The 55,996-nt window shown below is 63.5% G+C and carries 54 protein-coding genes and 2 tRNA genes (1 of these 56 running past the window's edge); 31 read left to right on the forward strand and 25 right to left on the reverse strand.

Annotated elements, in window-relative coordinates; translation table 11 throughout:
- Window positions 1-96 precede the first annotated feature (96 nt).
- From ACGYLX_RS01665 to ACGYLX_RS01685, 5 genes are all read right to left on the reverse strand, one after another.
- Entirely contained in the window at window positions 97-774 is a 678-nt protein-coding gene (locus ACGYLX_RS01665) for an OmpA family protein (RefSeq protein WP_394446994.1), read from the reverse strand.
- 4 nt (window positions 775-778) lie between these two features.
- Window positions 779-2,206, reverse strand: coding sequence for a type II and III secretion system protein family protein (locus tag ACGYLX_RS01670; protein WP_067267251.1), 1,428 nt, complete (start codon window positions 2,204-2,206; stop codon window positions 779-781).
- 204 nt (window positions 2,207-2,410) lie between these two features.
- Window positions 2,411-3,271 (reverse strand): Flp pilus assembly protein CpaB, encoded by an 861-nt coding sequence (gene cpaB / locus ACGYLX_RS01675; RefSeq protein ID WP_394431496.1) that lies wholly within the window; start codon window positions 3,269-3,271, stop codon window positions 2,411-2,413.
- 141 nt (window positions 3,272-3,412) lie between these two features.
- On the reverse strand, window positions 3,413-3,580 hold the full coding sequence (locus tag ACGYLX_RS01680; protein WP_394446995.1) for a hypothetical protein: 168 nt from the start codon (window positions 3,578-3,580) through the stop codon (window positions 3,413-3,415).
- A gap of 107 nt (window positions 3,581-3,687) precedes the next feature.
- The gene (locus tag ACGYLX_RS01685) at window positions 3,688-3,891 is read right to left on the reverse strand and encodes a Flp family type IVb pilin (RefSeq protein ID WP_394446996.1); all 204 of its coding nucleotides are present in this window, start codon (window positions 3,889-3,891) and stop codon (window positions 3,688-3,690) included.
- A gap of 359 nt (window positions 3,892-4,250) precedes the next feature.
- Between ACGYLX_RS01685 and ACGYLX_RS01690 the strand changes: the two genes are divergently transcribed.
- Window positions 4,251-5,066 carry a lytic transglycosylase domain-containing protein gene (locus ACGYLX_RS01690; protein WP_394446997.1) on the forward strand — a complete coding sequence of 272 codons (816 nt, stop codon included), beginning with the start codon at window positions 4,251-4,253 and terminating at the stop codon, window positions 5,064-5,066.
- A 45-nt stretch (window positions 5,067-5,111) separates the two neighbouring features.
- Here ACGYLX_RS01690 and ACGYLX_RS01695 read toward each other — a convergent pair whose 3' ends face one another.
- The 6 genes from ACGYLX_RS01695 to tldD form a co-directional block, all read right to left on the reverse strand.
- Window positions 5,112-5,735, reverse strand: coding sequence for a CoA transferase subunit B (locus tag ACGYLX_RS01695; protein WP_394446998.1), 624 nt, complete (start codon window positions 5,733-5,735; stop codon window positions 5,112-5,114).
- Window positions 5,735-6,439, reverse strand: coding sequence for a CoA transferase subunit A (locus ACGYLX_RS01700; RefSeq protein ID WP_067267259.1), 705 nt, complete (start codon window positions 6,437-6,439; stop codon window positions 5,735-5,737). The genes ACGYLX_RS01695 and ACGYLX_RS01700 overlap by 1 nt, the downstream gene beginning before the upstream one ends.
- A gap of 95 nt (window positions 6,440-6,534) precedes the next feature.
- Entirely contained in the window at window positions 6,535-7,122 is a 588-nt protein-coding gene (locus tag ACGYLX_RS01705) for a L,D-transpeptidase (RefSeq protein ID WP_271693172.1), read from the reverse strand.
- A 151-nt stretch (window positions 7,123-7,273) separates the two neighbouring features.
- Window positions 7,274-9,943, reverse strand: a complete 2,670-nt coding sequence (gene topA, locus ACGYLX_RS01710) for a type I DNA topoisomerase (protein WP_394446999.1) — start codon at window positions 9,941-9,943, stop codon at window positions 7,274-7,276.
- Between the two features lie 243 nt (window positions 9,944-10,186).
- The gene (gene dprA, locus ACGYLX_RS01715; protein WP_394447000.1) at window positions 10,187-11,341 is read right to left on the reverse strand and encodes a DNA-processing protein DprA; all 1,155 of its coding nucleotides are present in this window, start codon (window positions 11,339-11,341) and stop codon (window positions 10,187-10,189) included.
- 96 nt (window positions 11,342-11,437) lie between these two features.
- A complete protein-coding gene (gene tldD, locus ACGYLX_RS01720; protein ID WP_394411254.1) occupies window positions 11,438-12,859 on the reverse strand; it encodes a metalloprotease TldD in 1,422 nt (473 codons plus the stop codon).
- 179 nt (window positions 12,860-13,038) lie between these two features.
- Between tldD and coxB the strand changes: the two genes are divergently transcribed.
- The 10 genes from coxB (at window position 13,039) to ACGYLX_RS01770 (ending at window position 22,102) form a co-directional block, all read left to right on the forward strand.
- Complete coding sequence (gene coxB, locus ACGYLX_RS01725) at window positions 13,039-13,956, forward strand: cytochrome c oxidase subunit II (RefSeq protein WP_276153844.1); 918 nt, start codon at window positions 13,039-13,041, stop codon at window positions 13,954-13,956.
- A gap of 60 nt (window positions 13,957-14,016) precedes the next feature.
- Window positions 14,017-14,952, forward strand: a complete 936-nt coding sequence (cyoE, locus tag ACGYLX_RS01730) for a heme o synthase (protein WP_394447001.1) — start codon at window positions 14,017-14,019, stop codon at window positions 14,950-14,952.
- A complete protein-coding gene (locus ACGYLX_RS01735) occupies window positions 14,952-15,119 on the forward strand; it encodes a cytochrome C oxidase assembly protein (protein WP_271688021.1) in 168 nt (55 codons plus the stop codon). Before cyoE ends, ACGYLX_RS01735 begins: the two co-directional genes overlap by 1 nt.
- Window positions 15,119-15,694, forward strand: coding sequence for a cytochrome c oxidase assembly protein (locus ACGYLX_RS01740; RefSeq protein ID WP_394410158.1), 576 nt, complete (start codon window positions 15,119-15,121; stop codon window positions 15,692-15,694). Before ACGYLX_RS01735 ends, ACGYLX_RS01740 begins: the two co-directional genes overlap by 1 nt.
- Window positions 15,695-15,729: 35 nt before the next feature.
- Entirely contained in the window at window positions 15,730-16,536 is an 807-nt protein-coding gene (locus tag ACGYLX_RS01745) for a cytochrome c oxidase subunit 3 (RefSeq protein WP_271688018.1), read from the forward strand.
- A 95-nt stretch (window positions 16,537-16,631) separates the two neighbouring features.
- Window positions 16,632-17,318: an SURF1 family protein gene (locus ACGYLX_RS01750; protein WP_394447003.1), complete on the forward strand. Its 687-nt coding sequence runs from the start codon at window positions 16,632-16,634 to the stop codon at window positions 17,316-17,318.
- Between the two features lie 4 nt (window positions 17,319-17,322).
- Window positions 17,323-18,711, forward strand: a complete 1,389-nt coding sequence (thrC, locus tag ACGYLX_RS01755) for a threonine synthase (RefSeq protein WP_394447004.1) — start codon at window positions 17,323-17,325, stop codon at window positions 18,709-18,711.
- Window positions 18,708-19,970 carry a M16 family metallopeptidase gene (locus ACGYLX_RS01760; protein WP_394447006.1) on the forward strand — a complete coding sequence of 421 codons (1,263 nt, stop codon included), beginning with the start codon at window positions 18,708-18,710 and terminating at the stop codon, window positions 19,968-19,970. Before thrC ends, ACGYLX_RS01760 begins: the two co-directional genes overlap by 4 nt.
- A complete protein-coding gene (locus ACGYLX_RS01765; RefSeq protein WP_271689988.1) occupies window positions 19,967-20,551 on the forward strand; it encodes a GNAT family N-acetyltransferase in 585 nt (194 codons plus the stop codon). Before ACGYLX_RS01760 ends, ACGYLX_RS01765 begins: the two co-directional genes overlap by 4 nt.
- Before the next feature lie 135 nt (window positions 20,552-20,686).
- Window positions 20,687-22,102, forward strand: a complete 1,416-nt coding sequence (locus ACGYLX_RS01770; RefSeq protein WP_394447008.1) for an FAD-binding oxidoreductase — start codon at window positions 20,687-20,689, stop codon at window positions 22,100-22,102.
- On the opposite strand, the gene ACGYLX_RS01775 is transcribed toward ACGYLX_RS01770, so the two are convergent.
- Both ACGYLX_RS01775 and ACGYLX_RS01780 read right to left on the reverse strand, forming a co-directional pair.
- Window positions 22,099-22,629: an adenine phosphoribosyltransferase gene (locus ACGYLX_RS01775; RefSeq protein WP_271693186.1), complete on the reverse strand. Its 531-nt coding sequence runs from the start codon at window positions 22,627-22,629 to the stop codon at window positions 22,099-22,101. The two genes, ACGYLX_RS01770 and ACGYLX_RS01775, sit on opposite strands and share 4 nt — an antisense overlap.
- A gap of 167 nt (window positions 22,630-22,796) precedes the next feature.
- A complete protein-coding gene (locus ACGYLX_RS01780; RefSeq protein WP_394447010.1) occupies window positions 22,797-23,669 on the reverse strand; it encodes an S-methyl-5'-thioadenosine phosphorylase in 873 nt (290 codons plus the stop codon).
- A 266-nt stretch (window positions 23,670-23,935) separates the two neighbouring features.
- Between ACGYLX_RS01780 and ACGYLX_RS01785 the strand changes: the two genes are divergently transcribed.
- Entirely contained in the window at window positions 23,936-25,567 is a 1,632-nt protein-coding gene (locus ACGYLX_RS01785; RefSeq protein WP_394411240.1) for a SulP family inorganic anion transporter, read from the forward strand.
- Between the two features lie 247 nt (window positions 25,568-25,814).
- Here ACGYLX_RS01785 and ACGYLX_RS01790 read toward each other — a convergent pair whose 3' ends face one another.
- Window positions 25,815-26,420, reverse strand: coding sequence for a flavin reductase family protein (locus tag ACGYLX_RS01790; protein WP_394447011.1), 606 nt, complete (start codon window positions 26,418-26,420; stop codon window positions 25,815-25,817).
- Window positions 26,421-26,525: 105 nt separating this feature from the next.
- Here ACGYLX_RS01790 and ACGYLX_RS01795 point away from each other — a divergent pair, with 105 nt between their 5' ends.
- Complete coding sequence (locus ACGYLX_RS01795) at window positions 26,526-27,005, forward strand: GNAT family N-acetyltransferase (RefSeq protein ID WP_394448073.1); 480 nt, start codon at window positions 26,526-26,528, stop codon at window positions 27,003-27,005.
- Between the two features lie 51 nt (window positions 27,006-27,056).
- Window positions 27,057-27,824 (forward strand): EcsC family protein, encoded by a 768-nt coding sequence (locus ACGYLX_RS01800; protein WP_271693191.1) that lies wholly within the window; start codon window positions 27,057-27,059, stop codon window positions 27,822-27,824.
- On the opposite strand, the gene modC is transcribed toward ACGYLX_RS01800, so the two are convergent.
- Genes modC through modA form a run of 3 tightly spaced genes read right to left on the reverse strand, consistent with a single transcriptional unit; the run spans window position 27,825 to window position 30,329 of the window.
- The gene (modC, locus tag ACGYLX_RS01805; RefSeq protein WP_394447013.1) at window positions 27,825-28,910 is read right to left on the reverse strand and encodes a molybdenum ABC transporter ATP-binding protein; all 1,086 of its coding nucleotides are present in this window, start codon (window positions 28,908-28,910) and stop codon (window positions 27,825-27,827) included.
- Complete coding sequence (gene modB, locus ACGYLX_RS01810) at window positions 28,910-29,602, reverse strand: molybdate ABC transporter permease subunit (RefSeq protein ID WP_394447015.1); 693 nt, start codon at window positions 29,600-29,602, stop codon at window positions 28,910-28,912. Before modB ends, modC begins: the two co-directional genes overlap by 1 nt.
- A complete protein-coding gene (gene modA, locus ACGYLX_RS01815; protein WP_394447017.1) occupies window positions 29,592-30,329 on the reverse strand; it encodes a molybdate ABC transporter substrate-binding protein in 738 nt (245 codons plus the stop codon). Before modA ends, modB begins: the two co-directional genes overlap by 11 nt.
- Window positions 30,330-30,439: 110 nt before the next feature.
- On the opposite strand from modA, the gene ACGYLX_RS01820 reads away from it, so the two are divergent.
- The 5 genes from ACGYLX_RS01820 to ptsP all read left to right on the forward strand — a co-directional run bounded on the left by ACGYLX_RS01820 (window position 30,440) and on the right by ptsP (window position 35,871).
- The gene (locus ACGYLX_RS01820; RefSeq protein WP_067267814.1) at window positions 30,440-30,907 is read left to right on the forward strand and encodes an NUDIX hydrolase; all 468 of its coding nucleotides are present in this window, start codon (window positions 30,440-30,442) and stop codon (window positions 30,905-30,907) included.
- 94 nt (window positions 30,908-31,001) lie between these two features.
- Window positions 31,002-31,469, forward strand: a complete 468-nt coding sequence (locus ACGYLX_RS01825) for a DUF1178 family protein (RefSeq protein ID WP_394447019.1) — start codon at window positions 31,002-31,004, stop codon at window positions 31,467-31,469.
- Between the two features lie 26 nt (window positions 31,470-31,495).
- Window positions 31,496-32,140 carry an SDR family oxidoreductase gene (locus ACGYLX_RS01830; RefSeq protein ID WP_394447021.1) on the forward strand — a complete coding sequence of 215 codons (645 nt, stop codon included), beginning with the start codon at window positions 31,496-31,498 and terminating at the stop codon, window positions 32,138-32,140.
- 87 nt (window positions 32,141-32,227) lie between these two features.
- On the forward strand, window positions 32,228-33,466 hold the full coding sequence (locus tag ACGYLX_RS01835; RefSeq protein WP_136720516.1) for an aspartate kinase: 1,239 nt from the start codon (window positions 32,228-32,230) through the stop codon (window positions 33,464-33,466).
- Window positions 33,467-33,627: 161 nt separating this feature from the next.
- Window positions 33,628-35,871 (forward strand): phosphoenolpyruvate--protein phosphotransferase, encoded by a 2,244-nt coding sequence (ptsP, locus tag ACGYLX_RS01840; protein WP_067263814.1) that lies wholly within the window; start codon window positions 33,628-33,630, stop codon window positions 35,869-35,871.
- Between the two features lie 9 nt (window positions 35,872-35,880).
- Here the strand turns inward: ptsP and ACGYLX_RS01845 are convergent, their stop codons facing one another.
- Window positions 35,881-36,903, reverse strand: coding sequence for an SDR family NAD(P)-dependent oxidoreductase (locus ACGYLX_RS01845; protein ID WP_394447023.1), 1,023 nt, complete (start codon window positions 36,901-36,903; stop codon window positions 35,881-35,883).
- A gap of 197 nt (window positions 36,904-37,100) precedes the next feature.
- Between ACGYLX_RS01845 and ACGYLX_RS01850 the strand changes: the two genes are divergently transcribed.
- A complete protein-coding gene (locus tag ACGYLX_RS01850; protein WP_394447025.1) occupies window positions 37,101-38,729 on the forward strand; it encodes an alkaline phosphatase family protein in 1,629 nt (542 codons plus the stop codon).
- A 111-nt stretch (window positions 38,730-38,840) separates the two neighbouring features.
- Here the strand turns inward: ACGYLX_RS01850 and ACGYLX_RS01855 are convergent.
- Window positions 38,841-38,914: transfer RNA gene (locus tag ACGYLX_RS01855), tRNA-Cys, on the reverse strand.
- Between the two features lie 143 nt (window positions 38,915-39,057).
- Between ACGYLX_RS01855 and ACGYLX_RS01860 the strand changes: the two genes are divergently transcribed.
- From ACGYLX_RS01860 to ACGYLX_RS01885, 6 genes are all read left to right on the forward strand, one after another.
- Window positions 39,058-39,711, forward strand: a complete 654-nt coding sequence (locus ACGYLX_RS01860) for a methyltransferase domain-containing protein (protein WP_322328189.1) — start codon at window positions 39,058-39,060, stop codon at window positions 39,709-39,711.
- Window positions 39,712-39,832: 121 nt separating this feature from the next.
- Window positions 39,833-41,269, forward strand: coding sequence for a TolC family outer membrane protein (locus ACGYLX_RS01865; protein WP_394447028.1), 1,437 nt, complete (start codon window positions 39,833-39,835; stop codon window positions 41,267-41,269).
- Window positions 41,270-41,363: 94 nt separating this feature from the next.
- Complete coding sequence (locus ACGYLX_RS01870; RefSeq protein ID WP_394447030.1) at window positions 41,364-42,527, forward strand: hypothetical protein; 1,164 nt, start codon at window positions 41,364-41,366, stop codon at window positions 42,525-42,527.
- Window positions 42,528-42,652: 125 nt separating this feature from the next.
- On the forward strand, window positions 42,653-43,111 hold the full coding sequence (locus ACGYLX_RS01875) for a (2Fe-2S)-binding protein (protein WP_271693201.1): 459 nt from the start codon (window positions 42,653-42,655) through the stop codon (window positions 43,109-43,111).
- Between the two features lies 1 nt (window position 43,112).
- The gene (locus ACGYLX_RS01880) at window positions 43,113-45,353 is read left to right on the forward strand and encodes a molybdopterin cofactor-binding domain-containing protein (protein ID WP_394447032.1); all 2,241 of its coding nucleotides are present in this window, start codon (window positions 43,113-43,115) and stop codon (window positions 45,351-45,353) included.
- Window positions 45,350-45,931: a hypothetical protein gene (locus ACGYLX_RS01885; RefSeq protein WP_394447034.1), complete on the forward strand. Its 582-nt coding sequence runs from the start codon at window positions 45,350-45,352 to the stop codon at window positions 45,929-45,931. Before ACGYLX_RS01880 ends, ACGYLX_RS01885 begins: the two co-directional genes overlap by 4 nt.
- Here the strand turns inward: ACGYLX_RS01885 and ACGYLX_RS01890 are convergent.
- Window positions 45,922-46,863 (reverse strand): YihY/virulence factor BrkB family protein, encoded by a 942-nt coding sequence (locus ACGYLX_RS01890; protein ID WP_394447035.1) that lies wholly within the window; start codon window positions 46,861-46,863, stop codon window positions 45,922-45,924. The genes ACGYLX_RS01885 and ACGYLX_RS01890 overlap by 10 nt on opposite strands.
- 168 nt (window positions 46,864-47,031) lie before the next feature.
- Here ACGYLX_RS01890 and ACGYLX_RS01895 point away from each other — a divergent pair.
- From ACGYLX_RS01895 to ACGYLX_RS01915, 5 genes are all read left to right on the forward strand, one after another.
- Window positions 47,032-47,105: transfer RNA gene (locus tag ACGYLX_RS01895), tRNA-Gly, on the forward strand.
- A 154-nt stretch (window positions 47,106-47,259) separates the two neighbouring features.
- Window positions 47,260-49,071, forward strand: coding sequence for an ABC transporter transmembrane domain-containing protein (locus ACGYLX_RS01900; RefSeq protein ID WP_394447036.1), 1,812 nt, complete (start codon window positions 47,260-47,262; stop codon window positions 49,069-49,071).
- Window positions 49,072-49,219: 148 nt separating this feature from the next.
- Entirely contained in the window at window positions 49,220-51,100 is a 1,881-nt protein-coding gene (locus ACGYLX_RS01905) for an acyl-CoA synthetase (protein WP_394447038.1), read from the forward strand.
- Between the two features lie 260 nt (window positions 51,101-51,360).
- On the forward strand, window positions 51,361-51,603 hold the full coding sequence (locus ACGYLX_RS01910; RefSeq protein WP_067267708.1) for a DUF1127 domain-containing protein: 243 nt from the start codon (window positions 51,361-51,363) through the stop codon (window positions 51,601-51,603).
- Entirely contained in the window at window positions 51,593-51,853 is a 261-nt protein-coding gene (locus ACGYLX_RS01915; RefSeq protein ID WP_394431563.1) for a hypothetical protein, read from the forward strand. The genes ACGYLX_RS01910 and ACGYLX_RS01915 overlap by 11 nt, the downstream gene beginning before the upstream one ends.
- 191 nt (window positions 51,854-52,044) lie before the next feature.
- On the opposite strand, the gene dtd is transcribed toward ACGYLX_RS01915, so the two are convergent.
- The 5 genes from dtd to ACGYLX_RS01940 form a co-directional block, all read right to left on the reverse strand.
- Window positions 52,045-52,491 carry a D-aminoacyl-tRNA deacylase gene (gene dtd, locus ACGYLX_RS01920; protein ID WP_394447040.1) on the reverse strand — a complete coding sequence of 149 codons (447 nt, stop codon included), beginning with the start codon at window positions 52,489-52,491 and terminating at the stop codon, window positions 52,045-52,047.
- Between the two features lies 1 nt (window position 52,492).
- Entirely contained in the window at window positions 52,493-53,170 is a 678-nt protein-coding gene (locus ACGYLX_RS01925; RefSeq protein WP_394447042.1) for a nitroreductase, read from the reverse strand.
- Window positions 53,167-54,279, reverse strand: coding sequence for a primosomal protein N' (replication factor Y) - superfamily II helicase (locus ACGYLX_RS01930; protein ID WP_394447044.1), 1,113 nt, complete (start codon window positions 54,277-54,279; stop codon window positions 53,167-53,169). Before ACGYLX_RS01930 ends, ACGYLX_RS01925 begins: the two co-directional genes overlap by 4 nt.
- 108 nt (window positions 54,280-54,387) lie before the next feature.
- Window positions 54,388-55,509, reverse strand: coding sequence for an SPFH domain-containing protein (locus ACGYLX_RS01935; RefSeq protein WP_394447046.1), 1,122 nt, complete (start codon window positions 55,507-55,509; stop codon window positions 54,388-54,390).
- Window positions 55,510-55,544: 35 nt separating this feature from the next.
- On the reverse strand, window positions 55,545-55,996 hold the 3' end of the coding sequence (locus ACGYLX_RS01940; protein WP_394447048.1) for a DUF2927 domain-containing protein. Its footprint extends 511 nt past the window's final position; the window shows 452 of its 963 coding nt (coding positions 512-963); its start codon lies beyond the right edge, outside the window; its stop codon occupies window positions 55,545-55,547.

Here is a 55,996-nt window from a genome sequence, read left to right on the forward strand (position 1 = left end):
CATTCGCGCCCGATTGGACATGGCTTTTCAGAGACGAAAACCCCCGCGGCCCGAAGGCGCGGGGGGATATTTTATATGCGAAAGAAGGGCTTACCCTTACTCCCCGCCGCCGCCACCTGCTTCGGTGGCACCGGAGCTTAGCTGAGAGGGGGGCACGGCACTGGCTACATATTCGCGGTAGATGATCTGCGCATATTTGCCGTCCAGCAGCATCGGGTGGCCCTGGACGAAGCCGCTGACCTCGGTCACCGTGCGCCGGTTGCGACGCTCGCGGCCCTGGGTCACGATCAGCGGCTGCGTTTCGCCAAAGGAAACAACGGCTTCCAAACGGCTGGGGCTGATTCCCAAGGTCGAGAGATAGCGCACCACGGCCTGCGCCCGGCGCAGTCCCAAGGCGCGGTTATAGGCCTGCGAGCCGACCAGATCAGTGTGGCCATAGACGCGGAAGCGAATCTCGGGGAATTGGCGAATCCAGCTGGCTTGCTGGCGCAGAATGGCTTTCGCATTCGCGTCCAATCGGGCCGAGTTGAAGGCGAAGGTCACGGTCGAGCGGACTTCGTTCGAGAAACGGTTCGCCAGATCAAAGGTCACACGCTTTTCGCCGGTCATGACTTGGCGGTTGTGCAATGTGGCATTGCCGAATTGGCCCGTGTCCACGATCGACCCCGCCTCGCGGTAGAACTGCGTATAGACCGGATCGTTGCTGGGGGCGCAGGCGGCGAGCCCGGCAAGGGCCGCGGTGCCCGCGATCAACGTGATATGTCTGCGTGTCATCGGATCAATCCAGTACATAACCGTAGGAACCGCGGAAGTCCTGCTTGGCCACTTCGCCCGCAGCACCCCGGCTGGGGGTGCGGGTGCCATCCGCCGTGCGCCCGTGCAGGAACAGGTCTTTCTCAGAGGGCGGTTTGATGCGGTCCGTGGGCAGCGCCAGCGCTTCGCCACGGGTCGGGGTGACCAGATGGGCAGTGACGATGATGACCAATTCGGTCTGGCTGCGCTGGTAATCCGCTGAACGGAACAGCGCGCCCAGCACCGGCACATCGCCAATCCACGGCAGTTGCCGCGTGCTGTCGGTGAAGTCGTCGGTCAAAAGGCCCGCGATGGCAAAGCTTTCCCCGTCACGCATCTCGACCGTGGTCGAGGTTTCGCGCCGGGTGAAGGCGGAAATCTCGATGCCGTTGCCCAATGAAATGCTGTTGCTTGCGTCGATGGCCGAAACGGCGGCGTTCATCTCGAGGTTAATGATATCCTTGTCCACGACGCGCGGGATAAAGGCGAGTTCTACGCCGAAGGGTTTGAACTCCACCGACACCGTATCACTGGTTTGGGCGACTGGGATCGGGTACTCGCCCCCGGCGAGGAACTTGGCCTCTTGGCCCGAAAGCGCCACGAGGTTCGGCTCTGCCAAGAACCGGACGACGCCTTTTTCTTCCAATGCTTCCAACAGGATGCCCACTTGGGTAGAGCCTGCGTTGAAACCGAAAAGCACCGCGCCTGCGTTCTGGTTTGCCGATGGGATCGACCCGCCAAGCGAGGTCGCGACCCCGCCTGACGTATTGGTGCTGCCGGTGCCTGCGCTGAAATCGGAGCCGCCGTTGATCGCTAGCGAAGAGCCGAGCGATTTCGACACGTTGCGCTGCATTTCGGCGAAACGGACCTTCATCATGACCTGCTGAATGCCGCCCACGCTCATCAGGTTGCTGACCCGTTCAGGAGCATAGCGTTCGGCCAGATCGAGCGCGCGTTGCAGCCGTTGTGTGGAAGAGACGATGCCCGACAGCACGATACCGTCATTAGCGGTGCGCACTTCGATCTTCTCACCCGGCAGGATTTGACGCAGCCGTTCTTTGAATTCAGAGACATCCGCCGCGACGCGGACATCGACATTGGTGATCAGCTGCCCCGCCGCGTCGAGCAGCGTGAGCGTCGTCAGCCCCGGCGATTTGCCCAACACATAGATCGTGCGGTCAGACAAGGAGGAGATATCCGCGATGCCGGGGTTGGCGATGCTGAGCTCCGCGAAGGGAATGTCGCTTTCCACCACCACGGCGCGGTTCATCGGGACGTCGAGGCTGGAATTGGTGCCGCGTTTTACTACGCGCAGCGTGTCGGCGCCAGCTGAACTGGGCAGGGTCAATGCCATCGGCATTGCGCCCAGTGTCAGCCCCAGCAGGGCCGCTTTCAGAAATCTATCGATTTTCATGTGACCTGCCTTTTTGATCACGCCTCGGGATGGGTCTTTTTGCCCTCGTTTGGCAACACTCTGCGGCAATTCCAAATTTATTGCAAGAATCAAGCTCTTCGCGGGCGCTGTGCATGTGGGCTATGCGCAACATACCTGCAAAAATGAAAGACGCCGCAGGGGGCTGCGGCGCCTTCGTTAACTTAGCAAGAGGTTGTTTTCAGGTCAGTTTGTGCAGGGGATCGGCAGTTCGACCACCTCGGCCCCGCGACGTGTGCGGATCGTGCAAACCTTCTCTTTGGTTACTTCGGCGATGGTCTCTTGCGCCTCGATTCCCAGAAGCGAGCGTTGGTCGACTTCGATGGCCTCCGCCACGGTGTCGTCATTCGTGCCGACGAGGGAGAGGTAGAGTTTGCCGGTCGATTGTGCCTGTGCAAGCGCGGCAACCTGCTGCGGGTTCACGGCAACCGTCACCGTTTTGGCAATCGAGGCTTCCCCCACGACCAACGCATCGGCGCTTTGGTCGATGGCGATTAGCTGAATGGCCGATTCGATCAGCTTGGTGACATCGCCATTGCTGGACTGGTTGCCAACGTTTACGCGGCCCGTCCAATAGATATCCACCCGGTCACCGGGGCGCAGGAAGCCCGAAACGCCGCTGGAAACATCAACTTTAAGTGCAAAGGCCCGCATTCCGCGCGCAAGGCGGGAGGTCAGGCCAGAGTCCTCGCCCGGCTCGGTCACCTTCACGGCCATGATCGCTTCATCTTTCTCAATGTTGCGCAGCACGATGCGTTGTTCTTTTGTGTTTTCAGGGAACAATACGGTTTCCTCGAAGAAGGAACCCTCAGGAATGGCGTTCTCGGGCCACTTCACGGGGCGGACGTCTTCGCGGGTCAGGGGCTGCCCGTATTTCAACGGTTTGTCAGCCACCCAAACGGTCTTGGTTGGCACGACCTGCGCAAGCGCGGCCTGGGCGCGGGCGTTGGCAGCCTGATACTGTGAAATCCGGTCTTTCGCCAGATAAACGGCGCCGCCGGCAAGTGCGACACCTACCAAAAGAACCAATCCGAATACGGCTCGCATGATGTTACCTCTTTGCTATGGAAGCGAGTCTCGGCCCGCTTTGATCTCCTAGGCAGGTTAGCTGCCGAATATGGCGAGAATTGGTCTGCCCGGAGGCGATCCGAAGGAGCTTGCCGTGCCGCGTTTGGGGGCGCTGTCGTCTTAAGCGGTCAGCTGGACCCGGACGTATTCGACTAGCACATCAAGGCTGTCCGAGAATACGCCTAGCATGAGGATCGCGAGGCCAACCAGTCCGGCCGTCAAGACAATCCAATCAACGCTGATGGCGCCATTCTGGTCGCGTGCGAAGTTCGCAAAGAATCTGCTCATTTTTGTTTCCGTTGATTTGGTAGGCGACATTCGGGTCAACAAACAAAAAGGGCTGCCTTCCGGACGAAGCCAGCCCTTTAATGGAAGTGATCTATTGCCCAAACATATTAGGTGTCGTTGTCGGTGCTATCCTCAGTAACCGAAACTTCACCAATCGCATCTGCAATTTCACCTGTGAGCGTTTCCGTATTCGTGCCGATTGTGTTGAAAGCAACCACGGCCAGGCCAACGATCGCAGCGGTCAGAACGACCCAGTCAACTGTCACGGCACCGTCTTCGTCTTTGCGGAAGTTTTTGATAAAGTTCATCATGTCATGTCCCTCCAAGGATCACTGAGTAAAAGGTCTTAACCTCGCCGTCCGGTTTGCCTCGCTCTCTCATTTGAAGCTGTCCGACTTGGTATGGCCCTATATAGCCGTCAGATTGGGGCGCGAATTTGGCAGCAAACGTGCCTTTTCCAGACTGTCCGCGTTTTTCTTGCGGAAACATGTTAACCCTCTGTTTAATGGCGTTTTAATTCCCGTATTGGGCCTTCCGCCTGCGCTTTCCCACCGTCGAACACGGCAATTGCGGCGAAATTGCCATGATCCCCGCCTCAAACGCTGGCCCGATTCCACGATTCGTGTGATATTGCCGCGCAAAGGCGCGTCAGACGCAAGGTAGAGCAGGCATGTATCGCATATTGGCATTCTCGCTGGTCACGGCCCTCATGGCCCCTGCCGCCATGGCAGAGGGGCCGAAACCGTTCCCGGAATTCTCGGCCAAACGGATCAGGCCGCCCAAGAAGGGGGCCAAACGCATCACGGTGCAAATCGATCCGGCGGCCCGCGCCGCGGCAGCGGCGGAGGTGGACGCAGGCCCCGCGGTCGCCGCGACCCCGAGCGGCGCGATTGCGCCATTGAATGCCGGGCAGTTCGATTGGTTCTGGGATAAAATCTCTCCCGCGGCTGAGCGGAGCGGGGCAGGGCGGTTGGCGCCCGCGATGGCGGCGCTGTCCGGCGGCAAAGTGCCCGCACCGCGCCTGCAACATCTGCAAGATATCGCGCGCAGCAATGGGGTGGATATCCTGCGCGCCACGGTTGGTACGAATGTCTCGCCCGCGCTGGTGCTGGCGGTGATCAGCGTGGAATCCGCAGGCCGGGCGGATGCGGTGAGCCGGGCGGGGGCGGCTGGCCTGATGCAACTGATGCCCGATACCGCCGCCCGTTTTGGCGTGCGCGACAGTATGGTCGCGGCCGAGAATATCTCAGGCGGGGTCAGATATCTCGACTGGCTGATGGGGGAGTTCGACCGCGATCCGATTCTCGTGCTCGCGGGTTATAACGCGGGCGAGGGCTCGGTGCGCAAACATGCGGGCGTGCCGCCCTTTGCCGAGACGCGCGACTATGTGCCAAAGGTGTTGGCGGCGTTTCAAGTGGCGCAGGGGCTTTGCCTGACCCCGCCGGAACTGATCAGCGATGGCTGCGTCTTTGCCGCGATGAACTGAGCGCGACGGGCATGCCCCCGGCGGAAGCCGCCGAGGACTGTTTTTTCAAACGATGGTCGCTTGGGTTGCGGCGCGCAGCTCGTCCTCGGTCACGCCATCGGCGCATTCGACGATCTTCAAGCCACCTTCGACTACATCGAGCACACCGAGGTTGGTGATGATCCGGTCGACCACACCCTTGCCGGTCAGCGGCAGGGTGCATTCCTTCAGCAGCTTCGACTCACCCGCCTTGTTCTGGTGGTCCATCACCACGATGACCTTGCGCACACCGGCGACGAGGTCCATCGCTCCGCCCATGCCCTTGACCAGCTTGCCGGGGATCATCCAGTTCGCCAGATCGCCGTTCTCGGCCACTTCCATGGCCCCGAGGATCGCCGCGGCGATCTTGCCGCCGCGGATCATGCCAAAGGACATGGCGCTGTCGAAATAGGCGGTGCGGCTCAGTTCGGTGATGGTCTGCTTACCGGCGTTGATGAGGTCGGGGTCTTCCTCGCCCTCGTAGGGGAAGGGGCCCATGCCCAGCATGCCGTTCTCGGACTGTAGGGTGATGTCCTTGTCGCCGACATAGTTCGCCACCAGCGTCGGAATACCGATGCCGAGGTTCACATACATGCCGTCTTCGAGTTCCTCTGCGGCCCGCGCCGCCATCTGATCTCTATCCCAAGGCATTATGCGTCCTCCCGCTTGCGTGTCGTGACCTTCTCGATGCGTTTCTCATGCTCGCCCTGGATGATGCGATGCACATAGATGCCCGGCAGGTGGATGTGGTCGGGGTCGAGGCTGCCGCGAGGGACGATCTCTTCGACCTCGACGATGCAGACCTTGCCGCACATGGCCGCGGGCGGGTTGAAGTTGCGCGCGGTCTTGCGGAAGACGAGGTTGCCGGTGTCGTCGGCTTTCCATGCCTTCACGATCGACAGATCGGCAAAGATGCCTTCTTCGAGGATGTAATCCTCACCGTGGAACTGCTTCACTTCCTTGCCCTCGGCGATCTGGGTGCCGACGCCGGTCTTGGTGTAGAAGCCGGGAATGCCCGCACCGCCAGCGCGCATGCGCTCGGCCAAGGTGCCCTGGGGGTTGAATTCCAATTCCAGTTCGCCCGACAGATACTGGCGCATGAATTCGGCATTCTCCCCCACATAGGAGGAGATCATCTTTTTCACCTGCCGCGATTGCAGCAGAATGCCGATGCCGAAGTCATCGACGCCCGCATTGTTCGACGCAAAGGTGAGGTCTTTGGCCCCGTTTTCCTTGATCGCCTGCAACAGCAATTCCGGAATGCCGCAAAGGCCAAAGCCCCCGGCGGCGATCAGCATGCCATCCGACAGAACGCCTTCCAGCGCCTCGGCGGCGGATCCATAGATTTTGTTCACGGGCGACCTCCCTACAGTTTCGCTGCGCCATATGTGACCCTGCGTCGGGGCAGTGTCAATTACGTGGTGCTACGCAGGAAAGGCCGCCCGGAAGGTCAGATGATGCGCACCTGCGTGCCCACGGGGCAGAGGCCGAAAAGTTCTTCGATCTTCTCGTTATAAAGCCCGATGCAACCGTCCGAGGACCGCCGCCCGATCTTGCGCGTGTCATGGGTGCCGTGGATGATATAGGCAGGCCAGCTAAGATACATCGCGTGGGTGCCGAGCGGATTGTCTGGGCCTGGTGGCATGTATTTGTAATGCGGGAAACGCTCCATCATCGAGGCGGTGGGCGTCCAATCGGGGCCGACTTTCTTGCGCACGATTTCGGTATAGCCGCGTTTGGTCAGCTCTTCGGTGGCGGGCACGGAGGTGGGGTAGACCTTATAGGTCTGACCGTCCGCGCTCCAGTAATGCAGCGCTCGGCTGGTGGTGTCGGCCACGATCGCGCCTTTGCCAAGGCTGTCGAAATGGTCCTGCCAACGCTGGGTGGCAAAGCTCGACGTGTTGCGCGACACCGGAGGTTCGGCGGAATATTCGCGGGGCGCTTGGCCGGGTTCCTGCGCGCGCAGGATCTGCGGCGTCATCAGCGCCGCGCCGCTTGCGGCGATCAGCCCGCGCCGGGTGAATTTCATGCCTGACATTGATCTGCCTTTCATAGTGGTCTTGCCGCCGCCCCTGATCTGAAAATCGAAGGGGAATGGCAAATCACATATTCATGATGCTGGATATAAAGGCAGGCCACAGGCGGAACCGCGCCGATCCCCCGGCGCGGTTGCTGTGCCTAGGCGCGGTTTACGCGCTGTCGGCTTTTTTCGCGGTTGTTTTCTTGGCCGCGGGTTTCTTGGCCGCTGTCTTTGCCGGGGCCTTTTTGGTGGCCGTCTTCTTCGCCGCGGGCTTTTTGGCTGCCGTCTTTTTGGCCGGTGCCTTCTTCGTCGCCGCTTTGCGTTTGGCGGGGGATTTGGCGAGCTTCTCTTCGATCAGCTCCACCGCGCGCTCCATGGTCAGGTCTGCCGGTTCGATCTCTTTCGGGATCGTGGCGTTCACCTTTTCCCATTTCACATAAGGCCCGTATTTGCCCTCCATGACGTTGACCGCGCCGCCCATATCCGGGTGCTCGCCCATCTCGCGGATCGGTTTCGCGGCCTTGCCCCGGCCACCGCGGCTGGCGACTTTCTCGGCCAACAACTGCACCGCGCGGTTCATGCCGACGGTCCAAACCTCATCGATGCCTTCGAGATTGGCATTGGTGCCGCCCCGATGCGAGGTGCTTTCGGCGTGCTTGATGTAAGGCCCATAGCGCCCGATGTTGGCCCAGACCATGACGCCATCCTCGGGGTGGGGGCCGATCTCACGCGGGAGCGACAGGAGCATCACGCCCTGTTCCAGCGTCAGATCCTCGGGCACCCAATCCTTGGGGATCGACTGGCGCGGGGGTTTCTTGTTCTCTTCCGTCACCGGGCCGCGCTGGACGTAAGGCCCGAAGCGACCCTTGAAAACGCGAATTTCGTCGCCCTGATCCTCACCCAGCAGCTTGCCGTCGGGCGGAATGGCGGAGGCTTCGGCCTCCGGGTCTGGTGGGCCGAAGGGGCGGGTATAGCGGCATTCGGGGTAGTTCGAACAGCCGATGAAGGCACCGCCCGAGCGCGCGGTGCGCATCGACAGGCGGCCAATCTCGCAATTGGGGCAAAGCCGCGGGTCGCTGCCGTCTTCAGTGGGCGGGAAGAGATGCGGCTCCAGCACCTCGTTGATCTTTTCCAGCACCTCGGTGATGCGCAGCTCGGATGTCTCGGCAATGGCGGCCGAGAAATCGCGCCAGAAGCGGCGCAGCACTTCTTTATAGGCGGCATCCCCGGCGCTGACCTTGTCGAGCTGGTCTTCCAGATCGGCGGTGAAGTCATAGCCGATGTAGCGGCGGAAGTAGTTTTCAAGAAAGGCGGTTACCAGACGGCCCTTGTCCTCGGGGATCAGGCGGTTGCCATCCTTGCGAACATATTCGCGGTCCTGAATCGTGGTGACGATGCTGGCATAGGTCGAGGGGCGGCCGATGCCGAGCTCTTCCATCTTCTTGACCAGCGTCGCCTCGGTGTAGCGCGGCGGGGGCTGGGTGAAATGTTGCTCGGGCGTGACGCTGCGCTTGTCCATCGCGTCGCCTTGATGGATCTGCGGCAGGCGCTTGTCGTCCTCGTCGACGACATCGTCGCGGCCTTCTTCATAGACCCGCAAGAACCCGTCAAAGAGCACAACTTGACCATTGGCGCGCAGACCGACTTGGCCATCATCGCTGCCGACTTCGACCGTGGTGCGCTCAAGACGTGCGCTTTCCATCTGGCAGGCGAGGGTGCGTTTCCAGATCAGGTCATAGAGTTTCGCCTGATCAGAATCGAGTTTCAGCGCCTTGGCGTCCTTGGTCATATCCGTGGGCCGGATACATTCGTGGGCTTCCTGTGCGTTCTTGGCCTTGTTCTTGTAGATGCGCGGCTCTTTCGGGACGTAATCGGCGCCGAACCGGTCCTTGATGGCGTCGCGCGCCATCGAGACGGCCTCGGGCGCCATGTCGATGCCGTCGGTTCGCATGTAGGTGATGTGGCCGGCCTCATAGAGGCGCTGCGCGGTCGACATGGTCTGGCGCGCGCCCATGGAGAATTTGCGGCTGGCCTCCTGTTGCAGGGTCGATGTCATGAAGGGGGCCGAGGGGTTGCGGCTGGCCGGTTTCGCCTCGACGTTCATCACTTTCAGCGCGCGGCTGGTGATCGCCTGCACCGCCATTTCGGCCTGCGTGGCATCGGCGAGATCGAAGCGTTCCAGCTTGTTTCCGGCGAGCGAGATAAGGCGGGCTTCGAACTCCTGACCGCGCGGCGTGGCGAGCAGCGCCTTTACCGACCAATACTCACGGGCGCGGAAAGCCTCGATCTCCATCTCGCGCTCGACGATGAGGCGCAGGGTGACCGATTGCACGCGGCCCGCAGACTTGGCGCCCGGCAGCTTGCGCCAGAGCACGGGCGAGAGATTGAACCCCACCAGATAGTCCAGCGCGCGGCGGGCGAGGTAGGCCTCTACCAGCGGCATGTCGACCTGACGCGGGTTCTGCATCGCCTCGGTCACGGCCTTTTGGGTGATCTGGTTGAATACCACGCGGCTGACGGGCGTGTCTTTCTTGATCGATTTGCGCTTGGTCAGCGCCTCTTGCAGGTGCCAGCTGATCGCCTCACCTTCGCGGTCGGGGTCAGTCGCGAGGATCAATGCGTTGTCTTGGGCCAGCGCATCGGCGATGGCCTTGACGTGTTTCTTGCTGTCGCTGGCGACCTCCCATTTCATGTCGAAATCGGCGTCGGTGTCGACCGAGCCGTCTTTTGGCGGCAGGTCGCGGACGTGGCCGTAAGAGGCGAGAACGGTGTAATCGTCGCCCAGATATTTGTTGATCGTTTTGGCCTTGGCTGGGGATTCGACGACGACGACGGGCATAAATACAGGCACCTTAGATCAAAAACGGGGGCGGCTTTGCGCTGTCTCATGTGGGATTGCAGGGGTGTTTGTCAATGCAGCTGCTGCGTATCACGGGTTTGCGGCGCAGCGGTTTCGCGGGCCGGACGGGCCATTTCGGCGGCATCGACGGTCGGCATTCGAGGCTTGATTGGCCCGACCAACTGCCCCGAAGTTGGTCTCCGATTTCGCGGCGCTTTGACCGGGCCGCGCTCCTTCGCGGCGTCAGGCGGAGCGGCTGAGCAGCCCGCCGGGTTGGCGCTGAATTTCCCCCTCCATCTCAAGATCGAGGAGCGCAGGGGCGACATCGCTACTCGGCACTTGCAAGTCGCGGATCAACTGATCCTCCGCAACCGGGGCATGGCCGAGACGGGAGAGGATCTGCGCATGGAGCTTCGCGACAGGGCTTTGGTTTCGCGGCGGCGTTTCCGGGCGCGGGGCCGCGGGGGGCTTGCTGCGTGGTAGCGGGGGCGGAGTTTTCTCATCCGGCAAAACCTCCAACACATCCGCGGCAGAGCGCACCAGCACCGCGCCGTCGCGGATTAGCATGTTGCAGCCTGCCGCGCGGGCGTCCATCGGATGGCCGGGGACCGCCAGCACGTCGCGCCCTTGATCCAGCGCATCGCGCGCGGTGATCAAACTGCCTGAGCGGGCCGCCGCCTCAACCACCACCGTCGCGCGGCTCAGGCCCGAGATGATGCGATTGCGGCGGGGGAAGTGCCGGGCCATCGGTTGCAGCCCCATCGGTTCCTCTGACAGCCGCAGCCCCTGCGCGGCGATCTGGCCGGCCAGCGCTGTGTTCTCATTAGGGTATATAATGTCGACCCCGCCCGCCTGCACGGCGATGGTGCCGCGGGGCAATGCGGCCTCATGCGCCGCCGCGTCGATCCCCCGGGCTAGGCCGGAGACGACGACAAAGCCAGCTTCCCCCAATTCGGCGGCGAGGCTGCGGGCCATGCGCAGCCCAAGCGAAGAGGCGTTTCGCGCGCCCACGAGGGAGATCATCGGACGGCCCAGCAATTCCGGGTCGCCGATCAGCCATAGGAAGGGCGGCGCATCGGGAAGGTCGCTGAGCAGGCGCGGGTAGGGTGCCTCCCCCTCAACCAGTAGCCGGGCTCCGGCGCGGCGGGCGGCGTTGAGTTCCGCCTGAACGACCCCTTCGGGGCAGATGCGGTAGTCTGATATCCCGGCGGCACGCGCGACTTCCGGGAGCGCCTTCAGCGCCTCTTGGGCAGAGCCATGTTCATCCAACAAGCGCCGATAGGTCGAAATACCCACACGGCGAGAGCGCAACAGACGAAGCCGGCCAAACTGTTCATCTTCCTGGGTGGGTGGGAGTGGGGGGTGAGTGGAAGAAGGATGTAGGTCCTTGTCAGTCATCCCGAAACTCCGTCCGTTGCAGAATCAGGTATAGGATTTAGTGCTTAACAACCTATGAACATTTCCCCGCGTATTTGATTCAACCCCAGCGTGCCGTCAGGTCGCAGCCCCGCCGACGGTCAGGCCGCCGATCATCAAAGTGGGCTGTCCGACACCCACCGGCACCCACTGCCCCTGCTTGCCGCAGTTGCCCATGCCGGGGTCGAGCGTCGGGTCGTTGCCGATGGCGCGGATCTTTTGCAATGCCGTAGCCCCATCGCCGATCAAGGTCGCGCCTTTGACCGGCGCGCCGATCTTGCCGTTCTGCACACGGTAGGCCTCGGTGCAGGAGAAGACGAATTTGCCATTGGTGATATCGACCTGGCCGCCGCCGAAGCCCACGGCATAGATCCCGTCCTTGAGGTCGGCCACGATATCGCCCGGTGCCGCGTCGCCGCCCAGCATATAGGTGTTGGTCATGCGCGGCATCGGGATATGCGCATAGGATTGCCGCCTCCCGTTGCCCGTTGAGGCGCTGCCCATCAGCCGCCCATTCTGACGGTCCTGCATATAGCCGACCAGCTTACCATCTTCGATCAGCACATTGCGCGCCGAGGGGGTGCCCTCGTCATCGACAGAGATTGAGCCGCGCCGGTCGGGGATCGTGCCGTCATCCAGCACGGTCACGCCCTTGGCTGCGATCTGTTGGCCCATCAGCCCGGCGAAGGCGCTGGAGCCCTTGCGGTTGAAATCGCCCTCAAGCCCGTGACCGATGGCTTCGTGGAGCAGGATGCCGGGCCAGCCGGGGCCAAGCACCACGTCCATCACGCCCGCGGGCGCGGGGACGGCTTCAAGGTTCACGCAGGCGATGCGCAGGGCTTCGCGGACCTTGGCCTGCCAGTCTTCGGGGGCGAGCATACCGTCGAGCCCGATCCGCCCGCCGCCGCCGACACCGCCGCTCTCGCGGCGGCCATCCTGCTCGACAATGACCGAGACATTGACCCGCGTCATCGGGCGGACGTCACGCACCGAATGTCCTTCGGGGCGAAGAATCTCGACCTCTTGGATGCTGGCGGCGATCGTGGCGCTCACCTGTACCACGCGGGAATCGAGGCTGCGGGCATAGGCGTCGATCTCGCGCAGGGTATCGACCTTGACCGGAAAGGCGTGACCCGCGATCGGGTCTTCGTCCGTATAGAGACGCGTGTTGCTGGCCTGAGGCGCATCCGCCCAAGTGCCGCCGCCATCGCCCACCGCCAGCCGCGCCGTTTCCGCCGCGCGGCGCAGGGCGGCCTCGCTTAGCTCGGTCGAATGGGCGTAGCCTGCCACCTCACCGCGCACGGCGCGCAGGCCAAAGCCCTCGGCGGCATCATAGCTGGCGGTTTTGAGGCGTCCGTCGTCGAAAACCAGCGCCTCAGAGCGGCGCCGTTCGAGGAATAATTCGCCGTCATCGGCACCGGCCACGGCCTCGCGCAGCACGCTCAGAGCGGTTTCTCGGTCCAGATCGGCCTCGAAGGGGGTGAAATGCGCGCGGCTCATCGGGGGTATCCTTGCTTGCTGTCACAAAACTGTCTCGCGCGGCTCTATGACGCAAGCATGTGACTTTATCTTGTAGGCAGAATATGATTGTAAGCACCCAGGATTACAACGGCACCGGATCGCAGCCGCGGTTTGGGGTGCTTATCGGCTTCTTAATGGTCACAAGATCAGGACGACATATGAAACATCTACTCCCCCTTTCCGGTCTTTTGACCAGCCTTGCCGCCCTGCCTGCATTGGCACAGGACAGCCTGCGCATTGACGGGCTTGATGTCATCGGCAGACCTGTTGACGGCGAGACAGGCTTTCAACCCGCCGTTACCGAATTGGCGCGGGATATCCATGATTTGGATCACCTGATTCTGGTGATCATCGCCGCGATCACCGTCTTCGTGACCGGCCTGATCATCTGGGTCATGATCCGCTACAACAAAAAGCGGAACCCGAACCCCTCGTCCTTTACCCACCACACCCCGATCGAAATCGCCTGGACCATCGGGCCGATTCTCATCCTTGTGCTGATCGGTGCCTATTCGCTGCCGATCCTGTTCCGCCAGCAGGAAATCCCCGAAGCGGACATCACGATCAAGGCCATCGGCAACCAGTGGTACTGGACCTATGAATATGTCGACGAAGAGATCGCCTTTGACAGCTACATGATCGGCGCCCCGGCCACGCTGGGCGACGGTGATGAGGACGTGACACCCTTCGTGCTGAATGACGCGATGGTCGCCAAGCTCGAAGACGAAGGCTACAGCCGCGATGACTTCCTGCTGGCCACCGACACTTCGGTCGTCATCCCCGTGGGCAAGACCATCGTCGTGCAGGTCACCGCCAGCGACGTGATCCACTCTTGGACCATCCCCGCCTTCGGCGTGAAACAGGATGGCGTGCCGGGTCGTCTGGCCGAACTGTGGTTCACCGCCGAGCAGGAAGGCGTCTACTACGGCCAGTGTTCCGAGCTTTGCGGTCAGGCCCACGCCTATATGCCGATCACCGTCAAAGTGGTTTCGGAAGAGGCCTATGCGGAATGGCTTGGCAACGCCAAGGCGGAATATGCCGGCATCGAACAGCCGCTGACCGTCGCCTCTAAGTAAGCCAGTGCCACGGGGCAGGGCGCAGGCCCGTGCCCCGTGTTTACCCTTGGAAGGTTCGGGATGACTGACATCACCAATACGCCAACAAGTGAATACGACGCGCAGCTGGGGGATTACTTCGCCCTGCTGAAACCGCGCGTCATGTCGCTGGTCGTCTTCACGGCCTTCGTGGGGCTGTTGGCCGCGCCGGTTTCGGTCAATCCCGTCATCGGCTTTTGCGCGATCTTGTTCATCGCCATCGGCGGCGGTGCCTCGGGCGCGCTGAATATGTGGTGGGACGCCGATATCGACGCGGTGATGCGCCGCACGCGCGGGCGCCCGATCCCCTCGGGCCGGGTCCAACCCGGTGAGGCGCTGACGCTTGGCGTCGCGCTCTCGGGTCTGTCGGTGATGATGCTGGCGCTGGCAACCAACCTGCTGGCGGGCGGGATGCTGCTTTTCACCATCCTTTTCTATGCCGTTTTCTATACTATGTGGCTCAAGCGTCTGACGCCGCAGAACATCGTCATCGGCGGTGCCGCGGGGGCCTTCCCGCCGGTGATTGGCTGGGTCGCCGCCACTGGCAGCTTCTCGGTAGAGGCATGGCTGATGTTCGCGCTGATCTTCATGTGGACCCCGCCGCATTTCTGGGCGCTGGCGCTCTTCATGCGCTCGGACTACGACGATGCCAAGGTGCCGATGCTGACCGTGACCCATGGCCGTCCGGCCACGCGCCTGCATATCTTCGTCTACACCGTCCTTCTGGCTGCACTGGCCATCGGCACGGCCTTCACTGCCATCGGCGGCATCTTCTACTTCGCCGTGGCGCTGGTGCTGAACGCCGCCTTCCTGCTGGGGGCCTACCGTATCTGGCGCCGGGATGAGGTCATGGCCGAGGGCGACGACTACGCCGAAGAGCGCAAGTTCTTCCGCCTGTCGCTGGCCTATCTATTTTTGCATTTCGGCGCGATCCTGGGCGAAGCGGCCCTGCGCGCCTTCGGCTTGGGGGGCTGGTAATGGGCATCCGACCTGAGCATGAGCTTCACAATCGCCGCCGCGGCCGCAACATCGGCGTGGGCCTGATGCTGGGCGCTTTCGTGGTGCTGATTATGGCGTTGACCTACGTCAAGATCACCCAGACCGATTTCGAACTCCCCCCGGAGCAACGCGAGGTGACACAGTAATGGCGCTTTCCGGTCCTCAGAAAACAGTGATGCAAACCGTCGGCGTGGTGGTGCTTATGGGCGGCCTCGCTTGGGCGTCGGTACCGTTTTACGACTGGTTCTGTCGCGTCACCGGCTTTGGCGGCACGCCGGGGCAGGTCTCTGCCGCCAGCGCCGACGTGCTGGATAAGACGGTCAAGGTCCGTTTCGACGGCTCCCTGAACGACGGTATGCCGTGGGAATTCAAACCCGTCGTCCGCGAAATGGAGATCCGCATCGGCGAGACCGGTTTGGCCTTCTACGAGGCGTACAACCCGACCGACAAACCGGTGGCGGGGCAGGCGAGCTATAACGTCACCCCGTATACCGCCGGGGCCTTCTTCGAGAAGATCGACTGCTTTTGCTTTACCGAACAGGTGCTGGCCCCAGGCGAGCGCGTGCAGATGCCGGTAAGCTTTTTCGTCGACCCGGAAATGGTCGAAGACCGTGATGGGAAGTTTGTACATACCATCACTCTGTCCTATACATTCTACGAAATTGACCTGCCCGAGGGCTATGCCGCCCTTGATCAGGACAGCGCCACAACAACCAATTAACGACCTGATTGAACAAAGGTGAGGGACCCGCAACCATGGCCCATGCAAAAAACCACGACTACCATATTCTCCCCCCCTCGACCTGGCCGCTGCTGGGGTCGGTAGGCGGATTTGTCATGCTGGCGGGCGCTGTCCTGTGGATGCACGGGATGACCCCCTTCGTCTTCTTGGGCGGTCTGGTGGCCACCCTCTACGTCATGTTCGGATGGTGGGCCGAAGTGGTCTCCGAAAGCGAAGTGGGCGATCACACCGGTGTGGTGCGCATCGGCCTGCGCTATGGTTTCATCCTCTTCATCATGTCCGAAGTCATGTTCTTCGTGGCGTGGTTCTGGTCCTTCTTCAAACAGGCCCTTTACCCGATGTATGAATATGTCGGCACGGAATACGTCCAGCCCGACATTCATGCGGTCGATGCCTTCCACCTGCCGCTGATCAACACGCTGGTTCTGCTGCTGTCGGGCTGTGCCGTGACATGGGCGCACCATGCGCTGGCCCATGAAAACAACCGCAAAGACCTGATCTCGGGCCTGACCATCGCGGTGATCCTCGGCGTGCTCTTCACCGCGCTGCAGGCTTACGAATACTATGAACTGCTGGTCCATGACGATTGGACATTCGGCGGCGACATGTATTTCTCCAGCTTCTTCATGGCGACTGGCTTCCACGGTTTCCACGTGATCATCGGCACGATCTTCCTCTTCGTCTGCCTGCTGCGCGCCATGCGCGGCCACTTCACCCCCGAACGCCACGTCGGCTTCGAGGCGGCAGCGTGGTACTGGCACTTCGTTGACGTGGTTTGGCTGTTCCTGTTCTTCGCCGTCTACATGTGGGGCCAGCCCTGACCATAGGGCGGGGTTGCATCCGCGCCCCACACCCGTAAAACCCAAACGCGCGAAGCCCTCTTCGCGCGTTTGTCGTTTCAGCCAGAGAGATTCGAATGCGGCGCAGCCTGTTCTTCATCATCGTCGGCCTTGGCGGGGCAGCCATCCTCGTCGCACTCGGGGTCTGGCAGGTGCAGCGGCTGGCGTGGAAAGAGGCGATCATCGCCGACATCAACAACCGCATCGCCGCCACGCCCGTCGCCTTGCCCGCCGACCCTGACCCGGAGGCCGACGCCTATCTGCCCGTCACCGTCAGCGGAGAGATCGGGGAACAGGCGCTGCATGTGCTGGTCAGCCAAAAGCAGAAAGGGGCGGGCTACCGCGTCATTGCACCCATGGCGTTGGAGAGCGGACGGCGCGTGCTCATCGACCTCGGCTTTACCGCCACATCGAACAAAGACGCCATCGCCCCCGCTGGCACCGCCACACTGACCGGCAACCTGCAATGGCCCCAAGAGGTCGACAGCTTCACGCCCGAGGCCGACATGGATCGCAACATCTGGTTCGCCCGCGATGTTGAGGTCATGGCCGAAACCCTCGACACCGAACCGCTCTTGATCGTGATGCGCGAAGGCACCGGGCCGGACCCAAAGATCACCCCGCTGCCCGTCGATACCGCCCGCATCCCCAACGATCACTTGCAATATGCGATCACCTGGTTTTCCCTCGCCGCCATCTGGCTGGCGATGACCGTCCTTTTCCTGCGCCGCCGCCGCGCCCCTGCAACGCCGAAAGTCGACTGACCCTATGCGCTATATCTCTACCCGTGGCTCCGCCCCTGTTCTGTCCTTCGAAGAGGCAATGCTGACCGGCCTTGCCCGTGACGGCGGCCTCTACGTCCCCGAAACGATCCCGACGCTGAGCGCGGAACAGATCGCGGCCATGCAGGGCCAAAGCTACGAAGAGGTCGCCTTCACCGTCATGCGCCCCTTCATCGGTGACACTTTCACCGACGAAGAATTCCGCGCCATCATCGCCCGCGCTTACGCAGGCTTCGGCCACACCGCCCGCGCGCCGATGGTGCAACTCGCCCCGAACCATTTCCTGCTGGAACTCTTCCACGGGCCGACACTGGCATTCAAAGACTTCGCCATGCAGCTTATCGGCCAGATGTTCCAAGCCGCGTTGGGCCGCAAGGGCGAGCGGGTGACCATCGTGGGCGCCACCTCGGGTGACACCGGCTCCGCCGCGATCGAAGCCTTCAAAGGGCTCGACAATGTCGATGTCTTCATCCTCTACCCCCATGGCCGGGTGTCTGACGTGCAGCGCCGCCAGATGACCACGCCCGCGGAATCCAACGTGCACGCGCTGGCCATCGACGGTGATTTCGACGATTGCCAAGCGCGCCTTAAGGACATGTTCAACGATTTCGACTTCCGCGATACCGTGCGGCTGGCAGGGGTGAATTCGATCAACTGGGGCCGGGTGCTGGCGCAGGTGGTCTATTACTTCACCGCCGCTACGAGCCTCGGCGCGCCCCTGCGTGAGATCAGCTTCACCGTGCCCACCGGCAATTTCGGCGACATTTTCGCGGGCTATATCGCCAAGCGCATGGGCCTGCCCATCGCCGATTTAATCGTCGCCACCAACCAGAACGACATCCTGCACCGCTGCCTCTCGGGCCAAGGCTATCACAAGGGGAGCGTGACCCCCTCGATCAGCCCCTCGATGGACATTCAGGTCTCCTCGAATTTCGAACGCGCCCTCTTTGACGCCTATGACCGCGACGCCGGTGCCGTGGCGCAGTTGATGGACGAGTTGGGGCAGGGCGGTTTCGACGTCTCTCAAGGGGCGATGCAAGCGCTGCAAGACATCTACCGCTCGGGCCGCGTCTCCGAAGAGGAAACCACCGCCACCATCGCCGACCGCCGCCGCACCACGGGTGAGCTGCTCTGCCCGCATTCCGCCGTAGGCGTGAAGGTTGCGGATGATCTGCGCGATCCGGCCACGCCGATGGTCACGCTGGCCACCGCCCATCCGGCAAAATTCCCAGACGCTGTTGAGGCGGCCACCGGCATCCGCCCGGCCCTGCCGCCCCGCATGGCGGACCTTTTCGACCGGGAAGAACGTTTCACCCGGCTGCCTAACGACCTCGACGCGCTCAAAGCGCATATCAAAGGAAACCTCTCCGCGTGAGCCTTCAACAGACCACATTGCCCAACGGCTTTCGCATCGTCACCGAACATATGGAGGGGCTTGCCTCCTCCGCCATCGGCGTCTGGGTCAACGCAGGCGCGCGCCACGAGACGCCGCAGCAAAACGGCATCGCGCATTTCCTCGAACATATGGCGTTCAAAGGCACCGCGACCCGTTCCTCGCTGCAAATCGCCGAGGCGATTGAGGATGTGGGTGGCTATATCAACGCCTATACCTCACGCGAAGTCACCGCCTATTATGCCCGCGTGCTGGAAAATGATGTGGCGCTCGGCCTCGACGTGATCGCCGACATCCTGCGCAATCCGGTGCTGGACCCTTCAGAAGTCGAGGTCGAACGCGGCGTAATCCTGCAAGAGATCGGCCAAGCGCTCGACACGCCCGACGATGTGATTTTCGACTGGCTGCAAGAGCAGGCCTACCCGGATCAGCCCATCGGTCGCACGATCCTTGGGCCAAGCGAGCGGGTCTCGGCCTTCTCGCGTGACGACTTGCAACGGTTCATCGCCGATCACTACGGGCCCGAGCAGATGATCCTTTCGGCTGCCGGTGCGGTGGACCACGACAAAATCGTCAAACTCGCCGAAAGCCTCTTTGGCGACATGCCCGCCAAGAGGCTCTACCAGATCGACAGCGCCCGTTTCGGGGGCGGCGAATATCGACAGGTCAAACAGCTGGAACAGGCCCATTTCGCGCTCGGCTTTGAAAGCCCCGGGTACCGCTCCGACGACATCTACATTGCCCAGATCTATGCCTCGGCCTTGGGCGGCGGCATGTCCTCCCGCCTGTTCCAAGAGATTCGCGAGAATCGCGGCCTTTGCTACACGATCTTCGCGCAAGCGGGCGCCTATGCCGACACGGGCATGACCACGATCTACGCCGGCACCAGCGCCGAACAACTGCCCGAACTGGCCAATATCACCATCGACGAGATGAAGCGCGCCGCCTCCGACATGTCGCCTGCCGAAGTCGCCCGCGCCCGGGCGCAGATGAAAGCCGGGCTGCTCATGGGGCTGGAAAGCCCCTCCAACCGTGCCGAACGTCTGGCGCGGCTCATCCAGATTTGGGACCGTGTACCGCCGCTGGAAGAAACCGTCGCCCAGATCGACGCGGTGACCACCGGCGACGTGCGCGATTTCGCCGAACGTATGGCCACGCAAGCCCCTGCGGCCCTCGCGCTCTACGGCCCGGTCGACGCCGCCCCGACGCTGGACGACCTTCACAACCGACGCGCCGCCTGATGCTGGGGCGACGCAAACTGCGGATTGAAACGGAACGGCTGACCCTGCGCCCGCCGATCCACGCCGACTTCCGCGCCTGGGCCGCCCTGCGCCGCGCCAGCAACGACTACCTGCGCCCGTGGGAGCCGACATGGGCTGAGGATCACCTCACCCGCAAGGCGTTTACAAACCGTGTCTACTGGGCGCAGCGCTCGGTTTCCTCGGGCAACGCCATGCCGCTCTTCCTGATCCGGCGCAGCGACCAAAACCTCGTCGGTGCGATCACCCTCGACAACATCCGCCGCGGGCCGGCCCAATCCGGCACCCTGGGCTATTGGACGGGCGAACCCTTTGCCCGCCAAGGCTACATGCGCGAGGCGATCGAAGCGACGGTGCATCAGGCCTTCACCCGCCTCGACCTGTCGCGCATCGAGGCCGCCTGCCTGCCAGAAAACCAAGCCTCCCGCGGCCTGCTCGAAAAGGCGGGCTTCAAATACGAGGGCGTTGCGCAGAGCTATCTGCAAATCGATGGCCGCTGGCGGACCCATGTGCTCTACGCCTCCCTACGCAAAGACCGGCGCGGCCGCACGGGCGTAGGCTAAGGCTCAAGGCGAAACGCTTCGCTGACAACATAAGCATCGCCGGGGCATTATCGCCCCGCCTCACGCCCCGCATTCTCCCAGCCGGTCCGGCGCTTTGCCCTTGCATCTGCGCGCCCCGCGCAGGATCAAAGGCCCATGACACTGAACCCCGCCGACACCGCCTTCATCGACACCCTGCGCGCGCAACTGCCAGACGATGTGCTGCGCGATCCCGAGCAGCGCTACCTCGAAGAACCCCGCGGCCGCTACGCGGGGCAGGGGGGCGTCTTGGCCCTGCCGCGCAGCACCGAAGAGGTCGCCACCCTGATCCGCGCCGCCCATGCCGCCCGCGTGCCGGTCGTGCCCTATGGCGGCGGCACCGGCCTTGTCGGCGGCCAAATCAGCAGCGATGGCCCGGCACCCCTGATCCTCTCCCTCGAACGCATGAGCCGCATCCGGGCCGTTCTGTCCGAAGAGAACGTATTGGTCGCCGAAGCAGGCACAATCCTCGCCGATGTCCAAACCGCCGCCGAAGAGGCAAACCGCCTCTTCCCCCTGTCCCTCGCCGCCGAAGGAACCGCGCGCATCGGCGGCACGCTTTCGACGAACGCAGGCGGCACCGGCGTGCTGCGTTACGGCAACGCCCGCGACCTCTGCCTCGGCCTCGAAGCCGTCTTGCCTGACGGCCAAATCTGGCACGGGCTGACCCGCCTGCGCAAAAACAACACCGGCTACGATCTGCGCAACCTGCTGATCGGCGCCGAAGGCACCCTCGGCGTGATCACCGCCGCGGCCCTCAAGCTCTACGCGCGCCCCGCCCGCAGTGGCACCGCACTCATGGCGGTCGAGAGCCCCGCCGCCGCATTGGCGCTCCTCTCCCTCGCGCGCGACCACTTGGACGAAATGATCAGCGCTTTCGAATTGATGCACCGAAGAGGTTTCGATTTCCTTAACGAGTCCCTGCCCAACATCCGCCAACCCTTCGCCGAAACCCCGCAATGGTGCGTCTTGATCGACATCGGCACCCCCGGAGAGATCGATACCGACGCCGCCCTAGAGGCGCTTTTCGCTGCAGCCCTCGACGCCGGCCTCGTCTCCGACGGACTCATCGCCCAGAACGCCCAACAGGCCCAAGACTTTTGGACCATCCGCGAATCCATCCCCGAGGCCAACCGCCTGATCGGCTCAGTCTCCAGCCACGACATCTCAGTGCCCCTCGGCGCGATCCCCGAATTCATCACCCGCGCCACCGATGCGCTCTCGGCGCTCGGCGACTTCCGCATCAACTGTTTCGGCCATGTCGGGGACGGCAACCTGCACTACAACGTCTTCCCCGCAAAGGGCAAAAGCCGCGCCGACTACGAAGACAAGCGCGACGCCGTGAAACGCCTGGTGCACGACCTCGTCCACGACCTTGGCGGCTCGTTCAGCGCGGAACATGGCGTGGGCCGCATCAAGGTCGACGACCTCGAACGCTACGGCGACCCCGCCAAACTCACCGCCATGCGCGCCATCAAAACGGCGCTCGACCCTCAAGGCATCATGAACCCCGGCGCCGTCCTAAGGGCTTAAAGCCCGTCGAAAGCGCAGAGCGCATGCACCTCTTTGCCAAGCGCTTCCAACCGCTTGCGCCCGCCCAACTCGGGCAGATCGATGATAAAGGCGCAGGAAACGATCTCGCCGCCCAAACGCTCGATCAGTTTGATCCCGGCCTCCGCCGTGCCGCCGGTGGCCAAAAGATCATCCACAACCAGAACCTTCTCGCCCGGTTTGATCGCATCGTCATGCAACTCGACAATGGCCTCGCCATATTCAAGCTGATATTCCTGACTGATCACCGTGCCGGGCAACTTGCCCTTCTTGCGGATCGGCACGAAACCCACGCTCAACTGATGCGCAATCGCCCCGCCAAGAATGAAACCGCGCGCCTCCAGCCCCACGACCTTATCAATCGCAATCCCCGCATAGGGGTGCAGCATCTGGTCGATCGCCATGCGAAACCCGCGCGGATCGGCAAAAAGCGTTGTCACGTCACGAAACATGATCCCCTCATGAGGGAAATCTACGATCGTGCGAATATAGTCCTGAACCTGTTTCATGCCGCCCTTTCGCGTGTTTGACCGGACCCGTCTTAGCGCAACGCGCCGCCCGGGCGAACCCCCCATCTGCGCCCGCCCCACAACATCCAGGAAGGGGCGCCATCCCCCTCCCTTCATCCTTTCTTAAATACCTTCCGCACTCAGCCAAGAAAAGCCGCCGCCCGCGGTCAAAGCATCCGCCCCGCCACCGCATCCAGCTTGGCCAGCAATTCCGGATCCCGCGCATCCGGCTGGGTCAGGATCGCAAATTCCAGCGCCCGGTCACAGCCGTGCGGGCAGGGCGCGCGCTCGGCCCCCAGAAGCGCGGGCAGGCGCGAGACCATGGCGCGGCCCTTGTCGGCGTTGCCCATCAGCGTGGCGAAGATCTGCGTCACATCCACCTCGCCGTGGTCCGGGTGCCAGCTGTCGTAATCAGTGATCATCGCGACACTGGCATAGCAAAGCTCCGCCTCGCGGGCGAGTTTCGCCTCGGGCATATTGGTCATGCCGATCACATCCGCCCCCCAACTGTCGCGGTACATCTTGGATTCCGCGAGCGTCGAGAATTGCGGCCCCTCCATCGCCAGATAGGTGCCGCCCCGGTGCACGTTGATGCCCGCGTCTCGTGCTGCGGTCTCGCAGGCGTCCCCCAAGCGCGGACAGGTCGGATGGGCGACCGAGACATGGGCCACGCAGCCGGGGCCGAAGAAGCTCTTCTCGCGCGCCATGGTGCGGTCGATGAATTGGTCGACGATCACGAAGTCGCCCGGGGCCATCTCCTCGCGGAACGACCCGCAGGCCGAGACGCTGATCACATCCGTGCAGCCGAGCCGTTTCAGCGCGTCGATATTCGCGCGGTAGGGGACGGAGGTCGGCGTATGCACATGCCCGCGGCCGTGGCGCGGCAGAAAGACCATGGCGACCCCATCCAGCGTGCCGGTCAGCACTTGATCCGAGGGTGCGCCCCATGGCGTCTCCACGGTGACCCAATCGGCATCCTGAAGCCCGTCGATGTCGTAAATGCCGGAGCCGCCGATCACGGCGATTTTCGTATCTGTCATGAGGGGTAAGCCTGTGCCTTGGATGGTTGCGGGTAAGGGTCAAAGAACCTCATAGAATGCCACGGGGATCAAGTGTTTTTGCCGAGAGGCAAGACACGACTGCGTCAGGCGAGGGGGTGAAAGTGTTTCTGCATTGCAGCAACTTCCGTGGCCCCGTCGCCAAGACACTTTTCTTTGGGGCGAAATTCCTCTAGGTGCAGCCAAAAGCGCCCCGCATCCGCGGTCAGGGCGCTATACCCGTTTTCCGAAAGTCAAAGGACGCCCCCATGCGCGCCACGCTGCACAATTTCGCCAAGAACCTCGATGTGACCGATCTGCGTTGGATGCCGGATGACGGTTTCTCCATCGGGCGGCTGCGGATCGAACTGCTGTCGGGGCTGACCGTGGCGCTGGCGCTGGTGCCCGAGGCGGTGGCCTTCGCCTTCGTCGCAGGTGTGCACCCGCTGGTCGGGCTCTATGCCGCCTTTCTCGTGGGCCTCATCACCGCGCTGATCGGCGGTCGGCCCGGCATGATCTCGGGCGCGACCGGGGCGCTCGCCGTGGTCATGGTGGCGCTGGTGGCGCAGCACGGGGTCGAATACCTCTTTGCCACCGTCGTGTTGATGGGGCTGTTGCAGATTTTCGCGGGCGTCATGCAATGGGGCAAGTTCATCCGGCTGGTGCCGCATCCGGTGATGCTGGGCTTCGTCAATGGCCTCGCCATCGTGATTTTCCTAGCCCAGATGAGCCAGTTCAAAGTGCCTGGCACCATGGTCGACACCGGTCATGGCGTAGGCGGTGGTGAATGGCTTTCGGGCCAGCCGCTCTACCTCATGCTGGCGCTGGTGGCGGCGACCATGGCGATCATCTGGATCACCCCGCGCATCACCAAGGTCATCCCCGCGCCGCTAGCGGGCATCGGCGTGATTGCCGCCGTGGTGATCGGTTTCGGCCTCGACGTACCGCGGGTGGGTGACTTGGCGTCGATCCAAGGTGGCCTGCCGAGCTTGCACATCCCCATGGTGCCGCTGACTTGGGAGACCTTTGAGATCATCTTGCCTTACGCCGTCATCCTCGCCGCCATCGGTCTGATTGAAAGCCTGCTGACCCTGAACCTCGTCGGGGATCTCACTGGCAAGCGCGGCGGCGCGAGCCAAGAATGTATCGCGCAAGGTGTGGCCAATACGGTTACCGGTTTCTTTGGCGGCATGGGCGGCTGTGCGATGATCGGCCAGAGCATGATCAACGTGAAATCCGGCGGTCGCACCCGTGTCGCCGGGATCGCGGCGGCGGTGTTCCTGCTGCTCTTCATCCTCGTCGGCTCCTCGGTGATCGAGCTTATTCCGCTGGCCGCTCTGGTCGGCGTGATGTTCATGGTGGTGATCGGCACCTTCGCGTGGAACTCGCTCACCATCCTGCGCAAAGTGCCGCTGATGGACGCTTTCGTCATCATTCTGGTGACCGTGGTGACCGTGATGGAAGATCTCGCCGTGGCGGTGGTTGTCGGCGTGATCGTCTCGGCGCTGGCCTATGCGTGGAACAACGCCCGGCGCATCCACGCGACCACGCGGGAATCGGTGACCGAGAAGGGCGCCAAGGTCTATGAGATTCACGGGCCGCTGTTCTTCGGCTCTTCCGACGGCTTTGCCGAGCTTTTCGACGTGGAGAACGACCCCGAGGTGGTGATCGTCGATTTCGCCGACAGCCGGGTGGTGGATCAATCGGCGCTACAGGCGATCGAGGCGATGGCTGCGAAATACGAGGCCGCGGGGAAACGTCTGCAACTGCGCCACCTCAGCCGGGATTGTCACCGTCTGCTGAATAAGGCGGGGCATTTGATGGTCGATAGCGATGACGACCCTGATTACGAATTGGCGGTTGATTACGATGTGCGCACCGGGGTTCTGGGCGGGCACTGAATGGAAAACCCGGCGCCGAAAGGTGCCGGGTTTTTTGTTTCTGGTCGAGTTTGCCACCGGCCCGGAATCAAGCCGCAGGCGCCGGGCCATCGCCTGCCCGCCCGGACGGGTAGGCGATTAAGAGAGGCTGGGCGCGAGCCTGCGGACCGCACATCATGGTTGAGCCATAAAGTGGCACGCAGCGCCGTTAGATCGCCGACCCGCGGACAGGCGCTGGCCCTCGCATCTCGACTGCGGTCCTCAACCCTCAATCATCCGGCCGCTTCAACTCGAACACATCCCGCACCACTGTGTAATCGCGGTACCCCAAACGCGACAGCGGCTGGAACCGGGTGACGTCGAACCGCCCGTCGACCACGCAATCGTCGCGCATATGCACGCCCACGACCTCACCGAAAACCGCGAAATTCGCCTCGCCCGGCAGTTGCACGATCTGGGTCAGCTTGCACTCGAGGCTCGCGGGCGCATTCGCCACCCGCGCACAGACGATCTGTTCGCACTCGGCCTTGTCGATCCCGGCGCGGGCAAATTCATCCTCGCCATGAGGCAGCATGGCAGAACTCACGTTCATCACGTCGCGCGCCGCATATTCCACCACGTTCACACAGAACACCCCGGTCTCCCGGATGTTGGCCACGGAGTCCTTGGTGCCGTCCACGTCTTCCTTGGCGCTGGTCGAGGCGAACATCACCTGCGGCGGCACATAGGCGACGGCGTTGAAAAAAGAATAGGGCGCGAGGTTGTCTCGACCCGCGCCATCACGGGTAGAGATCCAGCCGATTGGGCGGGGGCTGATGATGGCGTTGAACGGGTTATGCGGCAGACCATGGCCGTCTTCGGGACGATAGAACATGTACACTCCTTGATGGTTTGCACCCATGGCTAGCCTCATGCTACGTCCAGCGCCACCCGCAATTGCTCCTGAAAGCCTCCGGCCTTGCATCAGACGCCCTACAAGATGACCCCGGAGGTGCCCGCCGACCATTGGGAGGTTGAAGCGCTCTATGACACCTGTTTCGCGCCGGGGCGCGAGGCGCTGTCGTCTTACCGTCTGCGCGATGGCGTGCCGCCGGTGGCGGGGCTGAACCATGTGGCCCGTGACAGCGGCGGAATCCTCGCCGGGGCGATCCGCTATTGGCCGGTGCGCATCGGCGCGGCAAAGGCGCTTTTGCTGGGGCCGGTGGCGGTGCACCCCACAAGGCAGGGCGAAGGGCTGGGCGCGGGGCTGATCGAGACCTCGCTTGCGCAGGCGGCCCCGCTGGGCTGGGAACGGGTGATGCTGGTGGGCGATGCGCCCTATTACAACCGCTTCGGCTTTGCCCTGTTGCAAGGGGTCGAGATGCCGCCGCCCACGAACCCCGCGCGCATCTTGGGCCGCGCCTTGACCGAGGGGGCTTGGGCCGGGGTGACGGGCACGGTTCGTCGCTGGCACGATTGATTTTACCCCGCCCGCGACCCACATTGAGCCTAAGCTCAAAGAGGGACGCCCATGCAGATCGAAAGCAACCTGCCCAGCACCATTGATGTCGATGCCCGGCTGGATGAGATCGCCCGCCGGTATAAACAGGCGGGTGGCGTGGGCATCCATGTGCTCAACCTTATCGGCGGCAGCGCGGATGGGTTGATCGACCGTTTGCCGGGGGCGGTGCGCCGCAACCTTGAAGGGGCGACGATGAAGGCGCTTGGCCATGCCATGCAGGCCGCCCATTCCAGCCGCAGCTATGTGAAAGACCAGCAGGGTTGGCTGAACCAAGCGGTCTCGACCGCGATGGGCGCCGCAGGCGGGGCCGGGGGGCTGCCGACCGCATTGGCCGAACTGCCGGTGACCACCACGCTTCTGTTACGGGTCATCCAAGGGGTGGCGGCGGAACATGGGTTCGATCCCTCGGCGGAGAATGTGCAATTCGACTGCGTGCATGTCTTTACCGCCGCCGGGCCGCTGGCGGATGACGATAGCGCTGATCTGGGGTTTCTTACCGTGCGCATGGCGCTCACGGGCCGCGCGATGAATGCGGTGATCGCCCGCGTGGCGCCGCGTCTGGCGCTGGTGCTGGGGCAAAAGCTCGCCGCGCAGGCGGTGCCGGTGCTGGGTGCAGTGGCTGGGGCTGCGACGAACTATGCCTATACCAGCTATTACCAAGACATGGCCCATGTGCATTTCGGCCTGCGCAAACTGGCGATAGAGGCGGATATCCCGCAAGAGGAACTGGTCGCCCGCCTACGCAAGAAAATGGGCAGGACGCCGCCCAAACTGTGATCAGCGCCCGATGCTTCCCGGGGCCACTGTGGTGGCCTTGAGGATGGCGTAGCAGCTCATGCCCTCGCGCAGATCAAGGTCGCGGACCGCCCGGGCCGTCACCCGCGCCAAAAGGCGGTCTCCGCCTGCGTCGAGCGCGATGGCCGCACCGGGGCCGTCGCCGGGATGCACAGCCTCGACTCGCACGGGCAGGATGTTGACCGAAGACAGCACCTCGGGCCGCGTGCGCGACAGGATCACATCCTGCGCCAAGACCCGCAGCCGCACCCGCGCGCCCACCGGCGCTTGCACGCCGGGAAGCTCCAATTGCCCCGCCCGCACGGCGAGGGTCGAGAGCCCATCCTCGGCATGAGCGATGACATCGGCCTCCAGCACCGCGCCCGCTTCGCGCACGCCGAGCAGCGGCACGGCTGCCGGGTCGGCCATCACGTCGAACAGCGCGCCCTGGGCCTTCAGTCGCCCGTTTTGCAGCAGCACCAAGCGATCGGCGAGGCGGGCGATTTCGTCCACCGCATGGCTGACGTAGAGGATTGGCAGGTCCAACCCCCCGTCGCGCAGCCGTTCGAGATAGGGCAGGATCTCTTGCTTGCGCGGGCCATCGAGGCTGGCCAGCGGCTCATCCATCAACAACATGCGCGGATGGCACAGTAGGGCGCGACCAAGGGCGACACGTTGTTTTTCTCCGCCTGAAAGCGTTGCCGGGGCACGGTCGAGCAGGGGCTCAAGCCCCAGAAGCGCCACGACATCGGCAAAACCCGCGCCTTGGCTGCCGCGGGGCGCATAGCGCGCGCCGAAGGTCAGGTTGCCGCGCACGTCCAAATGGGGAAAAAGCCGCGCGTCTTGAAAGACATAGCCCAGCCTGCGGCGATGCGGCGGCACCCAGATGCCGCGCTGCGTATCCAAAAGCACCTCACCGTCCAGCACCACGCGCCCGACATCGGGGCGCAGCAATCCGGCGAGTGCATTGATCACCGTCGTCTTGCCCGCGCCGGAGCGGCCAAAGAGCGCGGTGATCCCGCCTTGGGTGGTGAAAGACAGGTCCAGATCGAAGCCGTCGAACCCATGGCGCAGCGTGACCTCAAGCATCAGCGCGCCCCCGAAATGCGTTTCGCGACCCGCCGTGCCAAGGCTTCGGAGAGCAACACGGCAGCCAGCGCCACCAACCCGGCCAGCGCGGCCATGGCCAGTGCACGGTTTTCACCGCCCGGCACCTGCAAGGCCGTCCAGATCGCGCTTGGCAGGGTTTGGGTCTGGCCGGGGATATTGGCGACAAAGGTGATCGTGGCGCCGAATTCACCCATCGCCTTGGCAAAGCCCATCACCGCCCCAGCAAGGATGCCGGGAAAGATCAGCGGCAAGGTGACGCGGCAAAATACGCTGAGGCGCGGCGCGCCGAGGGTGGCGGCGGCGTCCTCTATCCGGGGGTCGACCGCCTCGATCGCCAGCCGCATGGCGCGAACCATCAGCGGGAATCCCATGATCAGCGCAGCCAGCACCGCGCCCGTCCAATGAAAGGCAAGACCAATGCCGAGGCTCTCCAACAGGCGGCCCAAAGGCGCGTTGCGGCCAAAGCTGAGCAGCAGCAGATAGCCCGTCACCACGGGCGGCAGCACCAGCGGTAGATGGACCAGCGCGCTCAGCACGCCTTTGCCGCGAAACTCCTTTCGGGCGAGGATCCACGCCACCCAAAGCGCCAGCGGCAGGGAGCAGAGCATCGCCACGCTGGCCACCCGCAGCGACAGAAACAGCGCGGCCCAAGCGGCGGCGTCAAGATCCATGATCGGCCCGAAGGAACCCGTGGTCCACAAAGATCGCCTGTGCCGCCTCGGTGGTCAGGAAATCGACCAGCATTTTGCCCTTGGCCGTCAACGCCGCGGCGGGATAGGTGATTGGGGCATGGGCCTCGGCGGGCACCTCATAGACGGTTTGCACCGCCGGCTCGGCCTGCGCGTCGCTGGCATAGACCACGCCAAGCGGCGCATCGCCTCGCGCGACCAAGGCCAATGCGGCGCGGACATTGTCGGTCTCGGCCAAGCGGCTTTGCAGCCGTTGCCAAAGCCCCGCATGGGTGAGCCATGCACGGGCATAGCTGCCTGCGGGAACGGCGTCGCGTTGCCCCATGGCAAGCCGCCCCTCGGCGCCAAGCCGGGCGGGCAGCTCGGCGGGATCGGCAAGTGGGGCGCTGTCGGCGGGGGCAATCAGCACGAGGCGGTTGCGGGCGATGATCTGCGCATTCCCGGCCCCCTCAACGCCTTCGTCCGCGAGCCATGTCATCCAGTCGCTATTGGCAAGCAAGACCACATCGGCGGGCGCCCCGGAGGCGACCTGCCGCGCCATCGTGCCTGAGCCGCCATAAGACAGCACCACCGGCGCGGGGAAATCCGCCGTGACCTCCTCCAACGCGCCGCGCAGGCTGGCGGCGGCAAAGACCGTCACGGGTGCCTCGGCCCGAAGGGGCAGGGCAAGGCTGCAAAGCACTGTCAGAAGAGCGGAAAATCTTATCATTTTGGTAGTATCTTTGATGCGATGAAAGGGGGCAAGGGGATATGGCCAGACGGGGATCGCCGCGCTAGGGTCAAGGGGAAACAACCTGCCAAGGGGCGCGGCTGCAACGGATGGTGAAACAGGCTCCGATATCCTTGAACGGCGGACAGAAGGATGAGCTGCGCATTCAATTCGCGGCGCTCTGCTGGCGTCGTAAACGGGGCAAGTTGCAGATCCTGCTGATCACTTCGCGCGGGAGCAAACGTTGGATCATTCCCAAGGGTTGGCCGATGGAGGGCAAGACCCCCGCCGCCTCGGCCTTGGTCGAGGCATGGGAGGAAGGCGGCGTCGTGGGGCAGGCGCGGGGGCAATGTCTGGGCGTCTACAGCTATGCAAAAACCGGCGCGGATGGGACCTTGCCCTGTCTGGCGATGCTCTACCCGGTAAAGGTCAAGGCGCTGGCCAAACACTTCCCCGAGAAGGGACAGCGCAAGCGGATGTGGTGTTCGCGCCGCAAGGCCGCCCGGCTGGTGGAGGCCCCCGATCTGGCGCGGCTGATCCGAGATTTCGATCCGCGCAGCGGTGGTTTGGCAGGCTGACAGCGCGGCGTTTCGATGCGCGCCGCGCCCGCGCTTGTCTTGACCTCTTTCGCGCCGCAGCCCATTTAAAGCAAAGAGTTTGAGGACCGGGCGAATGATCCGTTATGCACTGAAATGCGAGGCCGGGCATGGTTTCGAAAGTTGGTTCCAATCCGCGGCAGCCTTTGACAGCCTCGCCCGTGCGGGCCATCTGAGCTGTGCGGTCTGCGGGTCGACGGAGGTGAGCAAATCGCTGATGGCCCCGCGGGTCACCTCGGGCGGCAGCGCTCCGGCTGCGCCGGAAGCGGCAGAAAAACCGCAATCTGCCAAGACACCCGCCCCGGCCCTGTCCAATCCGGCAAGTGACGTGGAAAAGGCGCTGACCGCTCTACGCAAAAAGGTCGAATCCACCTCCGATTACGTTGGCAAGAATTTCGTGCGCGAGGCGCGGGACATGCACGCAGGGCGCAGCCCCGAGCGCCCGATCTATGGCGAGGCGCAGCTGGATCAGGCGCGGGAATTGGTGGCCGAGGGCGTGCCCTTGATGCCGCTCCCGTTCAAACCCAAACGCCAACTTTCCTAAAAGCCCATTTTCATAAAGGATCGCCCATGACCATCGTTATCACAGGCGCCAGCCGCGGCATCGGCGCTGCGCTGGCCCGCCAGTATAAAGACGCGGGCGAAGAGGTGATCGGCACCGCACGCGGCGCAGGCGCGCAGGCCGTGCTGGACGTGACCGACCCGGCAAGCCACGCGTCCTTCGCCGCAAGCCTGCAAGACCGCCCGCTGGACCTGCTGATCTGCAATGCGGGCGTCTATCTCGACAAGGGCGATGACTTGGATACCGGCTTTGGCCCCGACCTCTGGGTGCAGAGCTTTGCGACCAATGTGACCGGGGTTTTCCTCACCGTGCAATCCCTGCTGCCCAACCTGCGGGCGGCGCAGGGGGCGAAAATCGCCATCATTGCCTCGCAGATGGGCTCGCAGACGCGGGCGCCGGGGGGCAGCTATATCTACCGCGCCTCCAAAGCGGCGGCGATCAATCTGGGGCGCAATCTGGCGGTGGACCTGAAGCCCGAGGGCATTGCGGTGGGCATTTACCATCCCGGCTGGGTGCGCACCGATATGGGCGGCGATCAGGGCGAGATCAGCGTTGAGGACTCGGCGCAGGGCCTCGCCGGGCGGATCGCCGCGCTGGACCTTGGACAGACGGGCTGTTTCGAGACTTGGGATGGCCGCGCGCATCCGTTCTAGGCGGCGCTACATAACGTCATGTTAAATAGGCTTGCCCTTGCCGGGCCGTGGGCTTAGACCGCGCTGGACTGTTGCGCGGGGGACAATATGCCTGTTCTGGTTATGAAATTCGGTGGGACTTCGGTTGCCACTTTGGACCGTATCCGCCGCGCGGCAAAGCGCGTCGGCGTCGAGGTGGCCAAGGGCTATGACGTGATCGTCATCGTATCCGCCATGTCGGGTGAGACGAACAAGCTGGTGGGCTTCGTCAATGAGACTTCGCCACTCTATGATGCGCGCGAATATGACGCCATCGTGTCGAGCGGGGAGAATGTCACCGCCGGCCTCATGGCGCTTACTTTGCAGGAAATGGACGTGCCCGCGCGGTCTTGGCAGGGCTGGCAGGTGCCGGTGCGCACCACCGATGCCCATTCCGCCGCGCGGATCGAAGAGATCCCCACCGACAACATCAACGCCAAGTTCGGCGAAGGCATGAAGGTGGCCGTGGTCGCAGGTTTTCAGGGCATCAGCCCGCAGGGCCGGATCACCACGCTGGGCCGGGGCGGGTCTGACACGACCGCTGTCGCCTTTGCCGCCGCCTTTGGCGCGGAGCGCTGCGATATCTATACCGACGTCGATGGTGTCTACACCACCGACCCGCGGGTCGAATCCAAGGCCCGCAAACTTGACAAGATTTCCTTTGAAGAGATGCTGGAACTGGCCTCTCTCGGGGCGAAGGTTTTGCAGACCCGTTCGGTCGAACTGGCGATGCGCTACAAGGTTAAACTGCGGGTGCTGAGCAGTTTCGAAGAACAATCTGACGATGCCGGGACGCTCGTCTGCGATGAGGAGGAAATCATGGAAAGCAATGTGGTGGCCGGGGTCGCGTTTTCCCGTGATGAGGCAAAGATGACCTTGGTGTCCGTGGCGGACCGCCCCGGCATCGCCGCGACGATCTTTACCGCGCTCAGCGAGGGCGGCGTGAATGTCGATATGATCGTTCAGAACATTTCCGAAGAGGGGCGCACCGATATGACGTGGTCCTGCCCCGTCGATCAGGTGATCCGCGCTGAAAAGGCGATGGAAAAGGCCCATGAAGAGGGGATCATCAACTATCAGGAGTTGATCGCCGACAAGGCTGTGGCCAAGGTTTCCGTGGTGGGGATCGGCATGCGCAGCCACACCGGCGTGGCCGCCAAGATGTTCAAGGTGCTCTCGGACGAGGGGATCAACATCAAGGTGATCACTACCTCCGAGATCAAGATCAGCGTGTTGATCGACCGCAAGTATATGGAATTGGCCGTGCAGGCGCTCCACGACGCTTTCGAGCTTGATAAAGCGGCCTAAACACCTGCGATGACACGGGTTTTACGCAAGGTGACCCCTTGCGTAAATCTGCAGCATCCCGCCGATATGCTGGCTGAGGATGTAGGGTATGGCGCGAATAGCATTTCTATCCTTGCGCGAGTGCGCTAAACCCTGCTCCAGAGGGACAGGGACCGGATCATATGGCCGAACGGGTTGAGACAGAAAGCCGCAAGCTGCTGGGGCGGCTGCGCGATGCGATGGCCAGCGATGTGGCGGGGCAGGCGCGGCTGGACAAGATCACCCAGTTGATCGCCAACTCCATGGGCTGCGAAGTCTGCTCGATCTATCTGTTTCGCGACGAAGACACGCTTGAGCTTTGTGCCACCGAAGGGCTGAACGAAGCGGCGGTGCATGAAACGCGCATGAAACTGGGCGAAGGTCTGGTCGGTCGGGTCGCCAAGAGGCGCACGGTCATCAACACGCCCGATGCGCCCCAAGCCGCCGGTTTCCGCTTCATGCCCGAGACGGGGGAGGAGATTTATTCCTCCTTCCTTGGGGTGCCGGTGCAACGTCTGGGTGAGACGCTGGGCGTGCTGGTGGTACAGTCCAAGGTCGCGCGGGAGTTCTCCGCCGATGAGGTCTATGCGCTTGAGGTCGTCGCGATGGTGCTGGCCGAAATGGCCGAGCTTGGCGCCTTTGTCGGCGAGGGGGCTGCGATGTCGGCCCGGCATAGCCAGCCGGTGCTGCTGCGCGGCACCGTAGGGCAGGAGGGCGTGGCCGAGGGGCACGTCTGGCTGCATGAGCCGCGGGTGGTGGTCTCCAACCCCATTGCCGACGATCCTGAACGTGAGACGGAGCGGCTGACCGAAGCGGTCGAGCAATTGCGGCTCAGCGTTGACCAATTGTTAAGCCTTACCGCCGACAAAGAGCAGCAGAAGGTGCTCGAAGCCTACCGCATGTTCGCCAATTCCAAAGGCTGGATGCGGCGCATGGTGGAGGATATCCAAAGCGGGCTGAGCGCTGAGGCCGCGGTCGAGAAAGAGCAATCCATGGCCCGCGCCCGTCTGGGGCAGGTCAATGATGCCTACCTGCGTGAGCGGTTGTCGGATCTGGATGATCTGTCGAACCGGCTGCTGCGCAATTTGACGGGGCAGGGCAGCGATACCGGGGCCGAGATGCCGGTCGATCCGATCCTCGTGGCGCGCAACATCGGCCCGGCGGAACTGCTGGATTACGGGCGGTCGCTGCGCGGCATTGTGTTAGAGGGCGGCTCGGTCGGCTCTCACGCCGCTGTTGTCGCGCGGGCGCTGGCGATTCCGCTGATCGTCCACGCCAGCCGCGTGACCAATGACGCGCTGAACGGCGATCACATCATGGTCGATGGTGAGCAGGGCGTGGTGCATCTGCGCCCCGACGATACCGTGGCCACGGCCTTTCGCGACAAGATCGCGATGCAAGCGGCGGCGCAGGAACGCTATGCCTCGATCCGCGATAAACCGGCTGAGACGAAATGCGGGCGGATCATCAGCCTACAGATGAACGCAGGTCTGATGGCCGATCTGCCCTCGCTCGAAGGGTCGGGGGCCGAAGGGGTCGGGCTCTTCCGCACCGAGTTGCAGTTTCTGGTGCGCAACCAGATGCCCCGCCGGACCGAGCTTGCCGCGCTTTATGCCCGCGTGCTCGATGCCGCCCATGGCCGCCGCGTGGTCTTCCGCACGCTCGACATCGGGTCGGACAAGGTGCTGCCCTATATGAAGCCCCATGATGAGCCGAACCCGGCCCTCGGCTGGCGCGCGATCCGGGTGGGGCTGGACAAGCCCGGTGTCATGCGGATGCAGTTGCAGGCCCTGATCCGCGCCGCCGCGGGCCGCCCGCTGGCGGTGATGTTCCCCTTTATCGCCCAGTTCGAGGAATTCCGCGCCGCCCGCGCCGAGGTCGACAAAGCGATGGAGCGGGAGCGTATTCTTGGCCATGTCTTGCCCGAAAAGCTGGAGGTCGGCGCCATGCTGGAGACCCCCAGCCTCGCCTTTGCCCCAAAGAAATTCTTTGAAGAGGTCGAGTTTCTGTCGATCGGGGGCAATGACCTTAAGCAGTTCTTTTTCGCCGCCGACCGTGAGAACGAGCGGGTGCGGCGGCGCTATGACACGCTGAACGTCTCTTTCCTGACCTTCCTTGAGGGCATCGTGGAACGTTGCGCCGAAACCGATACCGCGCTGTCTTTCTGCGGGGAGGATGCGGGCCGCCCGGTCGAGGCGCTGTGTTTCGCGGCCATCGGGCTCAAGACCCTGTCGATGCGCCCGGCATCGATCGGGCCGGTCAAAAGCCTGCTGCGGCGCTGCAATCTCGACGACGTGCGCGCGGTCATCCATGCCGCACGAGAGCAGGGCGAGATGTCGGTTAGGGGTGCGGTGATGGACTACGTCCGCCAGCAGCACCAGCACTAAGCGCTGCGGCTATCTGCCGTGATAATCCCGAAACCAAGCGACGAAACGCGCGATGCCTTCGTGAATGTCGGTCTGTGGGCGGTAGCCGGTGAGCCTATGTAGCAGGGTCGCATCGGCCCATGTGGCGGGGGCGTCACCCATCTGCATCCCCATGTAATTGCGGACCGCCCGCTTGCCGAGAGCGGCTTCGATCGCCTCGACGAAATCCAGCAGGCGCACCTTTTCGGAATTGCCGATATTCACCACACGGTAGGGGGCCGCGGGGGAGAGCGAATCCCAGTCCGGCGGCGGTGGCGCCGTGCCCGGTTGCGGCGGAACGCAATCCATCAGCAGCCGAATGGCGCGCACCAGATCGTCGACACAGGTGAAATCGCGGTACATCTCGCCGTGGTTGTAGATGTCGATCGGACGGCCATCGAGGATCGCGTCGACGAATTTACTCAAGGCAAGGTCGGGCCGCCCCCAAGGCCCGTAGACGGTGAAAAACCGAAACATCGTCGTCGGCAGACCCCATAGGTGGGCACAGGCATGGGCCATCCCCTCATTCGCTTTTTTCGTGGCGGCGTAGATCGACAGGGGCCGGTCGGTGGCCCCTGTCTCGGCGAAAGGCATGTCGGTATTGGCCCCGTAGATTGACGAGGAGGAGGCCATGAGCAGGTGTTTCACCTCCAACCGCCGCGCAGCCTCCATCACGTTGAAGGTGCCGGTGATATTCGCCTCCAGAAAGGCGCGGGGGTGGTCTATGCTGTGGCGCACGCCCGCCTGTGCGGCAAGGTGCACGATCATGTCGGGGGCAAAGTCATCAACCAGCGCGTCGAAGGTCTCGCGGTCTTCCAGCAGCGCTTCTTTGGTGGTGAAATGCTCATGCTGCAGCAGCATCGCGTGGCGGCGTTGTTTCAGGGCGACATCGTAGTAATCGGTCATCCCATCATAGCCCTGCACCCGCGCGCCTTCGGCCAGCAACAGCCGGGCAAGGTGAAAGCCGATGAAACCGCTCGTGCCGGTGACGAGTATCCTTTGCGTGCTGTTCATTCTGGCATCCTCGCTTTGCGCGGCCTCAGTTGCCTTTCCCATCGTCCTGGTGAAGGTTGGGCCGTGAATGCTAAAAATTTGGTTAAATTTGGGCCGGAAACTGCAAAGCATTGTCAGGCGGGCCAAAATCAAGTTGCGGCACGACGAAACGCTTCGCGGGCAGGGCGCGCGAAGGAGCATCACAGGGAAGGCGGCTCATGCCCAAGAACGTTCTTTTCATCATGTGCGACCAGCTTCGCTGGGATTACCTTTCCTGCACCGGCCATCCGCATCTGCACACGCCGCATATCGATGCGTTGGCCGCGCGCGGGGTGCTTTTTGACCGCGCCTATGTGCAATCGCCGATTTGCGGCCCCTCGCGCATGTCGTTCTACACGGGCCGCTACGTCAGCTCGCATGGGTCGACGTGGAATGGCATCCCGCTGAAGGTGGGGGAGATGACGCTGGGCGACCATCTGCGCCCCTTGGGCGTGCGCACGGCGCTTTGTGGCAAGACCCATATGGCCGCCGATATCGAAGGGCTGCGCCGTCTTGGCCTGTCGCCGGACAGCGAGATTGGCGTGCTGATCTCGGAATGCGGGTTCGAGCCCTATGAGCGGGACGACGGGCTGCACCCCGACGGCGGGCCCTACGCCCGCAACCCCGCCTATGACGCGCATATGAAGGACCGCGGTTGGCAGGATGAGAACCCTTGGCATTCCGTCGCCAACAGCGCCGAAGATGCAGAGGGCAATATCCTAAGCGGTTGGTTTCTGGACCATGCCGACAAACCGGCCCGCGCCGCGGATGAGGAGAGCGAGACGCCCTATATCACGGGCCGCGCCATGGATTTCATCCGCGATGCCGGCGATCAGCCGTGGTGTCTGCACCTGAGCTATATCAAACCGCATTGGCCCTATATCGTCCCCGCGCCCTACCATGATCTCTATGGGCCCGAGAGCCATCTGGACCCGGTGCGCAGCGCGGCGGAAAAGCGCGATCCGCATCCCGTCTATGGCGCATTCATGCAGGAGCGCGTCTCGCAAGCCTTTTCCTATGATGCCACCCGAAGCCGGGTTCTGACCGCCTATATGGGGCTGATCAAACAGCTCGACGACCAGATCGGTCGCCTGATGGCGTTTCTCACCGAAGAGGGGGTCGCGGATGACACGATGATTGTCTTCACCTCGGATCACGGCGACTACCTTGGCGACCACTGGATGGGGGAGAAAGAGCTCTTTCACGACCCCTCCGCGCGCATCCCGATGATCGTCGTCGATCCCCGCCCCGAGGCCGATGCGACCCGCGGCGCAAAATCCTCGGCACTGGTCGAGGCGATCGACGTGGTGCCCACCATCCTTGATTATTTCGGCGGCGCCGCCGTGCCGCATATCATCGAGGGCCGATCCCTCTTGCCGCTGCTGCATGGCAAGGTCGAAGGGCTGCGCGATTTCGTGGTCTCGGAATACGACTACGCGCAGCGCGACGTGCGCAAACGCTTGGGGGTCGAGGTGAGGGACGCCAAGCTGACGATGCTATTCGACGGGCGGTGGAAATACGTCTTTGCCGAAGGGTTCCGCCCGATGCTGTTCGACCTTGAAAGCGACCCCGATGAGCTGGTCGATCTGGGGGCCGACCCCGCCCATGCGCCTGAGCGCGCCCGGCTAGAGCAGCTGCTGTTCCGCTGGACGCGCCGCACCGCTCAGCGCACCACGATCTCCGACGCCAAGATTGCAGCAAGCGATGCCACGATGGGCGAGGCGAAGGCGGGCATTCTGATCGGGTACCAGAATGAGGATGAGTTGCGCGAGGTTTTGGCGGCGGCGGGGAAAGGCGAAGGGGGATGAGACATGGCCGCGCCGTTGATGACGAGGGGGCTTGGGTGGCTTTTAAGAGGAGCGCGCGCATAGTGGTTTCGCCGGGGGGACGGTATCGCGTACTAGCTCATGTCGGGGAAATGGAGGCGAGTACCGGAATCGAACCGGTGTACACGGATTTGCAATCCGCTGCGTAACCACTCCGCCAACTCGCCGACCGGTGGTTGGCGCACTGCTAACGGATCGCGAAGGAGGCCGCAAGACCCATATGCGCGCGAAAATGCGGTCAGGGCGTTGCCGCTGGCCCGGCAATGTGGCACATCACTCTTCAGACACCCTGAACGAATGAGTTTAGCTGATGAGTGATTTCGCCGCCCGCCGCGTAACCATGGTAGATACGCAGGTTCGTCCTTCGGATGTGACCAAGTTTCCAATCATCGACGCGATGCTGACCGTGCAGCGCGAAGACTTCGTGCCGGCGGCACAGCGCGAGGCTGCCTATCTGGGTGAAAACCTCGATCTGGGGCAGGACCGGGTGCTGCTCGACCCGCGGACATTGGCCAAGATGCTCGATCACCTCGACATCACCAATGAGGAACTCGTGCTCGATATCGGCTGCGCCATGGGCTATTCCAGTGCCGTGATCGCGCATATGGCTGAGGCCGTCGTCGCCGTTGAGGAAGACGAAGCCATGGCCGCCGAGGCGCAAGAGGCGCTGGCGCAGGCGGGTGCAGACAATGTGATCGTCCATGTCGCCCCGCTGACCGAAGGCGCGCCGCAGCATGGGCCCTATGATGTAGTCATCGTCCAGGGTGCGGTAGGTGAGCTGCCCGAAGCGCTGGTGGAACAGGTGAAAGAGGGCGGGCGGATCGCTTGTCTCTTTATGGATCGGGGTCTGGGCGAGGTGCGCGTGGGCTATAAACGCGGCGGTCAGGTGTCTTGGCGGCCCGAATTCAACGCCGGTGCGCCGGTGCTGCGTGGCTTTGAACGTCAGGCAGAATTCCAGCTGTAAGCGACAGGATGGCGCGCCGATCATACCGCGCGCCACTTCGCTTTCAGGGGAGGGGCACCCGCCCCGATCGGCCTACGGGCCGGTCCAAAGGTCTATAAAAGCCATTCAGGGGCATTGAGCCATGAGCGCGAACAGTTTTACGAAATCCCTCAAACGTTTTGCCATCGCCGTGCCGGTGAGCTTGGTCCTCGCCAGCGGCGCTGCCCTGCCGCGTGTGGCTGCTGCTGAAACATTGGCCGATGCGCTGGTGGGGGCCTATGAGCATTCCGGCCTGCTGGAGCAGAACCGCGCGCTTTTGCGGGCTGCCGATGAGGATGTGGCCGCGGCGAAATCGGCGCTGAAACCCGTGTTGCGTTGGGCTGCCGGGCTGACGCAGAGCTTCGGCACCACGCGCAGCTCTTCCCTTTTGCCAGCCCAGTCGACGGAAAGCCTCAAGGCGTCGATCAGCCTGATTGGCGAACTGCTGCTCTATGATTTCGGCGCGAGCGCCTATCGGGTGGAGGCGGCGAAAGAGGCCGTGCTGGCCACCCGCCAGACCTTGGTCAACCTAGAGCAGCAGGTACTGCTGCGCGCGGTTGCGGCCTATATGGGTGTGATCGAAGCCTCGGAAACGGTTGAGCTGCGCAACAACAACCTGCGGCTGCTGACCCAAGAGCTGCGCGCCGCGCGGGATCGTTTCGACGTGGGCGAAGTCACCCGCACCGATGTCGCCTTGGCCGAAGCGCAGCTTGCCAATGCCCGCAGCGGGCTGGCGGGCGCCGAAGGCGTGCTGCTGCGCGCGGTCGAGGAATATCGCAATGCCGTGGGCCATGCCCCGGGCAACCTTAGTCAACCGCCGAGCCTGCCGAATGTCGGCGGCAACCTCGCCTCGGCCAAGGCTTTGGCCGTGCGCACTCACCCGTCGATCATCGCCGCACAGCATCAGGTGGCGGCAGCCGATCTCAGCGTCGAAGCCAATGAGGCCGCCATGGCCCCGCGGATCACGCTGAACGGGCAATATGGTCTGAACGAGACTTTCGACAGCGAAGCCTATACCCGCAGCGGCAGCGTTGGGGTCGAGGTCGGTCAGACCATCTATCAGGGCGGGGCGCTGTCCTCGGCCGTGCGCAGCGCGATGGCCCAGCGAGACGCGCAGCGCGCGAACCTGCATGTGGTGCGCCAAGATGTTGAGCAGGAGGTGGGCAACGCCTATGCCGCGCTGGCCTCGGCACGGGCGCAGTTGGAGGCTTCCGACCGCCAGATCCGCGCGGCGCGTATTGCCTTCCGCGGTGTCCGCGAAGAAGCGACCCTCGGCGCGCGCACCACCTTGGACGTGCTGGATGCAGAGCAATCGCTGCTGGATGCGGAATCGACCCGCGTGTCGGCCCGCGCCAACCTCTATGTGGCGGCTTATTCCGTGCTGGCGGCCACGGGCCGTCTGACCGCGCAGGATCTGAAGCTGCCGGTGCAGATCTATGACGCGGGGGCCTATTACAACCTTGTTAAGGACGCCCCTGCTAAATACTCGAAAGAGGGCCAAGCGCTGGATCGGGTGCTGCGCGCGCTGCAAAAAGACTGACGTTTTGCGCGGTCGTTTGGCATTTTGCACCGCCCCATTGTGAGAATCCTCCCACGCGGTTAAGCTATCCGCGAGGCAAGAGTGGTAGAGAAATATGTCCGAACCCGTCACAAACGCGGAGGTGGAAGACGTCCTGTCGTCGATTCGCCGATTGGTGTCCGAAGACAAGCGTCCCCTGCAAACGTCCAACCCTACGCCGGTTTCCAAGCCGGAGGCTGGCGATTCTGCGGATGACACCGGGGCCGCGTTCAAGAGCATGCGGGGGAGTGCATTGGACGAGCCGACATCGGACAGCGTCACGTCCGAGGATTTCACCCCGCATCTGTCGCTGCGCACAGCCTCGGGCGGCACGCCGCGTCCCGCTTCTGACGAGGGCGTCGGTGAAGCATCCAAAGCCACGCCGCAGCCGCTGAGCTTGACCCAAGCCATGCAGACCGAAGCGGAAGACAGTGCCGATGAGGCAGAGCGTCCATTCGTCTCGGCCCGTCACCCCGCGACCCCGCCTGCCGAGAAGGCTCCCGCGGCGTCGAGCGACCGGTTGGTGCTGACCCCCGCGCTTAGGGTCGCCACGTCGGATGGCGAGGATCGCCCTAAGGCCGCTGCCGTTGATCCGGCCAAGGTCTCGCCCTTGGACTATGATATGCTGCATGACGATCCGAGCGATTTGCATGCCGAGGACTATCGCACCCCCGCGTCCGAGACCGCGGATGAGGCCCGGGCCCGCGCCGTCTCAGACGCGGTGGCCAAGGCGACCGGGGCCAGCCGCAGTGACAAGCTGGCGGCGCTCGAGACGGCCATTGGCAAGATCTCTGACGATTGGGATCCGGACGCGCCTGGCGATAATGACTATTCCGGCACCGAACCTCCGGCGATGGAGTGGAAAGACGATGCGGAGCTTGACGCGCCAGAGGCTCCGATTGCCGATACGGCGACGGTAGAAGCTGAGACGCCCGCCCCAAACCGCCCGCAGCCCACAACACCGCAGCTCGAAGAGCAGGTGCGCCGTTTCGCCGACAGCGGCCCGCGTGTGGCCGATCCTGCCGCCACCGCGCCGGAATTCGACTATGCCGCCCCCGCGCAGGAGGCGGGCGGCACGGGTGAGGATCAGTTCCTCGACGAGGAAGCACTGCGCGACATGGTGACCGAGATTGTCCGCGCCGAGCTTCAGGGGGCCTTGGGCGAGCGGATCACCCGCAATGTACGCAAATTGGTCCGCCGCGAAATTCACCGCGCGCTGACGGCGCAAGACCTCGAATAAGCGAAGCGGCGGCACCCGCCGCCATGCCCGCCCCGCCAAGGTGACGCTGCGCGACCCGCTTCGCGCGGTCTTGCGCGATAGGCGCTGCCCGCTACATTGGAGGCACCAGCGCGGAAGGATCACCGATGGAATTGACGGTTAACGGCACGGTCCACGAGGTGGACGTGGAAGACGACATGCCGCTGCTCTGGGTTTTGCGCGACGAGTTGGGGATCACCGGGCCGAAATACGGCTGCGGCATCGCGCAGTGCGGTGCCTGTACGGTGCATGTTGATGGGCTGGCCGTGCGGTCTTGCCAATTGCGAGCGGCGGATGTGAACGGCGATGTCACCACCATCGAAGGATTGGGCACGCCCGAGGCGCTGCATGTGGTGCAGGCGGCATGGGTGGAGCATCAGGTCGCGCAATGCGGTTACTGCCAATCGGGGCAGATCATGCAGGCGGCCTCATTTCTGGATCTGAACCCCGAGCCGACCGACGATCAGATCGACGCCGCGATGAGCGGGAACCTCTGCCGCTGCGGCACCTATCCGCGCATTCGCGCCGCTGTTCACAGCGCCGCCGCGCGGCTGCGGGGGGCCTGACATGTCGCGCCTGCGCACCATCACCCGCCGGAGCTTTATCGTTGGCTCCGCCGCCATTGCCGGGGGCGTGGCCTTTGGCACCTATCTGTACAAACGTGACCTGAAGAACCCGCTGCTTGAAGGCTTACCGCCCGGTGCGGCGGCGATCACGCCCTATGTCAAGATTGATGCAAGCGGCGTCACCCTGATCACCCCGCGCGCCGATGTGGGGCAGGGGGCCTATTCGATCCAAGCCCATATGATTGCCGAGGAATTGGATGTCGACCTCGACAGGGTGCAAATCACGCCCGGGCCGCCCTCGCCGGTCTATTACAACGGCGTGGTCGGGGTAGAGGCGATGCCGATCGCCGCGACCTCGGAGACGCTACTGGCACGGGCCGGGCGCGGCGCGGCGGATGTGGCGGGGAAATTGCTGGGCCTGCAATTGACAGGCGGCAGTTCGACCGTGCCGGATATGTATGACCGGCTGCGCATGGCCGGGGCCGTGGCCCGCGAAACCCTGTTGGCCGCCGCCGTGGCGCAAACCGGGCTAGAGCGCAGCCAACTCAAGACCGAGGCGGGCGCGGTGGTGCTGCCCGACGGCATGCGGCTGGCCTATCAAGACCTCGCCGCGGCCGCGGCGGAGATCGACCCAGTGACCGAGGTCACGCTGCGCGACCCCGGCGCGTGGCGGCACCTTGGCAAGCCGCAAATGCGCACCGATATCATGGCCAAATCCACTGGCACCCAGACCTATGGCATCGACATGGCGATGGAGGGGATGCTTCACGCCACGACCCGTACCAACCCGGCGCAGGGTGGCGAGATCATGGGCTTTGATGCGGGCCGCGCCGAGAAGATGCGCGGCGTGAAAGCGGTCTTGCCGATTACCGGCGGCGTCGCGGTGGTGGCCGACAATACTTGGCGGGCCTTTCAAGCCGTGCAGGCGGTGAAATGCGACTGGGGGCCGTCGCCCTATATCGGCGACACGGCTGAGCAATTAGAGGCCGTGGCGGCCTCCTTTACTGAAGATCGGCAGGACAGCCGGTTCCGAGATGACGGCGATGTGAGCGCCGCTTTGACGGGTGGGGAAGTGCTGGAGGCCGAGTACCGCATCCCCTATCTGGCTCATGCCCCGCTGGAGCCGATGAGCGTGGTGGTGAAGCTGGAGAAGGCCCGCGTCGATATCTGGACCGGCACGCAGATCCCGCGTTTCATGCAGGCCAATGTCGCCGCGCTGACCGGGATCGACGCTGAGAATGTGCATATCCATGTGCTGATGTCAGGCGGCAGTTTCGGGCGGCGGCTTGAGGATGACTATACCCTGCGCGCCGTCGAAGTGGCGATGCAACTGCCCGGCACGCCGATCAAGATGGTCTGGTCGCGGGAGGAGGATTTCACCCATGACTTCCCCCGCCCGCTGGCCATGGCGCGGGCGCGGGGCAAGGTCTCGGAAGAGCAGATCGCGGCCTATGATCTGGCCATCGCGGCACCTTCGACGGCGGAATCGCAGATGGCGCGGTTGAACCAGCCGGTTTTCGGCCCTGACATCGCCATCGTAGCGGGCGCGTGGGATCAGCCCTTCGCGATCCCCGACTACCGTGTGACCGGCCACCGGGTGCCCGCAATGGTGCCGGTGAGTTCGTGGCGGTCGGTCGGGGCGTCGGGCAACGGTTTCCTGCACGAAAGCTTCATGGATGAGATGTGCCATGCCGCAGGCGTCGATCCGTTGGAGGAACGGCTCCGGCTCTGCACCCATGCGCCCTCGCGCGGGGTGTTGGAGGCCGTGGGCGAGATGTCGGACTGGGGCGCAGACCTCGGCCCGGGGCGGGGCCGGGGGCTGGCGTTTTGCCTGTCCTTCGGCGTGCCGGTGGCCGAGGTGGTCGAGGTTAGCCAGACCGACGCGGGCCTCAAGATCGATCGCGTCTTCGTCGCCGCCGAAGTGGGCCGCGTGATGGACCCGGTGAACTTCGAGGCGCAACTGTCCGGGGCGGTGATTTGGGGCTTGGGCCATGCGATGAACTGCGAGCTTACCTATCGCGATGGGGTGCCGCAGCAGGACAACTATCACCTCTACGAAGGGCTGCGCCTGTATCAAACCCCCAAGATCGAGGTGCGCGGGCTGGAGAATGGCGGCAAGCTGCGCGGCATTGGTGAGCCGGGCGTGCCGCCCGCCGCGCCCGCGCTGGCCAATGCAATATTCGCCGCCACGGGCCAGCGGATCCGTGAACTTCCCCTCTCCAAATCCGTGGATTTCGCATGAGATATCTATCGACCTGCGCCGCACTCATGCTGGCCGCCCCCGCCTTTGCGCAGGACGCGCCCGATCGCGCCGAGGGGCTGGCCGCTTGGGATCGGATTTTCACCGTCACCGCGCATCCGCGTTGCACCAATTGCCATGTCGGCGAAGAGGGGCAGCCGATGTGGCAGGGCTTGGGCTATGGGCCGGAGGCGGTGCACGGCATGAATGTGCGCGCGGGCGAGAGCCGGATCGGGGCCGAGAGCATCCCTTGTGACGCCTGCCATGTCACCTCTGCCGCTGCGAACACGGTGCCCCATGCCCCGCCGCATATCGACGATGCTTGGCGGCTGCCGCCGGTAGAATTGGCGTGGCTTGGCAAATCCTCTGTCGAGGTCTGCGCCCAGTTGCGCGACCCTGAGACCAACGACGGGCATGACATCGCCTCATTGGTCGATCACCTGCAAAACTCGGCCTTCGTGAACTGGGGTTTCGCCCCCGGCGCGGGGCGGTCGGTGCCCCAAGGGACGCTCGATGCGCTGGTGCATGACGTGACGGTCTGGGGCGCTGCGGGCACGCCCTGCGCAGGGGATCAGGGCTGATCGCTCATCGCGCGGGCCAATCTGCGAATGCGCAACGCGCGGTTCAACTCTCCGCCAAAGATCAGCACCAGTGCGGCGAGATACATGAAGTAAAGCGCCGCAATAATCCCCGCCATGCCCGCGTAATAGCTGGAATAGGTGGCAAAGCTGCGCAGATAGGATGAAAAGAGCACCGCCAGCACCGTCCAAGCGACGGCGGTGGCCACCACGCCGGGCCAGATGTTGTTAAACTTGGTGCGGCGTGCGGGCAGGATCACATGGGCGGCAAAAAGCGCGACCAGCAGGATCGTCGCCGAGGCCGGAAAGCGGACCAGCCCTACGGTGACCGAGCGCGGATCGAAGCCCGGCATCAACATATGCAGCCAAGACCCGGCGCGGGGGGCCAGCACCAGCAGATACCCCACGATCACGAGGATCAGGCTCGCCAGCAGCACCATGGCCACCTGCACCGCGTAGATCGTAAAGACCGACCGGGTCTCGCGCAGCCCATAGGCGCGGTTCAACCCCACGCGCACACCATCGACCCCGCCCACGGCGAACCAGACGGTCAGCAGGATACCCACGCTCAGCAGATCGCCGCGCGGCACGGTCATGACCTTTTCCACCTCCGACACGATCGGTTCGATCAGGGCAGGGGGGACAATGGCGATCAGGAAATGGATCAGGTCATCGGCCATCGACCGGTCGCCGACAAAGGCAGTGAGCGAACTGGTGAAGATCAGAAACGGAAAAATCGCCAGAAGCGCGCGAAAGGCCACGTTTCCGGCCATGCCGAAAGCATCATCGCTCCACAGCCGCAGCACCGCTTCGTGCAAAACGGCCCGCACCACCCGCAGCCCGGTGCCGTGAAACAGATCCTCGGGGTCCTCGCTGAGAACACCGTGGGTCATGACGACCTCGCGCTTTTGGTCTTGGGCCGGTCTGGCGTCCATTCCAATGCCTCGTTTTCATCCCGTGAGGCTAAGCTAGTGCCCCTTGGGCCGGGCTGCCACCTTGATGACGGGCCACAGGCGAGAGCAGGCTTATGCGATTGATCTTGCCAAAGGGGCATCGCTCCACTTGACGCTCAGGGAGCGATAAAATAGGAGGGGAGCCGTAGCGCGGGCGTTGTGTAATGGTAAGACCTCAGCCTTCCAAGCTGATGATACGGGTTCGATTCCCGTCGCCCGCTCCACTCTTTCCCCGAAGCTTTCGTGACCGCCGCCGCGCGGGATAGATGCGCCCGCCGCTGTCTGTCGGGGGCGGCAGATTGTCCTTATCGGGGCGGTCTTGCTTGACCCCGCCCAGCCCCCGCGCCATGACCGATGTGGAAAGACAAAGGAAAGCCCATGGCACGCACCCCAGCCCCCGCACCAAGCGCCAAAGACGAACGCGAAAAGTCGCGGCGGATCGGGGCTTTGGCGGCGCTGATGCCCTTCATGGCGCCCTATCGCTGGCTGATGGCCGCCGCCGGGGCGGCGCTGGTGCTGACCGCGATGATCTCGCTCACCTTGCCCTTGGCGGTGCGGCGGGTGATCGACAATTTCGGCACGGGGGAGAGCGAATTGCTCGACCTCTATTTCATCGCCGCGCTCTTGATCGCGGGGCTGCTCGCCCTTGGCACCGGGCTGCGCTATGCACTGGTGACGCGTTTGGGCGAACGGGTGGTGGCCGATATCCGGCGCGCGGTGTTTGACCGTGTCGTGGGCATGAGCCCCGCCTTTTATGAACGCATCATGACCGGCGAAGTGCTCAGCCGGATCACCACCGACACGACGCTGATCCTCTCGGTGATCGGCTCCTCGGTCTCGATCGCGCTGCGCAACCTGCTGATCTTTGTGGGCGGCTTGGGGCTGATGCTGCTGACCTCAGCCAAGTTGACCGGGCTGGTGCTGCTGATCGTGCCCGCCGTGGTGATCCCCATCCTGACGTTGGGCCGCCGCCTGCGGGTGCTCAGCCGCGAGAACCAAGACTGGATCGCGGCGAGTTCGGGCAACGCTTCTGAGACGTTGGGCGCGGTGCAAACGGTGCAGGCTTTTACCCATGAGGCCGCAAGCCGGGGCCAATTCGCGCAGATGACCGAAGCCTCTTTCGATGCTGCGCAGCGCCGGATCAAAACCCGCGCCGTGATGACGATGATCGTGATCTTTCTGGTCTTCGCGGGTGTGGTCGGCGTGCTGTGGATCGGCGCGCGTGACGTGCGGGCGGATGTGATGAGCGCAGGCGCGCTGGTGCAATTCGTGATCTACGCGGTCATGGTCGCGGGCGCGGTCGCTGCCCTGTCAGAGATTTGGGGTGAGTTGCAGCGCGCCGCGGGCGCCACGGAACGGTTGATCGACCTGTTGCAAAGCGAGGATACGGTGCAAGACCCGGCGCCCGCAGATCAGAGCAGCCTGCCGCAGCCTGTCGCGGGCCGGATCGCATTTGAGAACGTGCAGTTCACCTATCCCGCCCGCCCCGATGTGGCGGCGCTGGATGGTGTCAACCTTGAGATCAACCCCGGTGAGACGGTGGCCTTTGTCGGCCCCTCGGGCGCGGGGAAGACGACGATCATTCAGATGATCCTGCGCTTTTATGACCCGCAGGCGGGGCGGATCACCTTGGATGGGGTCGACCTGCGCGATGTGGCGCGGGACCACTTCCGCCGTTCGGTGGCGCTGGTGCCGCAAGACCCGGTGATCTTTGCTGCCACGGCGGCTGAGAACATCCGGTTCGGACGCCCCGATGCCAGTGACGCAGAGGTCGAGGAAGCCGCCCGCGCCGCCGCCGCGCATGACTTCATCGCCGCGCTGCCCGATGGCTATGACAGCTATCTGGGCGAACGCGGCGTGATGCTGTCTGGCGGGCAGAAACAACGCATCGCCATCGCCCGCGCAATCCTGCGCGACGCGCCGGTCTTGCTGCTGGACGAGGCGACCTCGGCGCTGGATTCCGAGAGCGAGGGGCTGGTGCAGGCCGCCGTCGACCGGCTGAGCGCAGATCGCACGACGCTGATCGTGGCGCACCGTTTGGCCACCGTGAAAAAGGCCGACCGCATCGTGGTGATGGAGGCCGGGCGCATCGCGGCCATCGGCACCCATGAGCAATTGGTCGCCAGTGACGGGCTTTATGCGCGTCTGGCGCGGCTTCAGTTCACCGATGGGGCCGCCGCCGCGGCCTGAGCCGCCCTTGAACAGTGCAACCCCGGCGTTACGTCACCCTAGTGTGACGTTGCGTTTGTTGCCGCCGATTGCTTGCGAAACGGCGCGTTTCGCCGCAATCTGGCGCGAGGAGAATAAGCCGGAACACCGGCACAGGGGAGGAGACACCATGACATTCGCCGGGATCGAAGACCGCAATGCCATCGCGGCGGAAATGCCGTGGGAAGACCGCGACGTGGCCAAGACGCTTTACGGAATGCTAAGCAATACGGCCGCGAAATTCCCCAACCACAATGCCGTCAGCTATCAGATTTTCTCGGGCCCCAAAGACAAGGCGGAAACGCTGTCTTGGAAAGAGTTGCATGGCCGCGTGACGCAGGCGGCGAACCTCTTCCGCAGCCTCGGCGTGGGTGAGAAGGACGTGGTGGCCTATGTGCTGCCCAACTGTAACGAGACGACGATCACCCTGCTGGGCGGTGCCGTGGCCGGGATCGTGAACCCGATCAACCCGCTGCTCGACGCTGAACAGATCGGTGCCATCCTGCGCGAAGTCGGCGCCTCCGTTGTCGTCACCCTGCGGCCTTTCCCCAAAACCGATGTGGCCCAAAAGACCGCCGAAGCAGTGCGGCTTGCGCCCAAGGTGCACACGGTGCTCGAGGTCGATCTGGTGCGCTATCTCACCCCGCCGAAAAGCTGGATCGTCCCGCTGGTGCGGCCCAAGGGGATGGCGAACAACCAAGCCAAATACCTCAACTTCAACGCGGAGATCGCCAAGCAGAACACCTCGCTCAACTTCGAGGATGTGCAAGAGGATCGCGTTGCCTGCTATTTCCATACCGGTGGCACCACTGGCATGCCCAAAGTGGCGCAGCACAAGTATTCGGGGCTGATCTATAACGGCTGGCTGGGGCATCGGCTGCTGTTCAGCGAGCAGGACAATATCATGTGTCCGCTGCCGCTGTTCCACGTCTTTGCCTGCCATGTGATCCTGATGGCCGCCGTGTCGTCAGGCGCGCATGTGGTCTTCCCGACGCCGCAGGGCTATCGCGGGGATGGTGTCTTTGACAACTTCTGGAAGCTGGTGGAGCGGTGGAAGATCACCTTTATCATCACCGTGCCGACGGCGATCTCGGCCAAAATGCAGCGCCCGATTGATGCGGATGTCAGCACGGTGAAAACCGCCTTCTCCGGCTCCGCCCCGCTGCCGCTGGAACTCTTCCGCCGGTTTGAGAAGGCCACGGGCGTCACGCTGGTCGAAGGCTACGGCCTGACCGAGGCGACCTGCCTTGTCTCTTGCAACCCGACGGACGGCATCAAGAAGGTTGGCTCCATCGGTATCGCCTTCCCCTATTCAGACGTGCGGATCATCAAGGGCACTGTGGATGGGCCGATCGACGCGGAGACGGATGAGATTGGCGAGATCTGCGTGTCGAACCCCGGCGTCTTCTCGGGCCATACCTATGTCGAGGAGGACAAGAACAAAGACCTCTTCTACCACGGCAAATACCTGCGCACCGGCGATCTGGGCCGGATCGACAGCGATGGCTATATCTGGATCACGGGCCGCGCCAAAGACCTGATCATTCGCGGCGGGCACAACATTGACCCCGCCGAGATCGAAGAGGCGCTGCTGGGCCATGAGGCCGTCGCCTTTGCGGGTGCCATCGGCCAGCCCGACCCCCACGCGGGCGAGGTGCCCTGCGCCTTTGTCGAACTCGTTGAGGGTGCCAATGTCACCGAAGAGGAACTGCTGGCCTATGCGCGGGAACATGTCGCCGAACGCGCAGCCCAGCCCAAGCACCTCAAGGTCATGGACGAGCTGCCCAAGACGGCTGTTGGCAAGATCTTCAAACCCGATTTGCGCAAGGACGCGATCACGCGGGTCTATAACGGCAGCCTTGAAAAGGCGGGCTGTGCCGCGCGGGTAACCGAGGTGGTGGACGACAAGAAACGCGGCTTGGTGGCGCAGGTCACGATGAACGACGCGACCCATGACGAGGTGTCAAAGGTGCTCAACGTCTACACACGCCCTTGGGAACCGGTGAGCTAATCGACTCACACAAGAAAGGGCGGCACGCCGCCGCCCGTCCCCAAATCCCCTGATTGCAGCCCCGCTGCGTTGCGCCGATGCACATTTCCTGTGTATCGGCGCAAAAATTTTAGGCTGTTTACCTGTAGTTAGCCCCCGGCCTTTCGTTTCGGGCATAGCGCCTATGCAAATTCTGCGGGTTCAAAATAGGGTCAGAGCGTACTACTTCTGCATTGCAGCATTGATAATGCACTTGCAGCATTCTGAAAGGAGTTGCGCTTATGACGATGGCAATCTCACGTGGCACTACCCTGAGCTCCGCGCTCGATGGGCTTCATCACAGCGTTGACGGCATGCGCCGTCGCGTGGCCCAGATCAAAGCCCGGCGCGCAGCTTACAACCGAACTTTCACAGAACTCAACGTACTGAGCGATCGCGAACTGTCCGATATCGGCATCGCACGGTGCGAGATCCGGCGTGTGGCGTCGGAAGAACTTTCAAAGGAACAGACCTATGAAGTATGACAACACCCTATCCGCCCCCCACGGTTTCTCCCTGCGTGATGCGTCCGCTCCGGTTCTCGGCGCGCTTGGCACTGCTGCGGGCAAGGTCGGCAGCCTGCTGGCGCGTGGCGTCACCCAGATGCAGATCTCGCGCATGCAAGCCGTCCTCAACAGCATGAGCGACGCGCAGCTTGAGCGTGCGGGCATCGACCGCAACCAAATTCCCCAGCACGCCCAAGCGCTGGTGACCGAAGAATACGACGGTCTCTAGGCCACTGCGCTTTTAGACCCTCAGCCATCAATGTCGCGCCTTACGCGCTGCATTGTCAGGTGCCGGACCCCGCTCCTTCCCGGGTTGATCTGACACCGCATATTAACGGTCCTCCTCCTCCCGGACCCGTTATACCGGCCGGCAAGCTTACCTCCTCCCAAGCTTGCCGGCCCATGCTTTCCACCGAATTATCAGTGCGCCGCCGTATCGAGCCAGAGGGTCACCGGCCCATCGTTGACCAGCGCCACGGCCATATCCGCGCCGAACCGTCCGGTCTGCACGGGGATGTCGAGCCCGGCGAGGCTGCGGGCGAAATGGGAATAGAGCGCCTCGGCCATCTCGGGCTTCGCCGCGCCGGAAAAGCCGGGGCGGTTGCCGCGCGCGGTATCCGCGGCGAGGGTGAATTGGCTCACCACCAAAGCCCTGCCGCCGGTCTGGGCAAGGCTCAGGTTCATCTTGCCACCCTCATCCTTAAACAGCCGCAGCTTTGAGATTTTCCGGGCCAGTTTCTCGGCGGTTTCTTCGGTGTCCTCGGGCATGGCGCAGACGAGGATCAGCAGGCCGGGGCCGATCTCTCCGATAACCTCACCCTCGACCGTGACCGAAGCCTCGGTTACCCGTTGCAGCAATGCGCGCATGTCAGTCTTTCCAATCGATGATGTCAGAAGGGGTGGCCCGCTCGGTGCGAAAGGCGTTCGCGGGATGTGTCTTATCGGCATAGCCGAAGGAGATCGCGCAGAGCACCAGCCGATCCTCGGGCAACGCCAACACCTCGCGCACCAAGGGCGCATAGGCGGCAATGGCGGCCTGTGGGATGCTGGCCACGCCAAGCGCCGTCGCGGCGAGGGTGAAGGCGGTGACGAAGCCGCCGCAGTCCATCGCGCCATAGGGGCCAAGCTCGGCCGGGGCGGTCACGATGGCCACATGCGGCGCGTCGAAAAGCGCGTAGTTGCGCAGCATCTGCGCCTGACGCGCGGCACGGTCGGATTTGGCTATGCCTACCGCGTCGTAAAGCTGGAAGCCGCAGGTCCGCCGGCGTTCGGCATATGCGCCAGAGTAGCCTGTGGGCCACGGCAGGTCCGGCGCGACCGGGGTGTCGGCGCTGGCGGCTTCAAGGAGTGCGGCGCGAAAGGCATCGGTGCCCGCGCCGCGCGTGATGGTCACCTGCCATGGCTGCGCATTGCACCATGAGGGCACATGGCGCGCGGCGCTGACGATCTGTGTGATGCTGTCTTTGGGGACGGGATCGGGCCGAAAGGCGCGGCAGGAATAGCGCGCCTGCAAGAGGTCGGTGAACTGGTCGTAAGTCTGGGTCATTGCTGGGCCATGAAATAGCCGACGATGGCGGCGGCGATCAGCCCCAGCACCACGGCAAAGGTGATTTTGACGGCGGAATAGGGGCGTTCGCCCTGCACCTTGCCCGAATGGCCGTTGACCACGAAACGGTAGGTCTTGCCGCGGTATTTATAGGCAGCGAGCCAGACCGGCAGCAGGATATGCTTGAAGGTCACATCGCTGACTTGGGTGTTGATGTCATGCACGCGCTGGCGGTCGCCGCCGATGTCGAACTTCACGTCCCGCTCGATCACCCGGTCCATATGGGCGCGGGCCTGAACAAAGCCTTCCTCCAGCGTAATGCCGTAAGCCTCGGCCCGGAAACCGGCGAGATATTCGGGCGCATAGGGCTCCAGCGCGGAGAGGTCCCAAGGGTGCAGCGCGTCGGTGTGTCTCTTGGGCAGCGACCGGGAGGCCAGCACCAACACGTCGTCAAAGAAGCGTGCCACCCGCCCCGAAGCGGCCCGCCAGCGGATTTTCGGCACCTGCTGCTTCACCCGCTTGCCATCGCGCATGACGGTGCGGGTGACGTAATAGACGGTTCCACGCTCCCCGCGATAGCTGGAGGCCGTCTGTGCGTCATAGGTCCAGAAGGGCACATAGATGCCCTGCATCCGGCGGCCCTTGCGGGCATATTGTTGCAGCCCGTTGGGGGCGAACCAAAGGCTGCCGAGCCAGTCTCTCATCGCGTCGCGGGCGCGTTCTTCGGGCAGGGCGAAGGGCAGCACGGCGCGGGGTTTGATATGGCGGTTGGTGCCGGTGTCGATCACCACGGGCGTCGCGCAGAAGGGGCATTCGGCGGCATGTTTGCCGGGCTCGAACTCCACCTGTGCTGCGCAGTTGGGGCAGGTGGTGACGCGGGTCTCTTCCATCTCGGCGGCGGGCAGGGCGGCCTGCAATCCGGCGCGAAAATCCTGTTCGGCGATGGCATGGGCGTGGCGCCCGCTGCCGTCGATTGGTTCCACATTGCCGCAGTGATCGCAGATCAGCAGGGCCTGCGCCGGGTCAAAGCGCATGTCCGAGCCGCAGGTGTCACAGGGGAAACGGTGCTCTTCAAGCGGGGCGGCGGGGGGCAGATCGGTGGCGGACATAAGGGGTGCTTTGCAAGGTCAATCGCGGCGGAGCGGATGGGGGTGGCCCGTGGACCTGAGGGGCCACGGGCGGGACGCGCGAAGGTCTTTTGCCCACGCGCCTGCGGGTCAGGCCGGGGGCGGCGGCGGTGGCGGGGGCATCACGGTGAAAAGCTGCGCCAGTTCGGCCACATCCTCGGCCCGCTGCCAGCCATCTTGGCCCGGCGTCCAGACCAGAGAATCGCGGGTAAGGCTGCCCTCACTCGCCTTGCGGCCCATGGCCGCCTTGGAAAACGGGCCTGAGGTCGCGCCATCCTTGGCGATGTGCCAGACCTTCTCGACCGGCGGCGGCGGTGGCGGCACGGGCGCAGCTGCTGCGGGAGCAGGGCGCGCGCCCCAAGGGCCAGCCTGCGCGGTGGCGGCTTGGGCCATGCTCATCCCCAACCCCGCGCCGAGGCCCGTTTGCATCGCGGCCCCGCCCGCACCTTCGCGGCCAAGCGCCTCAGCCGCTTGGAATTGCATGTATTCGTTGAGGTTGCCGACCACGCCCATCGAAGTGCGCTTGTCCATCACCGCCTCGACCGCGGGCGGGAGGGAGATGTTTTCGATGTAAAGCTCGGGCATCGCCAGCCCGTATTCCGCAATCTGGGCGGCGATATCCTTGCCCACCAACTGGCCCAACTCGCGCGTGTTGGCGGCCATGTCGAGCACCGGGATGCCGGAGGAGGCGAGCGTGCGCGAGAAAGCCTGAACGATGATGTTACGGATCTGGAACGAGATTTCGTCCATGGTGAACTCACCATCGGTGCCGACAATCTCGGTCAGGAATTTCGCGGGGTCGCTCACCCGCACCGAATAGGTGCCATAGGCGCGCAGGCGCACCGGGCCAAACTCAGGGTCGCGGGCGATGATCGGGTTTTTGGTGCCCCATTTCAGGTCGTTGAAGCGGGTCGTGTTGACGAAGTAGATCTCAGACTTGAACGGGCTGCGAAAGCCGTGATCCCAGTGTTGCAGGGTCGTCATGATCGGCATGTTGTTGGTCTCAAGCATATAGAGACCGGGGGTGAAGACATCCGCCAGCTGCCCCTCATGCACAAAAACCGCCGCTTGCCCCTCACGCACTGTCAGCTTGGCGCCGTATTTGATCTCATGGCCCTCACGCTCGAACCGCCAAACCATCGTGTCGCGGGTGTCGTCGGTCCAATGGATGACGTCGATGAACTGGCCAGAGAGGAAATCGAAAATGCCCATGGGGATGGTCCTTATTCTTTCGTCGTAATGCTGCGTTACACCGGGCCGTCCGTCAACTCGCGCGCGATGATCCGGGTGATCGGGTTGACCTGCTCTGCCGTCATGCCGGGGCGCAGGCGCCGGTCGTAGAGCATCTTGAGCAGAAGTTCGTCATGTTTGGTAAGCAGGGCGAATTCGTCGTCGTCATTGAAGATCGACGGGCGCGCGGCGGGGCTGTCATTGGCAAGGCCCAAGCCCTGCGCCAATTCCTCGTGAATGCAGGAAAGCCGCAGCAATTCGGGGTTTTCCGAGCGGATCACGGCCACGGCGGCGGTATAGACATTGGGGTTGTCGCCCGCGGCATAGGCGGCCACGGCACAATAGGTGTCGCGGCGCATGTTGCGCATGGCCCGGAGCGAGGATTTGCTGACGCCCGCGACCTCTTCCGCCGCTTGAGCCAGCGCATCGACGCGGTCATCCTCCGAGGCCACGACCACCATGAAATTCG

This window comes from Sulfitobacter sp. 1A13496 (assembly GCF_043557225.1).
GTDB lineage: Bacteria > Pseudomonadota > Alphaproteobacteria > Rhodobacterales > Rhodobacteraceae > Sulfitobacter > Sulfitobacter faviae.

Coding starts and splice junctions, on each gene's coding strand:
- ACGYLX_RS01665 (WP_394446994.1), bottom strand. CDS start 774: ATGACACGCAGACATATCACGTTGATCGCGGGCACCGCGGCCCTTGCC.
- ACGYLX_RS01670 (WP_067267251.1), bottom strand. CDS start 2,206: ATGAAAATCGATAGATTTCTGAAAGCGGCCCTGCTGGGGCTGACACTG.
- cpaB (WP_394431496.1), bottom strand. CDS start 3,271: ATGCGAGCCGTATTCGGATTGGTTCTTTTGGTAGGTGTCGCACTTGCC.
- ACGYLX_RS01680 (WP_394446995.1), bottom strand. CDS start 3,580: ATGAGCAGATTCTTTGCGAACTTCGCACGCGACCAGAATGGCGCCATC.
- ACGYLX_RS01685 (WP_394446996.1), bottom strand. CDS start 3,891: ATGATGAACTTTATCAAAAACTTCCGCAAAGACGAAGACGGTGCCGTG.
- ACGYLX_RS01690 (WP_394446997.1), top strand. CDS start 4,251: ATGTATCGCATATTGGCATTCTCGCTGGTCACGGCCCTCATGGCCCCT.
- ACGYLX_RS01695 (WP_394446998.1), bottom strand. CDS start 5,735: ATGCCTTGGGATAGAGATCAGATGGCGGCGCGGGCCGCAGAGGAACTC.
- ACGYLX_RS01705 (WP_271693172.1), bottom strand. CDS start 7,122: ATGTCAGGCATGAAATTCACCCGGCGCGGGCTGATCGCCGCAAGCGGC.
- topA (WP_394446999.1), bottom strand. CDS start 9,943: ATGCCCGTCGTCGTCGTCGAATCCCCAGCCAAGGCCAAAACGATCAAC.
- dprA (WP_394447000.1), bottom strand. CDS start 11,341: ATGACTGACAAGGACCTACATCCTTCTTCCACTCACCCCCCACTCCCA.
- tldD (WP_394411254.1), bottom strand. CDS start 12,859: ATGAGCCGCGCGCATTTCACCCCCTTCGAGGCCGATCTGGACCGAGAA.
- coxB (WP_276153844.1), top strand. CDS start 13,039: ATGAAACATCTACTCCCCCTTTCCGGTCTTTTGACCAGCCTTGCCGCC.
- cyoE (WP_394447001.1), top strand. CDS start 14,017: ATGACTGACATCACCAATACGCCAACAAGTGAATACGACGCGCAGCTG.
- ACGYLX_RS01735 (WP_271688021.1), top strand. CDS start 14,952: ATGGGCATCCGACCTGAGCATGAGCTTCACAATCGCCGCCGCGGCCGC.
- ACGYLX_RS01740 (WP_394410158.1), top strand. CDS start 15,119: ATGGCGCTTTCCGGTCCTCAGAAAACAGTGATGCAAACCGTCGGCGTG.
- ACGYLX_RS01745 (WP_271688018.1), top strand. CDS start 15,730: ATGGCCCATGCAAAAAACCACGACTACCATATTCTCCCCCCCTCGACC.
- ACGYLX_RS01750 (WP_394447003.1), top strand. CDS start 16,632: ATGCGGCGCAGCCTGTTCTTCATCATCGTCGGCCTTGGCGGGGCAGCC.
- thrC (WP_394447004.1), top strand. CDS start 17,323: ATGCGCTATATCTCTACCCGTGGCTCCGCCCCTGTTCTGTCCTTCGAA.
- ACGYLX_RS01770 (WP_394447008.1), top strand. CDS start 20,687: ATGACACTGAACCCCGCCGACACCGCCTTCATCGACACCCTGCGCGCG.
- ACGYLX_RS01775 (WP_271693186.1), bottom strand. CDS start 22,629: ATGAAACAGGTTCAGGACTATATTCGCACGATCGTAGATTTCCCTCAT.
- ACGYLX_RS01780 (WP_394447010.1), bottom strand. CDS start 23,669: ATGACAGATACGAAAATCGCCGTGATCGGCGGCTCCGGCATTTACGAC.
- ACGYLX_RS01785 (WP_394411240.1), top strand. CDS start 23,936: ATGCGCGCCACGCTGCACAATTTCGCCAAGAACCTCGATGTGACCGAT.
- ACGYLX_RS01790 (WP_394447011.1), bottom strand. CDS start 26,420: ATGTTCTATCGTCCCGAAGACGGCCATGGTCTGCCGCATAACCCGTTC.
- ACGYLX_RS01795 (WP_394448073.1), top strand. CDS start 26,526: ATGACCCCGGAGGTGCCCGCCGACCATTGGGAGGTTGAAGCGCTCTAT.
- ACGYLX_RS01800 (WP_271693191.1), top strand. CDS start 27,057: ATGCAGATCGAAAGCAACCTGCCCAGCACCATTGATGTCGATGCCCGG.
- modC (WP_394447013.1), bottom strand. CDS start 28,910: ATGCTTGAGGTCACGCTGCGCCATGGGTTCGACGGCTTCGATCTGGAC.
- modB (WP_394447015.1), bottom strand. CDS start 29,602: ATGGATCTTGACGCCGCCGCTTGGGCCGCGCTGTTTCTGTCGCTGCGG.
- modA (WP_394447017.1), bottom strand. CDS start 30,329: ATGATAAGATTTTCCGCTCTTCTGACAGTGCTTTGCAGCCTTGCCCTG.
- ACGYLX_RS01820 (WP_067267814.1), top strand. CDS start 30,440: ATGGTGAAACAGGCTCCGATATCCTTGAACGGCGGACAGAAGGATGAG.
- ACGYLX_RS01825 (WP_394447019.1), top strand. CDS start 31,002: ATGATCCGTTATGCACTGAAATGCGAGGCCGGGCATGGTTTCGAAAGT.
- ACGYLX_RS01830 (WP_394447021.1), top strand. CDS start 31,496: ATGACCATCGTTATCACAGGCGCCAGCCGCGGCATCGGCGCTGCGCTG.
- ACGYLX_RS01835 (WP_136720516.1), top strand. CDS start 32,228: ATGCCTGTTCTGGTTATGAAATTCGGTGGGACTTCGGTTGCCACTTTG.
- ptsP (WP_067263814.1), top strand. CDS start 33,628: ATGGCCGAACGGGTTGAGACAGAAAGCCGCAAGCTGCTGGGGCGGCTG.
- ACGYLX_RS01845 (WP_394447023.1), bottom strand. CDS start 36,903: ATGAACAGCACGCAAAGGATACTCGTCACCGGCACGAGCGGTTTCATC.
- ACGYLX_RS01850 (WP_394447025.1), top strand. CDS start 37,101: ATGCCCAAGAACGTTCTTTTCATCATGTGCGACCAGCTTCGCTGGGAT.
- ACGYLX_RS01860 (WP_322328189.1), top strand. CDS start 39,058: ATGAGTGATTTCGCCGCCCGCCGCGTAACCATGGTAGATACGCAGGTT.
- ACGYLX_RS01865 (WP_394447028.1), top strand. CDS start 39,833: ATGAGCGCGAACAGTTTTACGAAATCCCTCAAACGTTTTGCCATCGCC.
- ACGYLX_RS01870 (WP_394447030.1), top strand. CDS start 41,364: ATGTCCGAACCCGTCACAAACGCGGAGGTGGAAGACGTCCTGTCGTCG.
- ACGYLX_RS01875 (WP_271693201.1), top strand. CDS start 42,653: ATGGAATTGACGGTTAACGGCACGGTCCACGAGGTGGACGTGGAAGAC.
- ACGYLX_RS01880 (WP_394447032.1), top strand. CDS start 43,113: ATGTCGCGCCTGCGCACCATCACCCGCCGGAGCTTTATCGTTGGCTCC.
- ACGYLX_RS01885 (WP_394447034.1), top strand. CDS start 45,350: ATGAGATATCTATCGACCTGCGCCGCACTCATGCTGGCCGCCCCCGCC.
- ACGYLX_RS01890 (WP_394447035.1), bottom strand. CDS start 46,863: ATGGACGCCAGACCGGCCCAAGACCAAAAGCGCGAGGTCGTCATGACC.
- ACGYLX_RS01900 (WP_394447036.1), top strand. CDS start 47,260: ATGGCACGCACCCCAGCCCCCGCACCAAGCGCCAAAGACGAACGCGAA.
- ACGYLX_RS01905 (WP_394447038.1), top strand. CDS start 49,220: ATGACATTCGCCGGGATCGAAGACCGCAATGCCATCGCGGCGGAAATG.
- ACGYLX_RS01910 (WP_067267708.1), top strand. CDS start 51,361: ATGACGATGGCAATCTCACGTGGCACTACCCTGAGCTCCGCGCTCGAT.
- ACGYLX_RS01915 (WP_394431563.1), top strand. CDS start 51,593: ATGAAGTATGACAACACCCTATCCGCCCCCCACGGTTTCTCCCTGCGT.
- dtd (WP_394447040.1), bottom strand. CDS start 52,491: ATGCGCGCATTGCTGCAACGGGTAACCGAGGCTTCGGTCACGGTCGAG.
- ACGYLX_RS01925 (WP_394447042.1), bottom strand. CDS start 53,170: ATGACCCAGACTTACGACCAGTTCACCGACCTCTTGCAGGCGCGCTAT.
- ACGYLX_RS01930 (WP_394447044.1), bottom strand. CDS start 54,279: ATGTCCGCCACCGATCTGCCCCCCGCCGCCCCGCTTGAAGAGCACCGT.
- ACGYLX_RS01935 (WP_394447046.1), bottom strand. CDS start 55,509: ATGGGCATTTTCGATTTCCTCTCTGGCCAGTTCATCGACGTCATCCAT.